This window comes from Micromonospora sp. DT227 (assembly GCF_049841835.1).
Taxonomy (GTDB): Bacteria; Actinomycetota; Actinomycetes; order Mycobacteriales; family Micromonosporaceae; genus Micromonospora.
The window spans coordinates 36680-80914 of sequence record NZ_JBNCLA010000003.1; the positions used below are offsets into that span (position 1 = coordinate 36680).

General features: G+C 74.3%; 39 protein-coding genes, 1 pseudogene and 1 riboswitch. Of the genes and pseudogenes, 19 read left to right on the forward strand and 21 right to left on the reverse strand.

Annotated features, from left to right (window positions below; all coding sequences use genetic code 11):
* The first annotated feature begins 146 nt into the window (after positions 1-146).
* Together ACLQ2W_RS12470 and ACLQ2W_RS12475 are read left to right on the forward strand one after the other, a co-directional pair.
* Positions 147-974 (forward strand): hypothetical protein, encoded by an 828-nt coding sequence (locus ACLQ2W_RS12470; protein WP_425786520.1) that lies wholly within the window; start codon positions 147-149, stop codon positions 972-974.
* Between the two features lie 101 nt (positions 975-1075).
* Entirely contained in the window at positions 1076-2836 is a 1761-nt protein-coding gene (locus tag ACLQ2W_RS12475; protein WP_425786521.1) for a DEAD/DEAH box helicase, read from the forward strand.
* 81 nt (positions 2837-2917) lie between these two features.
* On the opposite strand, the gene lon is transcribed toward ACLQ2W_RS12475, so the two are convergent.
* On the reverse strand, positions 2918-5254 hold the full coding sequence (lon, locus tag ACLQ2W_RS12480; RefSeq protein ID WP_425786522.1) for an endopeptidase La: 2337 nt from the start codon (positions 5252-5254) through the stop codon (positions 2918-2920).
* 222 nt (positions 5255-5476) lie between these two features.
* Between lon and ACLQ2W_RS12485 the strand changes: the two genes are divergently transcribed.
* Positions 5477-5824 (forward strand): histone-like nucleoid-structuring protein Lsr2, encoded by a 348-nt coding sequence (locus ACLQ2W_RS12485; RefSeq protein ID WP_425786957.1) that lies wholly within the window; start codon positions 5477-5479, stop codon positions 5822-5824.
* A gap of 425 nt (positions 5825-6249) precedes the next feature.
* Here ACLQ2W_RS12485 and ACLQ2W_RS12490 read toward each other — a convergent pair whose 3' ends face one another.
* Positions 6250-7551: a hypothetical protein gene (locus ACLQ2W_RS12490; protein WP_425786523.1), complete on the reverse strand. Its 1302-nt coding sequence runs from the start codon at positions 7549-7551 to the stop codon at positions 6250-6252.
* Positions 7552-7800: 249 nt separating this feature from the next.
* Positions 7801-8754: a hypothetical protein gene (locus ACLQ2W_RS12495; protein WP_425786524.1), complete on the reverse strand. Its 954-nt coding sequence runs from the start codon at positions 8752-8754 to the stop codon at positions 7801-7803.
* Between the two features lie 45 nt (positions 8755-8799).
* On the opposite strand from ACLQ2W_RS12495, the gene ACLQ2W_RS12500 reads away from it, so the two are divergent.
* Both ACLQ2W_RS12500 and ACLQ2W_RS12505 read left to right on the forward strand, forming a co-directional pair.
* Positions 8800-9882, forward strand: coding sequence for a DICT sensory domain-containing protein (locus tag ACLQ2W_RS12500; protein WP_425786525.1), 1083 nt, complete (start codon positions 8800-8802; stop codon positions 9880-9882).
* Between the two features lie 56 nt (positions 9883-9938).
* On the forward strand, positions 9939-10655 hold the full coding sequence (locus ACLQ2W_RS12505) for a helical backbone metal receptor (protein ID WP_405089666.1): 717 nt from the start codon (positions 9939-9941) through the stop codon (positions 10653-10655).
* A gap of 12 nt (positions 10656-10667) precedes the next feature.
* Here the strand turns inward: ACLQ2W_RS12505 and ACLQ2W_RS12510 are convergent, their stop codons facing one another.
* On the reverse strand, positions 10668-11366 hold the full coding sequence (locus ACLQ2W_RS12510; protein ID WP_405089667.1) for a CBS domain-containing protein: 699 nt from the start codon (positions 11364-11366) through the stop codon (positions 10668-10670).
* Between the two features lie 216 nt (positions 11367-11582).
* Between ACLQ2W_RS12510 and ACLQ2W_RS12515 the strand changes: the two genes are divergently transcribed.
* Together ACLQ2W_RS12515 and ACLQ2W_RS12520 are read left to right on the forward strand one after the other, a co-directional pair.
* Positions 11583-12140, forward strand: coding sequence for a DoxX family membrane protein (locus ACLQ2W_RS12515; protein WP_199199892.1), 558 nt, complete (start codon positions 11583-11585; stop codon positions 12138-12140).
* 169 nt (positions 12141-12309) lie between these two features.
* Positions 12310-12678, forward strand: a complete 369-nt coding sequence (locus ACLQ2W_RS12520) for an FKBP-type peptidyl-prolyl cis-trans isomerase (protein ID WP_425786526.1) — start codon at positions 12310-12312, stop codon at positions 12676-12678.
* A 55-nt stretch (positions 12679-12733) separates the two neighbouring features.
* Here the strand turns inward: ACLQ2W_RS12520 and ACLQ2W_RS12525 are convergent, their stop codons facing one another.
* The gene (locus tag ACLQ2W_RS12525; protein ID WP_425786527.1) at positions 12734-13087 is read right to left on the reverse strand and encodes an anti-sigma factor antagonist; all 354 of its coding nucleotides are present in this window, start codon (positions 13085-13087) and stop codon (positions 12734-12736) included.
* A 227-nt stretch (positions 13088-13314) separates the two neighbouring features.
* Here ACLQ2W_RS12525 and ACLQ2W_RS12530 point away from each other — a divergent pair, with 227 nt between their 5' ends.
* A complete protein-coding gene (locus ACLQ2W_RS12530) occupies positions 13315-14334 on the forward strand; it encodes an SMP-30/gluconolactonase/LRE family protein (RefSeq protein WP_405089669.1) in 1020 nt (339 codons plus the stop codon).
* A gap of 59 nt (positions 14335-14393) precedes the next feature.
* On the opposite strand, the gene ACLQ2W_RS12535 is transcribed toward ACLQ2W_RS12530, so the two are convergent.
* The 4 genes from ACLQ2W_RS12535 to pdhA all read right to left on the reverse strand — a co-directional run bounded on the left by ACLQ2W_RS12535 (position 14394) and on the right by pdhA (position 19591).
* Positions 14394-15665: an Ig-like domain-containing protein gene (locus ACLQ2W_RS12535; RefSeq protein WP_425786528.1), complete on the reverse strand. Its 1272-nt coding sequence runs from the start codon at positions 15663-15665 to the stop codon at positions 14394-14396.
* 220 nt (positions 15666-15885) lie between these two features.
* Positions 15886-17328, reverse strand: a complete 1443-nt coding sequence (locus tag ACLQ2W_RS12540) for a dihydrolipoamide acetyltransferase family protein (RefSeq protein ID WP_425786958.1) — start codon at positions 17326-17328, stop codon at positions 15886-15888.
* Positions 17329-17381: 53 nt separating this feature from the next.
* A complete protein-coding gene (locus tag ACLQ2W_RS12545) occupies positions 17382-18386 on the reverse strand; it encodes an alpha-ketoacid dehydrogenase subunit beta (protein ID WP_107160256.1) in 1005 nt (334 codons plus the stop codon).
* A complete protein-coding gene (gene pdhA, locus ACLQ2W_RS12550) occupies positions 18386-19591 on the reverse strand; it encodes a pyruvate dehydrogenase (acetyl-transferring) E1 component subunit alpha (protein WP_405089671.1) in 1206 nt (401 codons plus the stop codon). Before pdhA ends, ACLQ2W_RS12545 begins: the two co-directional genes overlap by 1 nt.
* Before the next feature lie 72 nt (positions 19592-19663).
* Here pdhA and ACLQ2W_RS12555 point away from each other — a divergent pair, with 72 nt between their 5' ends.
* On the forward strand, positions 19664-20170 hold the full coding sequence (locus ACLQ2W_RS12555) for an Lrp/AsnC family transcriptional regulator (protein ID WP_107160261.1): 507 nt from the start codon (positions 19664-19666) through the stop codon (positions 20168-20170).
* A 4-nt stretch (positions 20171-20174) separates the two neighbouring features.
* On the opposite strand, the gene ACLQ2W_RS12560 is transcribed toward ACLQ2W_RS12555, so the two are convergent.
* Both ACLQ2W_RS12560 and ACLQ2W_RS12565 read right to left on the reverse strand, forming a co-directional pair.
* Positions 20175-21149: a DNA polymerase domain-containing protein gene (locus tag ACLQ2W_RS12560; RefSeq protein ID WP_425786530.1), complete on the reverse strand. Its 975-nt coding sequence runs from the start codon at positions 21147-21149 to the stop codon at positions 20175-20177.
* Positions 21150-21192: 43 nt separating this feature from the next.
* A complete protein-coding gene (locus ACLQ2W_RS12565; protein ID WP_425786531.1) occupies positions 21193-21522 on the reverse strand; it encodes a hypothetical protein in 330 nt (109 codons plus the stop codon).
* Positions 21523-21661: 139 nt separating this feature from the next.
* On the opposite strand from ACLQ2W_RS12565, the gene ACLQ2W_RS12570 reads away from it, so the two are divergent.
* The 5 genes from ACLQ2W_RS12570 (at position 21662) to ACLQ2W_RS12590 (ending at position 27078) form a co-directional block, all read left to right on the forward strand.
* Positions 21662-22393, forward strand: coding sequence for a histidine phosphatase family protein (locus ACLQ2W_RS12570; protein WP_425786532.1), 732 nt, complete (start codon positions 21662-21664; stop codon positions 22391-22393).
* Positions 22377-23240, forward strand: coding sequence for an NAD(P)H-hydrate dehydratase (locus ACLQ2W_RS12575; protein ID WP_396775020.1), 864 nt, complete (start codon positions 22377-22379; stop codon positions 23238-23240). Before ACLQ2W_RS12570 ends, ACLQ2W_RS12575 begins: the two co-directional genes overlap by 17 nt.
* 115 nt (positions 23241-23355) lie before the next feature.
* Positions 23356-24840, forward strand: coding sequence for a S8 family peptidase (locus ACLQ2W_RS12580; protein ID WP_425786533.1), 1485 nt, complete (start codon positions 23356-23358; stop codon positions 24838-24840).
* Between the two features lie 109 nt (positions 24841-24949).
* Entirely contained in the window at positions 24950-25450 is a 501-nt protein-coding gene (locus ACLQ2W_RS12585) for a hemerythrin domain-containing protein (RefSeq protein WP_107160273.1), read from the forward strand.
* Positions 25451-25533: 83 nt separating this feature from the next.
* A riboswitch (ZMP/ZTP riboswitch) is annotated at positions 25534-25623 on the forward strand.
* An 18-nt stretch (positions 25624-25641) separates the two neighbouring features.
* Positions 25642-27078, forward strand: coding sequence for a glycine hydroxymethyltransferase (locus tag ACLQ2W_RS12590; protein ID WP_425786534.1), 1437 nt, complete (start codon positions 25642-25644; stop codon positions 27076-27078).
* Between the two features lie 54 nt (positions 27079-27132).
* Here ACLQ2W_RS12590 and ACLQ2W_RS12595 read toward each other — a convergent pair whose 3' ends face one another.
* From ACLQ2W_RS12595 to ACLQ2W_RS12620, 6 genes are all read right to left on the reverse strand, one after another.
* Positions 27133-27384, reverse strand: coding sequence for a hypothetical protein (locus ACLQ2W_RS12595; protein ID WP_107160278.1), 252 nt, complete (start codon positions 27382-27384; stop codon positions 27133-27135).
* A gap of 68 nt (positions 27385-27452) precedes the next feature.
* Complete coding sequence (locus ACLQ2W_RS12600; protein ID WP_425786535.1) at positions 27453-28766, reverse strand: PLP-dependent aminotransferase family protein; 1314 nt, start codon at positions 28764-28766, stop codon at positions 27453-27455.
* 1 nt (position 28767) lies between these two features.
* Entirely contained in the window at positions 28768-29871 is a 1104-nt protein-coding gene (locus ACLQ2W_RS12605) for an alpha-hydroxy acid oxidase (RefSeq protein ID WP_425786536.1), read from the reverse strand.
* Positions 29864-30838 carry an alpha/beta hydrolase gene (locus ACLQ2W_RS12610; RefSeq protein ID WP_425786537.1) on the reverse strand — a complete coding sequence of 325 codons (975 nt, stop codon included), beginning with the start codon at positions 30836-30838 and terminating at the stop codon, positions 29864-29866. The genes ACLQ2W_RS12605 and ACLQ2W_RS12610 overlap by 8 nt, the downstream gene beginning before the upstream one ends.
* Complete coding sequence (locus tag ACLQ2W_RS12615) at positions 30835-32058, reverse strand: cytochrome P450 (protein ID WP_425786538.1); 1224 nt, start codon at positions 32056-32058, stop codon at positions 30835-30837. Before ACLQ2W_RS12615 ends, ACLQ2W_RS12610 begins: the two co-directional genes overlap by 4 nt.
* Before the next feature lie 67 nt (positions 32059-32125).
* Positions 32126-33409 carry an SGNH/GDSL hydrolase family protein gene (locus tag ACLQ2W_RS12620; RefSeq protein ID WP_425786959.1) on the reverse strand — a complete coding sequence of 428 codons (1284 nt, stop codon included), beginning with the start codon at positions 33407-33409 and terminating at the stop codon, positions 32126-32128.
* Between the two features lie 313 nt (positions 33410-33722).
* Here ACLQ2W_RS12620 and ACLQ2W_RS12625 point away from each other — a divergent pair, with 313 nt between their 5' ends.
* From ACLQ2W_RS12625 to ACLQ2W_RS12640, 4 genes are all read left to right on the forward strand, one after another.
* Positions 33723-35288, forward strand: coding sequence for a class I adenylate-forming enzyme family protein (locus ACLQ2W_RS12625; RefSeq protein WP_425786539.1), 1566 nt, complete (start codon positions 33723-33725; stop codon positions 35286-35288).
* Positions 35285-36508, forward strand: a complete 1224-nt coding sequence (locus ACLQ2W_RS12630) for an MFS transporter (protein WP_405089683.1) — start codon at positions 35285-35287, stop codon at positions 36506-36508. The genes ACLQ2W_RS12625 and ACLQ2W_RS12630 overlap by 4 nt, the downstream gene beginning before the upstream one ends.
* A 144-nt stretch (positions 36509-36652) precedes the next feature.
* Positions 36653-38569: a trypsin-like serine protease gene (locus ACLQ2W_RS12635; protein ID WP_425786540.1), complete on the forward strand. Its 1917-nt coding sequence runs from the start codon at positions 36653-36655 to the stop codon at positions 38567-38569.
* 96 nt (positions 38570-38665) lie between these two features.
* The gene (locus ACLQ2W_RS12640; RefSeq protein ID WP_425786541.1) at positions 38666-39349 is read left to right on the forward strand and encodes an SGNH/GDSL hydrolase family protein; all 684 of its coding nucleotides are present in this window, start codon (positions 38666-38668) and stop codon (positions 39347-39349) included.
* A gap of 251 nt (positions 39350-39600) precedes the next feature.
* On the opposite strand, the gene ACLQ2W_RS12645 is transcribed toward ACLQ2W_RS12640, so the two are convergent.
* Positions 39601-40317 carry a TetR/AcrR family transcriptional regulator gene (locus ACLQ2W_RS12645; protein ID WP_425786542.1) on the reverse strand — a complete coding sequence of 239 codons (717 nt, stop codon included), beginning with the start codon at positions 40315-40317 and terminating at the stop codon, positions 39601-39603.
* A gap of 58 nt (positions 40318-40375) precedes the next feature.
* Between ACLQ2W_RS12645 and ACLQ2W_RS12650 the strand changes: the two genes are divergently transcribed.
* Positions 40376-41209: an alpha/beta fold hydrolase gene (locus ACLQ2W_RS12650; protein WP_425786543.1), complete on the forward strand. Its 834-nt coding sequence runs from the start codon at positions 40376-40378 to the stop codon at positions 41207-41209.
* Here ACLQ2W_RS12650 and ACLQ2W_RS12655 read toward each other — a convergent pair.
* The 3 genes and pseudogenes from ACLQ2W_RS12655 to ACLQ2W_RS12665 all read right to left on the reverse strand — a co-directional run.
* The gene (locus ACLQ2W_RS12655) at positions 41199-42548 is read right to left on the reverse strand and encodes a hypothetical protein (protein WP_425786544.1); all 1350 of its coding nucleotides are present in this window, start codon (positions 42546-42548) and stop codon (positions 41199-41201) included. The genes ACLQ2W_RS12650 and ACLQ2W_RS12655 overlap by 11 nt on opposite strands.
* 3 nt (positions 42549-42551) lie before the next feature.
* Positions 42552-43517, reverse strand: a complete 966-nt coding sequence (locus tag ACLQ2W_RS12660) for an alpha-ketoacid dehydrogenase subunit beta (protein ID WP_107160317.1) — start codon at positions 43515-43517, stop codon at positions 42552-42554.
* Positions 43517-44089: pseudogene (locus ACLQ2W_RS12665) on the reverse strand (thiamine pyrophosphate-dependent enzyme); the annotation flags it as partial. The gene ACLQ2W_RS12660 and the pseudogene ACLQ2W_RS12665, both read right to left, overlap by 1 nt.
* Positions 44090-44235: the final 146 nt, after the last annotated feature.

Genomic DNA, 44235 nt, shown 5'->3' on the forward strand with positions numbered 1-44235 from the left:
CCCCCCCCCCCCCCCCCCCCCCCCCCCCCCCCCCCCCCCCACGGCCGCGTCCATGCCTCATGTCACGACTGACCCGTGCGTTCCGCACGGTTTCCCGATGACGGACGCGCCTGGCCCGGTGCGTCCCGCGCCGGCAGGGTCGGGGCATGACGGAGATGACGGTGGGCGTACCCCGGCGGTGGGCCGGCTGGACGCGGGCCCGGCACCTGGCCGGGATGGTCGTGGCGATGGTGGCCGGCATGGCGGTGCTCGGCCCGCTGTGGCGGATCGGCGGGGAACTGCTGGGCGGCGCGGGCGTGCTCGCCCGGCCGGACGTGGACGCGCTGCTGATGGCCACGAACATGGCAGTGGGCATGGTCGCCTGGATGTGGTACCGGGGCGACGGGTGGCCCGCCGCCGGGGAGATGAGCGCGGCCATGTACGTGCCGTTCCTGCTCCTCCTCCCGGCCTGGTGGGCGGGGTGGGTCGGGGACGACGTGCTGCTGCTCGGCGGTCACCTGCTGATGCTGCCGGCGATGGCGCTGGTGGCGCTGCGGCACCGGCACCCGGCGACCGCGCCGCCCCGCCGGCACCCGGTGGTGGCGGCGGTGGCGCGTCGCTGGCCGGTCGGCCTGGCGCTGCTGATGACCGTCGACATGTGGTTCGCCCCGGGCGTGGTGTCGCCGTGGTCGCTGCTCGTGCTGCCGGCCGGCTACCTGGTCATCGGCGCGTGGCGACGGCAACTCGGCGACCGGTGGCAACTCACGGTCCAACTCGTCGGGCTGGCCGTCTGGGGCGGCCTGGCGGCGGGGGCGCTGGCCGCGCCGGCCCACGTCGCCGGCACGCTTGTCGGCCTGGGCTGGCTCGGGCACGCCGGCTGGGACCTGTGGCACCACCGCGCCGACCGGGTGGTGCCGCGCGGGTACGCGGAGTGGTGCGGGGCGCTCGACGTGGTGGTGGGGGTGACCACCCTGCTGGCCGTCGCGTCGGGGTGAGCCGGCCGGCGCACCGGACCCGGACGGGGTCGCGCGTGGCGCGGCGAACGTTTACGCCGGTCGCCGCGACCCGCGTCCGGCGGTGATGAAAGGCTTGCCGCATGAGCGCCGCACCGACCCCGACCGAGCCCACCACCCCCGCCGTCGACGAGGACACCGCCGCCTTCGCGGACCTCGGGCTGCGCGCCGAACTGCTGGGCGCGCTGTCCGCCCTCGGCTACGAGGAGCCCACGCCGATCCAGAGCGAGGCCATCCCGCCGCTGCTGGCCGGCCGGGACCTGCTCGGGCAGGCGGCGACCGGCACCGGCAAGACGGCCGCGTTCGCGCTGCCGCTGCTGCAGCGGATGCCCACGCCGCGCCCGGACGGCGACCCGGTGTCGCTGGTGCTGGTGCCGACGCGGGAGCTGGCGGTGCAGGTCTCCGAGGCGTTCCACCGCTACGGCAAGGATCTGGGCGCCCGGGTGCTGCCGATCTACGGCGGCCAGCCGATCGGCCGGCAGCTCCGCGCGCTCGACCACGGGGTGGACGTGGTGGTCGCCACGCCCGGGCGCGCGCTCGACCACATCGCCCGGGGCACGCTGCGGCTGAGCTCGCTGGCCACCGTGGTGCTGGACGAGGCGGACGAGATGCTCGACATGGGCTTCGCCGAGGACATCGAGGCGATCCTGGAGCACGCCCCCGAGGGCCGGCAGACGGTGCTCTTCTCGGCCACCATGCCGGCCCGCATCGACGGGCTGGCCCGGCAGCACCTGACCGACCCGGTGCGGATCCGGATCGAACGTGAACGCCAGGTGGCCGGCGAGGCGCCGCGGGTACGGCAGAGCGCCTACATCGTGGCGCGGGCGCACAAGCCGGCCGCGCTGGGCCGGGTGCTCGACGTCGAGTCGCCCACCGCGGCGATCGTGTTCTGCCGCAGCCGGGAGGAGGTGGACCGGCTCACCGAGACGATGAACGGGCGGGGCTACCGGGCCGAGGCGCTGCACGGCGGGATGAGCCAGGAGCAGCGGGACCGGGTGATGGGCCGGCTGCGCTCCGGCACCGCGGACCTGCTGGTCGCCACCGACGTGGCGGCCCGCGGGCTGGACGTCGAGCAGCTCACCCACGTGGTGAACTACGACGTCCCGTCCGCGCCGGAGTCGTACGTGCACCGGATCGGCCGGGTGGGCCGGGCCGGCCGGGAGGGCGTGGCGATCACGCTCGCCGAGCCGCGCGAGCACCGGATGCTGAAGACGATCGAGCGGGTCACCGGCCAGCGGATCACGGTGGACAAGATCCCGACGGTGGCCGACCTGCGGACCCGGCGGTTCGAGCTGACCCAGGCCGCGGTGCGGGAGTCGGTGCTCGAGGACGACCTGGAGCCGTTCCGGGCGGTCGTCGAGTCGCTGACCGACGAGTTCGACCTGATGGAGGTCGCGCTCGCCGCGGTGCGGTTGGCACACGAGGCCACGCTGCCCGGCACCGCCGACGAGGAGGAGATCCCCCAGGTCGCGGTCCGCCCGAACCGGGAGGGCCGGCCCGGCGCCGAGGGTCGGGACCGGCGCGGTGGCGGCCGGTCCCGCGCCGCCGGCATGGCCCAGGTCTTCATCGGGTTGGGCCGCCGGGCCGGGGTACGACCGCAGGACCTGGTCGGCGCGATCACCGGGGAGACCGGGGTGAGCGGGCGGGACATCGGCTCGATCGAGATCGCCGACCGGTTCTCCCTGGTGGAGGTGCCGCAGGGCATGGCCGACGAGGTGATCCAGGGCCTGCGGGGCAGCACCATCAAGGGTCGCAAGGCCACCGTCCGGCGGGACCGGGAGGGTGAGGGCGACGGTGGCGGTGAGCGTCGCTTCGACCCCCGGGACCGGCGCGACCGCCGGTAGCCGCCCGACGGCTGTCGCCTCCTGCGTTCCGCACCACGAACCCCCGTCGCCCGGCGGGCGACGGGGGTTCGACGGGGCCGGTCAGGCCGCGGTGAGCGGCTGGCCGCCGAGGCTCTGGGCGTCCACCTCGGCCGGACGCAGCGCCAGCGCGAGCACGTCCGCCACGTCGGCGAGGGTGTGCACGGTCAGCGCCTCGCGCACCTCGGCCGGCAGGTCGTCCAGGTCCGGCTCGTTGCGCTTCGGGATGATCACCTCGGTGAGGCCGGCCCGGTGCGCGGCGAGCAGCTTCTGCTTCACACCGCCGATGGGCAGCACCCGGCCGGAGAGCGTCACCTCGCCGGTCATCCCGAACTCGGGCCGCACCGGCCGGCCGGTGACCAGGGACGCCAGCGCGGTGACCATGGTGATGCCGGCGCTGGGACCGTCCTTCGGCACCGCGCCCGCCGGGAAGTGCACGTGGATCCGCCGCCCGGCGAGGGCGTTCGGGTCGATGCCGAGGCGTCGTCCGTTGGAGCGCAGGTAGGACAGCGCGATGTGCGCCGACTCCTTCATCACGTCCCCGAGCTGACCGGTGAGGGTCAGGCCCGGCTCGCCCTCCATGCTGGTCGCCTCGATGAAGAGCACGTCCCCGCCCGCGCCGGTGACGGCCAGGCCGGTGGCCACGCCGGGCACCGCCGTACGTTCGGCCGACTCCGGGGTGAACTTGGGCCGACCCAGGTAGCGGGACAGGGTGGCGGTGTCGACGCGGACCGGCGCCGGGTCGGACGCCAACGCCACGGTCACCTTGCGCAGGATCTTCGCCAGCGCCCGTTCGAGCTGCCGGACGCCGGCCTCCCGGGTGTACTCCCCGGCGATCAGCGCCAGCGCCTCGTCGGCGACGGTCACCTCGTCGGCGGTCAGCCCGGCCCGCTCCTGCTGCCGGGGCAGCAGGTGGTCCCGGGCGATGGCCACCTTCTCGTCCTCGGTGTAGCCGTCCAGCATGACCAGCTCCATCCGGTCCAGCAACGGGCCGGGGATGTTCTCCACCACGTTGGCGGTGGCCAGGAAGAGCACGTCGGACAGGTCGAGGTCGACCTCGAGGTAGTGGTCACGGAAGGTGTGGTTCTGCGCCGGGTCGAGCACCTCCAGCAGGGCCGCCGCCGGGTCGCCGGAGTAGCCGACGGCCAGCTTGTCGACCTCGTCGAGCAGCACGACCGGGTTCATCGAGCCGGCCTCACGCAGCGCCCGCACGATGCGGCCGGGCAGCGCGCCGACGTAGGTGCGCCGGTGGCCCCGGATCTCGGCCTCGTCCCGGACCCCGCCGAGCGAGACCCGGACGAAGGTGCGACCCAGCGCCCGGGCCACCGACTCGCCCAGGCTGGTCTTGCCGACGCCGGGTGGGCCGGCCAGGGCGAGCACCGCGCCGGAGCCGCGTCCGCCGACCACGCCGAGGTTGCGCTCCGCGCGGCGGTTGCGCACCGCGAGGTACTCCAGGATGCGGTCCTTCACGTCGGCCAGGCCGGCGTGGTCCGCGTCGAGCACCGCCCGGGCCGCGGCCAGGTCGGTGTTGTCCTCGGTACGCGTGCTCCACGGCATCTCCAGGACCGTGTCCAGCCAGGTACGGATCCAGCCCGCCTCGGGCGAGGCGTCGCTGGCCCGCTCCAGCTTGCCGACCTCGCGCAGGGCCGCCTCGCGGACCTTGTCCGGCAGGTCGGCGGACTCGACCCGGGCCCGGTAGTCGGCGGAGCCGTCCGGCTCGTCCTCGCCGAGTTCCTTGCGGATCGCGGCGAGCTGCTGCCGGAGCAGGAACTCCCGCTGGGACTTCTCCAGCCCTTCCCGGACATCGGTGTTGATCTGCTCGGTGACCTCCTGCTCGGCCAGATGCTCCTTCACCCAGCCGACCAGCAGCTCCAGCCGGGCGGTGACGTCCGGCGCGGCGAGCAGCTCGGTCTTCTGCGCCAGGCTGAGCCAGGGCGCGTAGCCGGCCGAGTCGGCCAGCTCGGAGAGGTCGGTCATCCGCTCCATGGCGTCGATGACCTGCCAGGCGCCGCGCTGCTGGAGCACCGAGGTCATCAGCGCGCGGTACTCGCGGGCCAGTTCCCGGGCCCGGCCGGCCGGCGCGGGTTCGTCGAGGGTCGTCGCCTCGACCCAGAGCGCCGCGCCCGGGCCGGGCACGCCGGAGCCGATGCGGGCACGGGCGATGCCGCGCACCACGGCCGCCGGTTCGCCGCTGGGCAGTCGGCCCACCTTCTCGAGGGTGGCGACCACGCCGACCGAGCCGTACTCGCCGTCGATGCGGGGCACCGCCAGCAGCGTCTTGTCGCCGGTGGCGCGGGCCGCGTCGACAGCGGCCTGGGTGGTCGGGTCGAGGGTCACCGGGACGACCATCCCGGGCAGCAGGACGGCGTCGGTCAGGGGAAGTACCGGAAGAGTTGCCATCGAACACCTGCCATCAGTTGGTTGAGCGTGTCTGGCTCAAGTAACAAACCGTGCACCTTGTTCCGGCTTGTGACCCACGCCACGTCCACACGCTCCGACCCTATTGCCGGTCCATCGTTTACCCCGACCCGCCGAATAGAAAGTGTCGGGTATTGTTGCGGAATTACCGCCAGGTAGGTCAAACTCTTAGCCACACCCCGCCCGACACAGGGAGTAATGGCGATGGCAAGGAAAGTAATCACCGTTCTGACGGACGACCTCGACGGCGGAAAGGCCGATCGGACCGTCGAGTTCAGCCTGGACGGCGTGGCCTACACGATCGACGTCTCCGACGAGAACGCGGGCGTCCTGCGTAAAGCGCTGGACCCGTACATCAACGCTGGCCGGCGCATCGGCCGCGGACCAGTCGACGCCGGCCGCGCGGCGCGGCGCGTCACCCGGCCGAGCACCTCGGGAATGGACCGCGAGCAGAACCGCGCCATCCGCGAATGGGCCGCCAAGAACGGCTACGAGATTTCCGAGCGCGGACGCATCCCGGTCTCCGTGGTGGAGGCGTACAAGAGCCGCTGAGGCTCCCGGTTCACGGTCGGGCGCCACGGGGTCACGCTGGGAATCAGCGGGGCCCCGACCGGCTTTTTCGGTCGACAATTTTCATCCGGCTCGATCGACTCGGCAGCAACTTTCTCGGCGCGCGCACCGCGCGGTGCGCGACCCTGCCGTACCCAGCCTTTCGCGCTGACCGCAGCGACGACGCGGCCGGTGCACGGCCGCCACCCGGGTCCCGTCGCCGGCCCCCGGGGGCCGCCGGACGGTCGGGCGGACAGCGCCGCCCCGTGCTTCCGCGACGGGCGGCGAGCCACCGGCCGCACACCGGGGCGGCGGCACCGACGACCCAGCCCGGAAGGCCCACCGACGACTCGGCCCGACCGACCCACCCGCGACGCGGCCGGAGCCGCCCGGGCGTACCCGGGCGGCTCCGGCCGTCGGCGTGCGGGTCAGTTGACCTGGATGCGCACCACGTCGATGGCGGGGGTCTGGTTCGCCCGCTCCATCATCGGGATCCGGTGCGAGCCGTCGCCGGCCCAGACCGAGCACTGGGCCAGGCCCGAGTCCGGCAGACCCGGGATCTGGATCAGCACGTCGTCCGGCTGGGACCCGCCCCGGCCGTCCTCGGTGGCGACGAAGAAGGCCGGCACGTCCTGCGGGTTCGGGGGCTGCCGGGTGCTGCCGAGCATCCGGCACGCGGTGTGGAAGTGACCGCGGACCAGACCCTGGTCGTTGAGCAGCGAGCTCTCCAGGTAGTAGCCGCCCTGCCCGGCGGCGAGGAAGCGGTCCCGCACCAGGTTCCTCGTGGTGACCCGGAGCGTGAACGGCTGGTTGCGCTGCACCTGGTTGGGGAACTGCGTGATGAGCAGCGACGGGTTGTTCGCCGCGGCGCCGACCTCACCGAACGCGGTGCTCACGCAACGGTTGCCGTTCTGGAAGCCGTTGTGCGCCTCCAACTTGCTGTTGGCGCAGTCCTTGGCCAGCACGTTCAGGCCGTTGTTCTGGCCGCCGCCGTTGTTGTTCCCGCCGTTGTTGTTCCCGCCGTTCTGGCCACCGTTGTTGTTGCCGCCGTTCTGACCGCCGGTGTTGCCGCCGTTCTGGCCGCCGTTGTTGGCCCCGCCGGTGTTGCCGCCGTTCTGCGCGTTGTCGGCCAGGGCGCACGGGGCGAGCTTGTCCAGACCCTGCGGACGCTGGCCGCCCCGCCCGATGGCGGTGGCGATCCGGTTCAACGTCGCGGTCCGCTTGTCGGCGAGCGGCCGGAGGATCGCGTTGTTGATGAAGTCGCCGCCGTTGCGGCCGTCCGCCGCGAGACGTCGGTTCGCCTCGGCGATCTGGCTGTCCAGCAGGGCCAGGTTGCGGTCCACCTCGGCGCCCGCCCGGGCGGGCACCTGCGGCAGCTTGCTCTTCACGTCCGGGCAGGTCACGGTCGGGGTGCCGGCGCCGGCGCCGCCCCCCTTGGTCTGCTGGCACTCGGCCGCCGACATCTGGCCGTCACCCCAGTGGTTCCGGACCCAGCGGCCGTTCTGCCAGGTCCGGGTGGTGCTGCCCTGGCCGCCCGGCGCGGTCGCGCCCGCGCTCGGGGCCACGCAGGACGCCGAGGCCGCGCGGGTGGTCGTCCGCCGGTCCTGGGCGGACGAGATCTGGGTGACGGCGACGATGCCGCCGAAGACCGCGAGCGTGCCGACCACGGCCAGCATCCGCTTGCTCCGCGCGTTACCGGATGACCGGCGCGCCCGTGTGGACCTGCGCATCGAATTGTTCTCCTTCTCGATCCGGTAGTTGACTGGTGATCCCGGCGGAATTCTTCGGGGTGAGATCACTGCGACGTCGGAGCCGCGCGTCAATGGCCGACGGTGCCCTTTCCGCACCGTCTCCGCGCCGTCCGGGCGCGGCGGAAGATCTGCGTCCATTCCCGCTTAGGTACGGAGCGCCGACGGCGAAGGTTCAACCGGGGATCAGAAAAAAAATCGGCGGGCCGGCCGGTGGCCGGAGCGGGCCGGTCAGTCGACGCAGAGATGGTCGAAGGCGAAGCCGCCGTCGAAGGACTCCCGCCGGTCGGCGAGGCGCCGCACCTGCTCACGCAGTTCGGTCCGGTCCACCAGGGACGCCTCGTCGGCGGCCGGGTCACGCAGCTTCTCCCCCAACGCCGTGGCGGCCAGGTCCTCGGCGAGCCGACCCGGATCCACCCCGCAGGAGAAGCCCCGGGACGTCAGTCGCACCCGCTCCACCCGGCAGCGACCGGGCCGCACCTCGACCCAGCTCCAGCCCTCGGCCGGGCCACCGGTCCACCGCACGTGCAGGCCGCGCACGATCGGGTCGGCCAGCCGGCCCGCCACGTACGCCTGGACCGCGTCGGCGCGGGCCACCGCGCCGAGGTCGTTGACCGGGCCGCGCCGGCCGTCCGGCAACCGGCCCACGATGTCGCGGAACCCGACCGTCTCCCCGCCGTCCGGCCCGGTGCCGGCCGCATAGGCACGGGCGTCGAGCACGTACTCGACGAACCGGCGAACCTGCTCGCCGCCGAGCGTCGGTGACTCGACGCGCAGCAGCGGCAGGCCCACGGCGTCGCAGACCGCGTCGGTCAGCCGCTCGGCCCGGCGGGCCGGCGAACCGTCCGGCGCGGGCGCGGCGAACCGGACGGCGAACCGTGGCCGACCGGTGTCGGCGGCGCACACCACCAGGTCGAGGCCGGCCCGTCCGGCGGTGCTCCACTGGCTGCCGGTGACACCGGGCGGCCGGCCCTGGACCAGTTCACCGAGGCGCCGGTCGGCGTACCCGAGGTGGCCGGCGCGGGCCAGCCGCGCCGGCGTGGCGGTCGGGATCGGCCGCAGCCAGGAGGCGGCCACGCTGCCGGTGCTGGTCATCTCGCACAATCCGTCCGTCGCTCGGTCGACGTCCGAGTGTATGGCGTCGATCATGGCGATCACCTCGGCGGTGCGGAGGAATCCGGGCACCCGTCGGGCGGTGCGCCGTCGGGGTCGGCCCTCTAGGCTCGGCGGGTGCACAGCGGACGGACCCCGGAGCGATTCACCAAACGCAGCCTCGTCGCCGTTTCCCACGCCATCGAACGAGCGGCGCTGGCCGAGGCGGAGGACGGCCCGCTCGTCGTGTTCGCGCTGTTCCAGCGGCTGCCGTACTTCGCCCGGGAACGGGAGATCTACCGACGGATCGCCGACCGGGCCGCCGCGACGGTGGTCGCCATGGTCGGCGGCCCGCCGCCGGACCTGCCCGACCGGGTGTACGGGGTGGCGTTGGACGAGGCGGAGGAGCTGGCGCGGGAGTGGAGCGTGGTGGCGCTGACCCCACGCTTCGGCGGCACGCTGGTGGCGTACGACCGGGCCGAGGTCGCGCCCGCGCCGACGCTGGAGGCCGGTCGGCTCTTCGACGGTCGCTGGGGGTTCCGCCGCGACGCGGCGCTGCACGAGGTCATCCGGCTGCGCGAACAGCTCGCCGAGCGGCTGCCCGGCCCGGCCCGAACCGCGCTGGACGAGGCGGTCGCCCGGGTACGGGACATCCCGGCCGGGCCGGGCGAGTCCCGGGCCGAGGCGGCGCTACGGCTGCTGGCCCGGCGCGGCGACCGGAACGCGCGACCGGCCGAGCCGACGGACGGGATGCTCGACGAGCCCGCGCTGCGCCGGTGGACCGGCGCGGACGGGGTGACCGCCTCCGGCACGCTGCCGGTGGCGCTGGTCGGCCTGCGGGTCGACGAGCCGGCCGGCGCGCCGGAACGCTTCGGCCGACGCAGCACCGCCCGGGAGGGCCAGGCCGTGCTCGGCGCGGTCACCGGCGTGCTGCGGCCGGTGGACCGGGCGGTACGCGTCGCCGACAACGAGTTCCACCTCGTCCTGCCCGCGCTCTCCGAACCGGAGGCGTTGGCCGTGGTGGGCCGGCTGCACGAGGCGATCTCGGCGCTGGCGCGGTCGTACCCGTTCGTCGCGTACACGATGCACGCCGCGGTCGCGGTGACCACCCGACGGCCGCTGCCGACGGACGACCTGCGGGCCGCCGTGGAGTGGGCGGTCCGGGAGGGGGTGCCGGTGGCGGGTCTGCCGCCGGAGCCCGCCCCGGCCGGCGCCCGCTGACCGGTCGTCCGCCCACCACGGTCACGCCACGGGCGCCGGAACGAGGGGAGCACGTCGTGCGGGTGGTGTCGCTGGTGCCGTCGCTGACCGAGGCGGTCGCGGCGACCCGGCCGGAGGCGCTGGTCGGCGCCACGGACTGGTGCACGCACCCGGCCGGGCTGGACGTCCCCCGCGTCGGCGGGACGAAGTATCCCGACCTGGATCGCGTCCTCGCCCTCGCGCCCGATCTGGTGCTGCTCAACGAGGAGGAGAACCGGCTGGTCGACGCGGAGGCGCTGCGCGCGGCCGGGGTGCCGGTGCGGGTCACCTTCCCGCGTACCGTGCCGGAGGCGCTCGACCAGCTCGGCGCGCTGGTCGAGGCGCTCGGCGTGTCGGTCGAACCGTCCTGGCTGCGGGCGGCCCGCCGGGCCTGGGCCGCGCCGCCCGTCCCCGAGCACGTCCGGACCGCGGTGGTGCCGGTGTGGCGCCGCCCGTGGGTGGTGCTGGGCCGGGACACGTTCGCCGGGGACGTGCTGCGTCGGCTCGGCGTGGCCAACGCCTGGGCCGACGACCCCGAACGCTATCCGCGTCCGGCGCTCGACGCGCTGCGCGCCCGGTCGCCGGAGCTGGTGGTGCTGCCGGACGAGCCGTACCGGTTCACCGCCGACGACGGACCGGAGGCGTTCCCCGGGGTGCCGGCGGCGCTGGTCTCCGGCCGGCACCTCACCTGGTACGGCCCGTCGCTGGCCGAGGCGCCGGCGCTGCTCGCCGCGCAGCTCGCCACGCCGGTCTGAGGCGGCGCCCGGTCAGGCGATCGGGGTGGCGTGCACCGGGTCCAGCTCCATCAGCGTGGTGTCGTCCACGTCGTACCCGACGGCGTTGTGCACCGCGACCACGCCGGCGACCTGACCGGCCAGCCGGCCGGCGAGTTCGACGGCGCTGCGTCGGTCCAGCCGTCCGTCCAGGGCGACCTCACCGCCGCGGACCTGGACCGTGACCAGGCCGTCCCGGACGGCTAGCACCCGACGCAGCACCTCCTGGACCACGTCCTCGCGGATCTCCGCGTCGGAGCGCAGGTGCACCCGGAGCAGGTCGCCGCGGGTCACGATGCCGGCCAGCCGGCCGAGGTCGTCGAGGACCGGCAGCCGCTTGACCGCCTCCCGGTCCATCAGCCGGGCCGTGGCCGGCAGTGACGCCCGCCCGTGGGTGGTGACCGCCGGCGCGGTCATCAGGTCCCGGGCCACCAGCGCGCCCGCCTTCTCCCGCGCGGCCCGCCGGCGCCGCCCCTCGAACACCCGGCGTTCCTCGATGCGGCCGGACCACTCCACCTTGTGCAGCAGATCCGCCTCGGAGATCACGCCGAGCACCCGGTGGAACGAGTCCACCACCGGCACTCCGCTGACCCGCTCCCGCACCAGCACGTCCACCACGTCCCGGTACGGCGTCTCCGCGTCCACCGTCGCGACGTCCCTGGTCATCACGTCGGCCACCTGCCATGTCCTCATCACGACCTCCTCGCACGGGTCCCTCACCGGCGACGCTAGGCGGCCGGGGGACGGCGCGGCAGGGGCGGCGGACCGGTCGCGGACGGGTCGACCGGACCGGGCCGGGACGGGACCAACGGCCCGGTCCCGAGGGCCCCGACGGCCCTGCTCCCGGCCGCCGCGCGGCGGTGGAATGGAACTGCCACCGGGAAGCGCGGTGCGAGGCACAGAAGGGACGTGGACACCATGACCGCGACAATCGAGCGGACCCCCGCCGACACCATCGCTCCGGCGGTCGAGACCCCCCGCCAGAAGGCCACCCGGTTCGTCTGGGCCGGGCTGCGGATCGCCCTGGGCTGGATCTTCCTCTGGGCGTTCCTGGACAAGATGTTCGGCCTGGGCCACGAGACCCCGGCGAAGAACGCCTGGATCAACGGTGGCAGCCCGACCAAGGGCTTCCTCGGCTTCGGCGTGGCCGGCCCGTTCGAGGGCGTCTACCACGACATCGCCGGCGCGGCCTGGGCGGACTGGCTGTTCATGCTCGGCCTGCTCGGCATCGGCGTGGCCCTGCTGCTCGGCATCGGCATCCGGATCGCCGCCGTCGCCGGTGGGCTGCTCCTGGTGCTGATGTGGACGGCGGTGCTGCCCCCGGAGAACAACCCCGTCATGGACGACCACCTCATCTACGCGGGCCTGCTCGCCGGCCTGGCCCTGGTCGGCGCCGGCAACACCCTCGGCCTCGGCCGGGCCTGGGCGAAGCTCCCCCTGGTCCAGCGCCTCCCCTGGCTGAAGTGAGCGCAGGTCGCCCTCGGGGCGGGCGTCGCCGGCAGGCGGCGCCCGCCCCGTCGTGCGCCCGGCTCCGCCCCGCCGACGCGGCCCGGGTGGGGGGACCGGCGCGTATCGGCCGCTCGCGATCCGGCAGGATCGACGGTGACCACACCGTCAGCACCGAGGAGACCCGCTCATGGAGAAGCCCGAGGTTGGCCCGATCGAGGGCGCGCCGCCCGCCGATCTCGTCGTCGAGGACATCACTGTCGGCGACGGCCCGGAGGCGCACGCCGGCCAGCTGGCCAGCGTGCACTACGTGGGCGTGGCCCACTCCACCGGCCGTGAGTTCGACGCGTCGTGGAACCGGGGCGAGACGTTCGAGTTCCCGCTCGGCGGTGGCCAGGTCATCGCCGGCTGGGACAAGGGCGTGATCGGCATGAAGGTGGGCGGCCGGCGGCGGCTCACCATCCCGCCGCACCTGGGCTACGGCGCCCGGGGCGCCGGCGGCGTCATCAAGCCGAACGAGACGCTGGTCTTCGTGGTGGACCTGCTCGGCGTGCGCTGAGCCCCTCCACCGGCCGCCGGGCCGTCGGCGCGATGCCGGCGGCCCGGTCCCGTGGTCAGGCCGCGGCGCAGGTCAGCAGCTCCCGCGCGGGGCCCGACTCGCGCACCGGCACGACCCGGTGCAGGCCGGTCACCCGCAGCACCCGGGCGACCATCGGCGCGGGATCGACGAGCACCAGCTCGCCACCGCGCGCCCGGACCCGCAGGTGCGCGGCGGCCAGCGTGCGCACCCCGGCGGCGGAGAGCAGCCGCACGCCGGACAGGTCGACCCGCACCACCGGCCGCGCCGGCGCGGCCCACAACGCGGCCCGGAACGCCGCCACGGTGGCGATGTCGATCTCGCCGACCGGACGCAGCTCGACCACGTGGTCGAGCACCTCCGTCGCCACCTGGAAGCGGTCGTCCGTCATACCCCAAACCTACCCTCGCCCACCGACAGTTTCCGCTGCTCGGCACCGGGGTTCCGGGTTGCGCCCGGGTGCCGACCCCGAGCCGTCTCAGGGTCATCCCGCAGCCGCCCGCCGGCCCGGTCGAGCGGCCCGCGGGGAGCACCCCCGAGCCCCGTGGAGCGGACCGGCGGACCGGACACGCCGTGGCGGACTCCCCCGCGCCGCGTCGGCCGGGCCACAATGAGCCGATGGCCGTTCCCCGCCCGCGCGTCCCCCTGCTGATCCGCCCGGTCCGTGAGCCGGCCACCGTGCCGCCGCCGCTGGCCGGGGCCTGGGCCGCCACCGACACCCGGCTGGACCGGGCCGACCTGCTGCCGCTGCCCGAGGGCGGGCACGGCCCGGAGGACGTGGTGATCGACGCCGAGGGGCGGGCGGTCAGCGGCGACGAGGACGGCCGGCTCTGGTGGTGGCCGGCCGACGCGCCGGCCGGCACCCGCCCGACGCTGCTCGCCGAGACCGGCGGCCGGCCGCTCGGCATCGAACTGGACCCGGTCGACGGCGGGCTGCTGGTCTGCGACGCGTACCGGGGGCTGCTGCGGGTCGACCCGGCCGGGGCGGTGCACGAGCTGACCGGCACCGCGCCGCCGGTGCATCTGGCCGACAACGCCGCGGTCGCCCGGGACGGCACCGTGTTCTTCACCGACTCGTCCGACCGCTTCCCGCTCTCGCACTGGAAGCGGGACCTGCTGGAGCACCGGCCCAACGGGCGGGTGCTGGCGTACGACAGGCGCACCGGACGCACCGACGTGGTGGCCGACGGGCTCTACTTCCCCAACGGGCTGGCGCTCACCCCGGACGAGTCGGCGCTGATGCTTGTCGAGACCGCCACCCACCGGCTGCTGCGGGTGGACCTGCCGACCGGGCGGGCCACCGTGCTGACCGACCTGCCGGCGTATCCGGACAACGTCTCCGCCGTCGGCGACGGGACGTACTGGATCGCGCTGCCCAGCCCCCGACTGCCGATCATGGAACGGTTGCTGCCCCACCCCCGGGTCCGGCAGCTCGTCGCGCTGCTGCCCGGGGCGGTGCAGCCGCAGCCGCGCCGCTACGGTCTGGTCGCGCTCGTCGACGGCGCCGGGCGGGTGCTGCGGACGCTGCACGGCCCCGGCGGCGCGTACCCGATGGTGACCGGCGTCCGGCAGCACGGCCAACAGCTCTGGCTGGGCAGCCTGACCGCGACCGGCGTGGCCCGCGTCGACCTGGACTGAGGTCGACGTGGGCCGGCCCGCGCGGACGCGGGCCGGCCCGTGGCCGTTCCTCCCCCGGTTCAGCCGCCGCTGTTGCTCGCCGACGGGGTGGGCGCGGGCGACGACCCGCCGGCCACCGCGCCCGGGTGCGGCGTCGGGCTCCGCGTGGGCTTCAACCCCGCCGGTACGGGCAGCGCGCTGCCCTTGGCGAACTCGTCCCAGCTCACGTTCCAGGCGGTGAAGCCGTTGCCCTGCTGGAGCTGCACCTCGGTGCCCTTGACGGTCACCAGGTCACCGACCTGCGTGACGCCCATCAGCCAGTCCGCACCGGCGGCGGACACGTTGGTACAGCCGTGCGAGGTGTTGTTGTAGCCCTGTTCCCCCTCCGACCACGGCGCCGAGTGGATGAACTCGCCGCCCCAGGTCAGCCGCTGGGCGTCGTCCACGTCGACCACGTAGCCGCCGTCCGGCTCGCCGCGGGTGTCGAACGTGGTGTGCTCGTGCTTCTCCATGATCACCATGGTGCCGCTGGAACTCGGCGTGCTTGGCTTGCCGAGGCTGACCGGCAACTTCCTGAGCACCTTGCCGTCCTGGTAGACGGTCATCTGCTTGGTGGTGTTGTCGATGTCGAGCGACACCTGCCGGCCCACCCTGGCGGTGGCCACCCGGTCGGAGTCACCCACCGCGTCCTTCCCGATCGGCAACCCCTCCAGCGCGCTGCGCACGCTGATCCGGGTGCCGGGCTTCCAGCGGTCCGGCGCCCGGTACTCGGCCTGCTTGCCGTCCGCCATCCACGACCAGGTGCCCGGCTGCGGCGGGTCCGTCCTGACGAACAGCCGGCGCTGCACGTCCGCCCGCGCCTGTTCCGGAATGGGCGGATCGAAACCGAGTACCACCGGCATCGCCGTTCCGTACGTCTGTTTGTCCTGGAGATACAATTCGCTGGTGACGGCCGGTTTGGTGGATTTGGCCATCGTCGTGAACGTCGTCTTCCGCGTCGTGGTCCTCCCGGAATCGCCGCTCACGGTCACCTCGGCCGTGTACGTCCGGGAATTCGCCAGCGGGCGGTCCGGCACCCAACCGGATCCGTCCTCCCGCGCCTGGGCCGGCACGGGGCGGCCCTTGTCGTCGGTCAGCTTGACGCCGGTCACCTTGCCGTTGCTGGGCTTCGTGCCCACCTCCGCGCTGATCGGCACGTCACGGGCCCGGTCGGCCGGCGTCACCGTGACCGACGGCGGGGCCGCCTCGGCCCGCTTCGCCACCGACTTCGGGCCGGCGGTGCACGCGCCGACCGCGAGTGGCGCGACCGCGACAGTCATCGCGAAAAGCGTCAGTCGCCGCCTCACAAACATATTCCGTCCCCCATTTCGGCACCCCCTCGCCCACATTCTGTAGGCCCGTCGTCACGGTGTGGCGCCTTCAGCGGAATTGCTCGGAAACGGCTGCGTGAAATGGGTCGCTGGCGGCCGGATCGGGAGTCGGCGGGCCCGACGACCGGTATCGCCCGTCCCGGGCGTGGCGCTCCCCTGCGGACGGCCGCAGCCCCGGGACAGGGGGCTGCGGCCGTCGGGGTCAGACGTTGACGATCAGCAGGGCGGGGCGTTCGACACAGTCGGCCACGTGGCGCAGGAACCCGCCGGCCACGCCGCCGTCGCAGACCCGGTGGTCGAAGGTGAGGCTGAGCTGGGTCACCTTCCGGACCGCCAACTGCCCGTCGACCACCCAGGGCTTGTCCACGATCCGGCCGACGCCGAGCAGCGCCGCCTCCGGATGGTTGATGATCGGCGTCGAGCCGTCCACCCCGAACACGCCGTAGTTGTTGAGCGTGAACGTCCCGCCGGTCAGCCGGGCCGGGGGCAGCGTGCCGGCGCGAGCCGCCGCCGTGGTCTCGGCCAGCGCGGCGGCCAGTTCGCCGGTGGTGAGCCGCTGGGCGTCACGCAGCACCGGCACCACCAGGCCCCGGTCGGTCTGCGCGGCGATGCCCAGGTGCACGCCGGCGGACTGCACGATCCGCTGCCCCTCGGTGTCGACGCGCGCGTTGAGCTGCGGATACCGCCGCAGGCCGCTCAGGCAGACGCGGGCCAGCAGAGCCAGGATGCTCACCGGCGCGTCCGGGGTGGCGGCGTTGATCGCGGCCCGGGTCTCCAGCAGCCCGGTGGCGTCCACGTCGACCCAGATGGTCACCTCGGGGATCTCCCGGCGGCTGCGGGAGAGCTTGTCGGCGATCACCTTACGGATGCCGGTGAGCGGGACGACCACGTCGCCGTCGCCGGCCGGGACGAGCCCGACGTGCGCGTCCGGCACGGCCGCCAGCCGGGCGGCCGGCGCGGCCAGCGCCGTCTCCACGTCCGCCCGACGGATCACGCCGCCCGGCCCGGTGCCACGCACCGACGCCAGATCGATCCCCTGCTCCCTGGCCAGCCGCCGCACGATCGGCGAGATGACAAGCGGCGCCGAGGCCGGATCACCGGTCCGCGCCGGATCGGGCGTCCGGTCCGCCGACGCGGTCGAGCCGGCCGGGACCGACGCTCCGGCCACCGTCCCCGGGTCGGTCCGGGCCGGCGAGCCGGCCGCGAGCGCGGGACCGGGCTCCGCCGGGGCGGGTGCGCCGGGTTCGGGGGCGAGCGCCAGGCGGGGTCGGCGACGCCGCCGGCCCGCACCGCCGTGCCCGGTGCCGTAGCCGATCAGGACATTGCCGGAGCCGGCCCGCTCCTCCTCGCGGTAGGTGGCGTGCGGGTCGGGGGCGTCGCCGCCGTCGAGCGGCGCGATGGTGATCAGCGGCTGGCCGACCGGGCGGACCTCACCCGCCGCGCCGTGCAGCGCGACGACCCGGCCGGCGTACGGGCAGGGCACGTCGACGACGGCCTTGGCGGTCTCCACCTCGACCACGCTCTGGTCCACGGTGACCACGTCGCCGACCGCGACCCGCCACTCGACGATCTCCGCCTCGCTGAGCCCCTCACCCAGGTCGGGCAGGAGGAAGTCACGGGTCCCCACGGCGGTGCGTTCGCTCATGCGGAGCCGGCCGGGCATGCCCTCACGGCCCTCGCTCCGCTCGGTGCGTTCGCTCATGCGGCTGCCCACCGGGAGTCGGGCTGGTCGTCCCACTGGAGGCGGGCCACGGTGTCCAGCACCCGGTCCACCGAGGGCAGGTGGGTGTGCTCCAGCATCGGCGCCGGGTAGGGGATGTCCAGCCCGGACACCCGCAGCACCGGCGCGTGCAACGCGTGGAAGCAGCGCTCCTGCACCCGGGCGGCGATCTCGGCGCCCACCCCGGCGAAGCCCTGCGCCTCCTGGATCACCACGCAGCGGCCGGTACGGCGCACCGACGCGGTGACCGTGGCGTCGTCGAACGGCACGATGCTGCGCACGTCGACCACCTCCAGGTCCCAGCCCTCCTCGCGGGCCGCCTCGGCGGCGGCCAGCGCCACCGGCACCGCCGGCCCGTACGCGACGAGCGTCGCGTCGGTGCCCGGCCGGCGCACCACGGCGGTGCCGATCGGCGCGGTACGCGCCGGCAGCTCCGCCTCGCCGCTGGAGAAGTAGAGCTTCTTCGGCTCCAGGAACACCACCGGGTCCGGGTCGTCGATCGCGGCGCGCAACAGCGAGTACGCGTCGTCGACGGTGGCCGGGGTGACCACCTTCAGGCCGGGGGTGTGCGCGTAGTACGCCTCGGACGAGTCGCAGTGGTGCTCCACGCCGCCGATGCCGCCGGCGTACGGGACCCGGATGACGATCGGCACGCTGAGCGCGCCCCGGGTGCGGTTGCGCAGCTTCGCCACGTGCGAGGCGATCTGCTCGAACGCCGGGTACGCGAACGCGTCGAACTGCATCTCGACCACCGGCCGCAGCCCGGACATGGCCAGGCCGACCGCGAAACCGACGATGCCGGCCTCGGCGAGCGGGGTGTCGAAGCAGCGCTTGTCGCCGAAGCGGGCCTGCAACCCGTCGGTGATCCGGAAGACGCCGCCGAGCTGGCCGACGTCCTCGCCGAAGACGAGCACCCGCTCGTCGTCGAGCAGCGCGTCGGCGAGCGCGGCGTTGAGCGCCTTCGCCATGGTCACGGTGGCCATCAGGCGTCCCCCTCCTCGTCGCGGGCCGCGGCCAGCTCGGCCCGGACCAGTTCCCGCTGCTCGACGAGCTGCGGCGTCGGCTCGGCGTAGACGTGCTCGAAGAGGCTGAGCGGATCCACCGTCGGCTGCTCGTCCATCCGGCGGCGCAGCGTGGCGGCGTACGCCTCGGCCTCTTCGGCGACCGCCGCGACCGCGGCGTCGTCGAGCACGCCCCGGGCCCGCAGGTACGCCTCCAGCCGGGCGATCGGGTCGCGGTCGCGCCACGCCTCGACCTCGTCGGCGTCCCGGTAGCGGGTCTGGTCGTCGGCGTTGGTGTGCGGCTCCATCCGGTAGGTGTGCGCCTCGATCAGGTACGGGCCCTTGCCGGCGCGGGCGTGCGCGACGGCCCGGTTCAGCACCGCCAGCACGGCCACCGGGTCGTTGCCGTCGACCTGCTCGCTGGGCACCCCGTAGCCGACGCCCTTGTACGCCAGGCTCGGCGCGGCGGTCTGCCGGGACAGCGGCACGCTGATCGCGTACTTGTTGTTCTGCACCAGGAAGACGACCGGGGCCTTGAACACGGCCGCGAAGTTGATCCCCTCGTGGAAGTCGCCCTCGCTGGTGGCGCCGTCGCCGATGAACGTCAGCGCCACGGTGTCCCGGCCCTGGTACGACTCGCCGTAGGCGAGACCGGCGGCGTGCACGCACTGGGTGGCCAGCGGCGTGCACTGCGGCGCGGTGCGGGTGACGGCCGGGTCGTAGCCGCAGTGCCAGTCGCCGCGCAGCAGGGTGAGCACCTCGACCGGATCGAGGCCGCGCGCGGTCAGCGCCATCGACTCCCGGTAGGTGGGGAAGACCCAGTCGGAGTCGCGCAGCGCGAGCACCCCGCCGACCTGGCAGGCCTCCTGGCCACGGGCGGACGGATAGACGGCGAGCCGCCCCTGCTTGGTCAGCGCGGTGGCCTGGGTGTCGAAGCGGCGGCCGACGACCATCCGCCGGTACATCTCGCGCAGCGTCTCGACCGGCGGCTCCGGATAGTCGTCGCGGGCCGGCAGCGCGGTGCCGTCCGGGTTCAGCAGCCGAACCGGCTCGGGCTGCGGCAGCAGGCCGGCCGACGGGTCGGGGACGGCCGGGGTGGCCGGCCGGCGGGTGCGCGGGGATGCCCTGCGGACCGCCTGGGGTGTGGTCGTCACGGCGGGGACCTCCTGGACGTGTGGTGGACCTATGCTCCTGCCCATGGATGATTGACTCAACATCCGCGCTGAACGCGGGACGAATGGCACGGGAGGATGAGCGAAGTGAGCCAGGAGACCGGCACCACAGCGGGCGCGACGGGCGGAACGGGACGTTCGGCCGGCCCGCTCGACGAGGTCGACCGGCGGATCCTGCGCGAACTGGTCGCGGACGCCCGGCTCTCCATCCGGACGCTCGCCGACCGCGTGCACGTCTCGCGCACCAACGCGTACGCCCGGGTGGAGCGGCTGCTGCGCGACGGCGTGCTGACCGGCTTCACCGCGCGGGTCGCGCCGGAGCCGGCCGGGCTGGGCACCTCGGCGTACATCGCGCTCACCATCGAGCAGAACACCTGGCGGGAGGTCTCCGCCGAGCTGGCCCAGGTGCGCTACATCGAGCACGCGGCGCTGCTCAGCGGCGAGCACGACGTGCTGGCGCTGGTCCGCGCGCCGGACAACGCCACGCTGCGCGACGTGGTGCTGGACCGGGTGCAGAGCATCGCCGGGGTGCTCTCCACCCGCACCTGGCTGGTCTTCGAGGAGTTCGACGGAACACTGAGCCCCTGGGCCTGACGGCTCACCGCTCCGGCGGCGGCTCCAGGCCCTCGCGGTCGGCCAGCTCCAGCAGCGGCGCCAACGAGTGCCGCCGACCGTCCAGGCCGGCGTGCGGGTCACCGCGGTCGGCGAACCGGGCCGGCATGCTGAGCACGTCGAAGTCCTCCGGCCGGGCGTCGTCCAGCTCGGCCCAGTCCAGCGGCGCCGACACCAGCGCCCGCGGCGTGGGCCGGATCGAGTACGCGGACGTCATGGTATGGTCGCGGGCCATCTGGTTGTAGTCGACGAAGACCGGCCGGTCACGCTGGTCCCGCCACCAGGTGGTGGTGACCAGGTCCGGTCGCCGGCGTTGCATCTCCCGGCCGAGCGCCAGCACCGCCCGCCGGCACTCGCCGAAGCTCCACCGCGGCTCGATCGACAGGTAGACGTGCAGTCCCCGGCCGCCGGTGGTCTTCGGGTACCCCTCCAGGCCCAGCTCGGCGAGGAACGCGCGCACCTCGTGGGCCACCGGCACCACCTGGGCGAACTCCACGCCCGGCATCGGATCCAGGTCGATGCGCAGTTGGTCGGGGTGCTCCACGTCGGCCGCCGACACCGGCCACGGGTGGAACCGCAGCGTGCCCAGGTTCGCCGCCCAGATCACCACCGCCAGCTCGCTCGGCGCCACCTCGTCGGCGGTCCGTCCGCTGGGGAACGTGATGTGCGCGGTGCGCACCCAGTCGGGCGCCCCGGCCGGCAGCCGCTTCTGGTAGAACGCGTCGCCCCGGTTGGTCTGCCGGGTGGCGATCGTCGCGCCCTCGAACACGCCGCGCGGCCAGCGTTCGAGCATGGTGGGCCGGTCCCGCAGCGCGCGCAGCACGCCGTCGCCGACGGAGAGGAAATACTGCACCACGTCCAGCTTGGTCAGCCCGCGCTCGGGAAAGTAGGGCTTGTCCGGGCTGGAGACGCGGACCAGCCGCTCCCCCACCCGGATCTCCTCGGCCGCCGTGGTCGCCATCCCACCCACCGTAGGGCACCGGCCACCGTCGCGCGGGCATCCGTCAGGTGATCAGCAGGATCCCGACCACGATCAGCGGCACCGAGACGAACAGGAAGATGCCGACGCCGGTGAGCACCCGGCCGCCGCCGCCGTCCTCCCGCTCCGGCGCCAGCCCGAACGTGGACCGGGCCGGCAGCATGCCGATCCGGCTCAGCGTCAGGTCGCCGGTCATCCCGATCACGGCCCCGACCAGCAGGAACGCCACGCCGACCCGATGCACGAAGTCGCCGCCGCTGACCGCCACCCAGACGCCGACCGCCACCGTGATCGCCGCCACCGCGACCACGAAGAGCACAAGCGCCTCCCGCAGGCCCTGCACCACCGTCGACATGCACACCTCCCCGGCCGGGCCGCCCGACCCGGCGACATCTTGCCGGATCGATGCGCGCCGCGCTGCCCCGTCGTCCCGTACTTCTGCCCGGCTGAGCCGGCGCGGTTACCCGCGCCGGGCGTCGGGTACGGGGAGCCGCATGGCGGAGTTGGCAGCGCTCTGGATCGTCCGGCACGGTGAGAGCACCGCGAACGTCGCGGCCACCGCGGCGGAGACGTCCGGCGCCGAACTGATCGACCTCACCCACCGGGACGCGGACGTGCCATTGTCGCCCACCGGCGAGGAGCAGGCCCGGGCCACCGGCCGGTGGTTGGCCGGCCTGCCCGCGGAGCGCCGGCCCGAGGTGGCGGTGGTGTCGCCGTACCTGCGCGCGGTGCGCACCGCCGAGCTGGCGCTGGCCGGCACCGGGGTGCCGATGAGCCGCGACGAGCGGCTGCGCGACCGGGAGCTGGGCATCCTCGACGGGCTCACCGGGCACGGCGTGCGCCGGCGCCACCCGGAGGAGGCACGGCGGCGGGACCGGCTCGGCAAGTTCTACTACCGCCCGCCCGGCGGCGAGTCCTGGACCGACGTGGCGCTGCGGCTGCGGGCCCTCCTCGGTGACCTGCGCCGCGACCACGAGGGCGGCCGGGTGCTGCTGTTCGGGCACGACGCGCTGGTCTTCCTGCTCAGCTACCTGGTGGAGGGGCTCACCGAGACGGAGCTGATGGCGCTCACCCGCGAGCACGTGATCGCGAACTGCTCGGTGACCGGCTGGCGGGCCGACGACGCCGGCCGGCTCGCGCCGGAGATGTTCAACGACGTGACCCACCTGCACCGGCAGGGGGCGCGGCCCACCCGGGAGGACGAGGTCCATGCCGAGCCGGTCTGACGTGATCACCCCCGCGCTGCTGCGGGACTGGGCGCTGCCGGTGCCCTCCGGCGGCAAGGAGGCGCGCGGCACGGTGCTCGTGGTCGGCGGTTCCCGGTTCACGCCCGGGGCGGTGCTGCTGGCCGGTGTCGCCGCGCTGCGCGCCGGCGCCGGCGTGCTCCAGCTCGCCGCCCCCGAGTCCACCGCCACGGCGCTGAGCATCCAGGTCCCGGAGGCGCTCGTGGTCGGCCTGCCGGAGACCGGCGAGGGCGCGGTCCGGGGCGACCCCGGCGACCTGCTGGGCGGCCTGGTCGCCGACGCGGACGTGGTGGCGGTCGGCCCCGGGCTGACCGACATCGACGCCACCCGGGAACTGCTGCGCCTGGTGCTCGACACGGCCGACCGGGAGACCGCCCTGGTGCTCGACGCGTACGCGCTCGGCGCGCTCAGCCACGAGCCGGACCTGCTGGCCGGCTCCGGCCGCAGGGTGGTGCTCACGCCGAACCTCACCGAGGCCCGCCACCTGCTCGGCCGGGACCCCGGCGACGACCTCGACGCCGAGGCGGTGGAGCTGGCCGGCCGGTACGACGCGGTGGTCTCGCTGTACGGGCACATCGCCACCCCGGACGGCCGGGCCTGGCGGGAGGAGAGCGGCGACGCCGGGCTGGGCACCTCCGGCAGCGGCGACGTGCGCGCCGGGCTCCTCGCCGGGCTGCTCTCCCGCGGCGCCGACCCGGCGCAGGCGGCGTGCTGGGCGGCGTTCGCGCACGCGGTCAGCGGGCAGCGGCTGGTGCCCCGCTACGGCCGGATCGGCTTCCTGGCCCGTGAGCTGCTCGACGAGATCCCGTACACGATCGCGACGGTCTGACGGCCGAGCCGCGGCGACGAGGGTGTGTGTAACACCACACGACATCCGCGCGCTGAGCCGGTGAAGGGCGTGCAGTCTGCGCGTCCTCCACCGGATCGGCCCCCTGGGAGTACGTGTGAACAACCTTCGTCGCAAGACACTGGCCGCCGCGTCCGCCGTGACGCTCGGCGCCGGTCTCGCCGTCACCGGCGGCCTGGCGCCGGCGGCAGCCGCCGGACCGGAGACGTCGTACCTGGTCCTCGCCCCGCAGGGCGCCACCACCGGCAAGGCCGCCGCCCGGGTGGCCGCCGCCGACGGCACCGTGGTGGCCGCCTACGACCAGATCGGCGTGCTCGTCGCCCGCTCGACCAACCCGGACTTCGCCGCCCGGGTGGCCGGCGCGGGCGTCGAGTCGGTCGCCTCCACCGCCGGCCTGGGCACCGCCCTCGACGAGGGCGAGACCGTCGAGGTCCCGGCGGCGCAGGTCGCCGACGCCATCGGCGACCCCACCCGGGAGCCGCTCTACGGCCAGCAGTGGGACATGGACATGATCCACGTCCCGCAGGCCCACGCGGTGACCACCGGCCGCCCGGACGTCGTCGTCGGCGTCCTGGACAGCGGCATCTCCAGCACCCACCCGGACCTGGCGACCCAGATCGCCAAGGAAAAGAGCACGTCCTGCATCGGCGGCGTCACCGACACCACCGAGGCGGCGTGGAACCCGACCAACAGCGACCACGGCACGCACGTGGCCGGCACCATCGCCGCGGCGATCAACGGCGTCGGCGTCACCGGCGTCGCGCCGGGGGTCAAGGTGGCCGCCGTCAAGGTGGTCAACAACGACGGCTACATCTTCCCGGAGGCCGCGGTCTGCGGGTTCCTCTGGGCCGCCGACCACGGGATGCGGCTGACCAACAACAGCTACTACATCGACCCGTGGGAGCTGAACTGCCGCAACGACGCGCGGCAGCGCCCGGTGTGGCAGGCCGTGCAGCGGGCGATCCGCTACTCGCAGTCCAAGGGCGTGCTCAACGTGGCGTCCGCCGGCAACTCGAACTACGACCTCGCCCACAAGATCACCGACACCGGCAGCCCGAACAACGGTACGCCGGAGGAGCGCGAGAACCTGACCAACGCCTGCCTCGACCTGCCGGCCGAGGCACCCGGCGTGGTGACCGTGGCCGCGGTGGGCCCGACCGGCGCGAAGAGCTACTACTCCTCGTACGGGCAGGGCGTGATCGACGTGACGGCGCCGGGCGGCGACACCCGGTTCCGGACCCAGGGCGCGCGTTCCACGTCGACCGACGGCATCCTGTCGACCACCTTCAACACCGTCACCCGCACCAACGGGTGGGGCTACAAGCAGGGCACGTCGATGTCCGGCCCGCACGCCACCGGCGTCGCGGCGCTGGCGCTGTCGGCGCACCCGGGCATGACCCCGGGCCAGCTGTCGTCGTTCCTGGAGCGCACGGCGACCGCCAAGCCCTGCCCGGTGGGCGTCTACAACCCGGTCCCGCTGATCCCGACGGGCCCGAACGCGTACGACGCGACCTGCTCCGGTGGGGCGCGTAACGGGTTCTACGGCGCCGGCGTCGTCGACGCGTACACCGTGGTGAAGTAACCCGGCACACCTCGCGGACCGGGCCCGGCACGATTGCCGGGCCCGGTCTGTTTGTCCTGGTCGGACGCCGGGTAGGGGGGCCAGATCAGTCGACCTAGGAGGTAACCCGGTGTCCACCGACGCGATCGTCCTGCTCAAGGAGGACCACAAGGAGATCCGCCGCCTGTTCAAGGCGTTCCAGGACGCCGAGGACGGGCCGGCGAGCCGACGCGGGAAGGTCGTCACGCAGATCCTCGAGGCGCTGACGGTGCACACCTACCTGGAGAACGAGGTGATGTACCCGGAGGTCCGCAAGCTGGTCCCGGACGTCGAGGACGACATCCTCGAGTCGTACGAGGAACACCACGTGGCGGACGTGCTCTGCCTCGAACTGCACGCCATGGACGCCGACGACGAGCGGTTCGTGGCCAAGACGACGGTGCTGATGGAGAACGTGCTGCACCACGTCGAGGAGGAGGAGCAGGAGTGGTTCCCGAAGGTGCGCGAGGCGCTCGGCCGGAACCAGCTCCAGGAGATCGGCCAGCGCATGCTGGACCTGCGGCCGACGGCGCCGAAGACGCCGACCGCCCCGAAGGCGCTGAAGAAGGCACGCGACGCCGTGGACGCCTGACGCGCAGGTGAGAAGGGGCCCCTTCTCGACGCGAGGCGTTAAGAAGGGGCCCGTCCTTACCCCCGGGGCGGGCGGCTAGGATCGGCACGGGCCGTGACTGGCGCGTGGAGATGGAGCACCATCGGGGAGCGGCCTCATCATGAGGACGCATGCCGAGCGCCTGGGCCTTCCGCACGTCACCAGGAGGTCGCATGTCGCACAACGCCGAGTCCACCGCCTTCCGCAGCGCGCTGGAGGTGATCCGCGCCGTCGAGCCGCGGGTGGCGGACGCCATCTCCGCGGAGCTGGCCGACCAGCGCGAGTCGCTGAAGTTGATCGCCAGCGAGAACTACGCCTCCCCCGCGACGCTGCTGGCGATGGGGAACTGGTTCAGCGACAAGTACGCCGAGGGCACCGTCGGGCGCCGCTTCTACGCCGGCTGCCAGAACGTGGACACCGTCGAGGCGCTCGCCGCCGAGCACGCCCGGGAGCTGTTCGGGGCCGCCCACGCGTACGTGCAGCCGCACTCCGGCATCGACGCCAACCTGGTCGCGTTCTGGGCGATCCTGGCCGACCGGGTCGAGTCCCCCGCGCTGAAGAAGGCGCAGAAGCGCCAGGTCAACGACCTGACCGAGGCGGAGTGGTTCGCGCTGCGCCGGGAGCTGGGCGACCAGCGGATGCTCGGCATGTCGCTGGATGCCGGCGGCCACCTCACCCACGGCTTCCGGCCGAACATCTCCGGCAAGATGTTCGACCAGCGCAGCTACGGCACCGACCCGGCCACCGGGCTGATCGACTACGACAAGGTCGCCGAGGCGGCCCGGGAGTTCCGGCCGCTGATCCTGGTCGCCGGCTACTCGGCGTATCCCCGGAAGGTCAACTTCCGGATCATGCGGGAGATCGCCGACTCGGTCGGGGCCACCTTCATGGTCGACATGGCGCACTTCGCCGGGCTGGTCGCCGGCAAGGTCTTCACCGGCGACTTCGACCCGGTGCCGCACGCGCACATCGTCACCACCACCACGCACAAGTCGCTGCGCGGGCCGCGCGGCGGCATGGTGCTCTGCGGCCCGGAGCTGGCCGACCAGGTCGACCGGGGCTGCCCGATGGTGCTCGGCGGCCCGCTGCCGCACGTGATGGCCGCCAAGGCGGTGGCGCTGGCCGAGGCGCGGCGCCCCGACTTCGCCGACTACGCGTCTCGGATCGTGGACAACGCGCAGGCGCTCGCGGACGGGCTGCTGCGCCGGGGCGCGTCGCTGGTCACCGGCGGCACCGACAACCACCTGGTGCTCATCGACGTCTCCGGCTACGGCCTGACCGGCCGGCAGGCCGAGCAGGCGCTGCTGGATTCCGGCATCGTGACCAACCGCAACGCCGTCCCGCAGGACCCGAACGGCGCGTGGTACACCTCCGGCATCCGGATCGGCACGCCGGCGCTGACCACCCGGGGGCTGGGCGCCGCCGAGATGGACGCGACCGCCGAGCTGATCCACACGGTGCTGGACCGGACCACCGCCGGCACCGGCCCGGACGGCGCCGCGTCGAAGGCGAAGTACGTGCTGGACCCGGCGGTGGCCGAGTCGGTCGGCAAGCAGGCCGCCGACCTGCTCACCCCGTTCCCGCTCTACCCCGAGGTCACCCTCGGCTGAGCCGCTGTCACCCGGCAGGGGCCGGCACCCGGCGCGGGTGCCGGCCCCTCGCCGTCAGCGCAGCGGGCGCTTGAGGTGGTAGCGGTGCACCTCGGTGCTGCCCTGCACGTTGTTCACGTCCTCGGCGGCGGTGACCAGCTCCCAGCCCTCCCGGCCGACGCGGTTGAGGTGCGCGACCGCGGTGTCGCCGTACGCGGTCACGTCGGTGCGGGACCCGTCCGGGCCGTACCAGACGAACGAGACGTGGAAATTCCGGCCCTGCCCCTGATAGCGGCGGACCAGCAACGCGTACTCCCAGGCAACCATCCGTCCATTATCAACGGACACCGGGTCGCCGGGAACACGGGTGGTGCCGGAACCACGACCCTGCGGCGTCAGGCCGGCGCGCCCACCGCGGCCGTGGTGTCCGCGACCAGCGCCGCGAGCCGGTCCAGGCCCACGTCGATCTGCGCCGGAGTGACCGCGCTCACCGACAGCCGCAACGCGTTCACCGGTGTGCCGGCGTCGTAGAAGTGCGCCATCGGGGTCCAGAGCACGCCGTACTCCCGGGCCGAGCGGTGCAGCAGCGCGTCGTCGACCGGGAACGGCACGGCGACCACCACGAAGAAGCCGCCGGCCGGCACGGTCCAGCCCACCGGCCCGCCGGCCGGGAAGCGGCTGGCCAGGCCGTCGACCAGGTGGCCAAGGTTGCGGGCGTACGCGGCCCGCTCCCGGACGTTCGCGGCGACAAGTGAGCAGTCGTGCGCCAGCAGCGCGCCGCCGATCACCGCCTGGCTGATCGGGGACGTGTTCACCGTGACCATACTCTTGATCTTGGCGAGCTGGTCGGCGAGCGGGCCGACCGTGCCGTCCGCGCCGCCCACCCGCTGGTCGGCGACCACGTAGCCGACCCGTGCGCCGGGCAGCACCGTCTTGGCGAACGAGCCGAGATAGACCACCCGACGCACGGTGTCGAGCGCCTTGAGCGTGGGACGACGGTCCACGCCGGCGGCCGGGAACAGGCCGTACGGGTTGTCCTCGATCAGCAGCAGCTCCTCCTCGGCGGCCAGGTCGAGCAGCCGGCGGCGCTGGGCGGTGTCCATGCTGACCCCGGACGGGTTCGCGAAGTCCGGCATCACGTAGCAGGCGCGCGGGCGCAACCCCTCGGCGCGGGCCCGGCGCACCCCGGCCCGCAGGTCGGCCAGGTCGACGCCGTCCGGGCCGCCGACAACCGGACGCACCGGCAGGTCGACCAGGCGGGCCGCGCCGGTCAGCCCGACGTACGTGGGCGCCACCGCGAACAGCACGTCGGCCGGGTCGGCCCGCAACGCGCGCAGCACCAGGAACATCGCCTCCTGGCAGCCGACCGTCACCACGATCGTCTCCGGGTCGACGGTGAGCCCCTCGTCGACGGCGAGGTGCCGGGCGATCAGGTGGTGCACGATGCCCTTGGTCCGGCCGTACTGCAACAGCGTCCGGTCCACCTGGGCCGGGCTCAGCCCCAGGTCGTCGGCGAGGTGCGCGCGGAACCGGTCCAGGTGGTCGGGCAGCAGCGCCGAGTCGAAGAACTCCTCGTACGGCCGACCGGCGGCCAGCGACACCGCGTCGGGATAGTGCTGCGCCACCTCGTTGAGGAAGTTCATCGAGTTCAACGCCGGGTCGCCGACGCTGCCGTGCAGCGCCTCGACGGTCAGGTCCACCGGTTCCACGTCAGGCTCCGATCCGGGTGCGCAGCCGCCGGGCCGAGGCCGGGTCGGGGCAGCCGCTGAGGATGAGCGCGTCCCGCAGCTCGGCGGCGAGCAACGCCAGGGCGGCCTCGGCGCCGGCCCGGCCGCCGGCCGCGAGCGCCCAGAGCAGCGGCCGGCCGACCAGCACGCCGGCCGCGCCGAGCGCGAGCGCGCGCAGCACGTCGACGCCGCCGCGGATGCCGCTGTCCAGCAGCACCGCGCACCGCTCCGCCACCGCGTCGACCACCTCCGGCAGCACGCTCGCGCTGGCCGGGGCGGCGTCGAGCTGCCGGCCGCCGTGGTTGGAGACCACCACCGCGTCCACGCCGGCGTCCGCCGCGCGGACCGCGTCGCGCGCGTCCAGGATGCCCTTGACCAGCAACGGCACCGGGGTACGCGCGCGCAGCCAGGCCAGGTCCGCCCAGCTCACCGCCGGGGCGAAGACCGCGCCGGTGTGCGCCGCCACCGCCGAGACGCCGGGCGTGCCCTGGTGGGCCAGGTCGTCCCGACCGCCGGGCAGGTTGGCGGCGGTGACGTGCGCCGGCAGCGTGAAGCCGTTGCGCACGTCGCGCAGGCGCCGGCCGAGCACCGGCACGTCCACGGTGAGCATCACCGCCGCGCAGCCCGCGCCCAGCGCCCGGTCCAGCAGCTCCGCCACCAGGCCCCGGTCGCGCAGCCAGTAGAGCTGGAACCACACCGTTGCGCCGGCCGCGGCGATCTCCTCGATCGGCGTGCTGGACAGCGTGCTGGCCACGTAGGGCACTCCCGCCGCGCCGGCCGCCGCCGCGAGCGCCGGCTCCCCGTCGGCGTGCAGCAACCGCTGGTACGCCATCGGCGCGACCGCCACCGGCAGCGCGGCCCGGCCCCCGGGCAGCGTCGCCTCGGTGCTCGGGGTGTCCACGCCGGCCAGCATCCGGGGCAGCACGGCCACCCGGTCCAGCGCGGCCCGGTTGGCGGCCAGCGCGGTCTCCGCGCCGCTGCCGCCGTCGACGAAGTCCCAGACGTCGGCCGGGAGCACCGCCCGGGCCAGCCCGGCGAAGTCGGCCAGGCTGGCCGGCGGCACGAAGGCCGGGGCGGGGTCAGCCACGGTCGGTCCCGACCGGGGCCCCGGCCGACGCCGGGTCGAGGCCGAGGTGTGCCCGCAGGAACGCGGCGACCCGGTCCTGGGCGTCGCGGCCGGCGTCGAACACGCCGGGCATGGCGAAGAAGCCGTGGATCATGCCCGGGTAGTCGGCCGTCTCGGTCGGCACGCCGGCCCCGCCCAGCCGCTCGGCGTACCGCGCGCCCTCGGCGCGCAGCGGATCGTGCCCGGCGGTCACCACGAGCGCCGGCGGCAGGCCGGACAGGTCCTCGGCGAGCAGCGGCGAGGCCAGCGGGTGGGACGCGTCCGCCGGGTCGGCGAGGTAGTGGCCGCGGTACCAGTCCACCGAGTGCCGGTTGAACAGCAGCGGGTCCTCGTCGTCGGCCGGGCGACGGCCGGGACGCTGGTCGGTGTTCGGGTAGACAAGCACCTGGGCGGCGAGCCGGGGTCCGCCGTCGGCACGGGCCAGCAGCGTCACCGCGGCGGCCAGGTTGCCGCCGGCGCTGTCCCCGCCGACCGCCAGCCGGCCCGCGTCGATCCGGAACTCGTCGGGGTGCGTGGCCAGGTGGCGCAGCGCGGCGTGGCAGTCCTGGACCGCGGCCGGGAACGGGTGCTCGGGGGCAAGCCGGTAGCCGACCGTCACGGTCTGACAGCCGGCGAGGTTGACCAGCCGGCGGCAGATCCCGTCGGCGGTGTCCACGCTGCCGAGCGTCCAGCCACCGCCGAAGAACCAGACCAGCGTGGGCAGCGGACCGTCGCCGGCCGGCCGGTGCACCCGCACCGGCAGCGGCCCGGCCGGGCCGGGCACCTGGCTGTCGCGTACCTCGGCGACCGGCTCGACCGCGCCGCCGCCGGCGCGGATCGCGGCGAGGTCGGCGGCGCGGGCCTCGGCGAGGGTCTGGGTGTAGAGCGGCACGGCGCCCGCCGTCGCCCGGGCGGCCCGCCACGCGACCACCTGTGGATCGAGCGTCATCCGGCCTCCCCGGTGGTGACGAAGAGCTTGTCGATGCCGCGCAGGAAGAGGCTGCCGCTGTAGGTGTACGGCTGGGTGACCGCGAGTCGGGGGAAGCGGGCGAACAACCGGGGCAGCGCGATCCGGCCCTCCAGTTTCGACACCGCCGAGCCCAGGCAGAAGTGCAGTCCGACGCCGAAGGCCAACGACGGTGGGCCGTCCCGGTGCGGGTCGAAGCGGTCCGGGTCGGGGAAGCGGGCCGGGTCCCGGTTCGCGGCGGCGATCAGCAGCAGCACGTTGTCGTCGCGGGCCACCGGCACGCCGTCCAGGTCGGCGTCGGCCGGCGCGGAACGGGCCAGGAAGTGCACCGGGCTCTCCATCCGCAGCACCTCGTCCACGCAGCCGCGGGCGAGCGCGTCGTTCCCGGGCAGCGCGGCGGTCACCTCCGGATGGTCGAGCAGCAGCGGCAGGCCGTTGCTGAACATGTAGACGGTGGTGACGAAGCTGGCGTTGAAGAGCACGATCAGGTTGCTGATCAGCTCGTCCTCGGTGAGGTCGACACCGCCCGCGTCGAGCACCTCGACCAGCCCGCTGATCAGGTCCTCGCCGGGGGCCCGGCGGCGGTGGGCGATCAGGTCGCGGTAGTAGGCCCGCAGTTCCTCGGCGGCCTGGTTGGCCCGGGTCAGCCGCTCCGGGGTCTTGCCGGCGACGTCCATGTACTCGTCGATCCAGTCGACCCGCTGCCGGTACCAGGCCAGATCGGCGGCGGGCAGGCCGATGAACTCGGCCATCACCAGCGCCGGGACCGGGTACGCGAAGTCGGCGACGAAGTCCACCTCGGTGCCGTCCGCGCCGGCCTCGGCCATCGCGTCCAGGCGTTCGGTGACGATCCGCACCACCACCGGCTCCAGCGCGCCCAGCCGGCGCGGGGTGAACGTCTTGGCGAACACCGCGCGCATCCGGGTGTGGTCCGGCGGGTTGACGAACATCATCGAGGTGAGGAACGTCCGCAGGATCTCCTGTTCCTCCCAGCCGGGCGGGAAGCCCTTGTACCACTCCGGATCGCGCAGGATCCGGTCCACCACGTCGTACCCGCCGGCGACGGCGGTGACGGTGCTGTGCTCGGCGCGGGTGGGAATGGCGTTGATCGGCCCGTGCGCGTGCAGGGCCGCGTAGTAGGGATAGGGGTTCTGCCGGCCCTGTTCGCTGTACAGGCCGGTCAGGATCTCACTGACGTCCACGGCGTTCTTCCTCCCCAGGAAAAGGCGGCGGGGGCGGCCACCGTGTCGACGCCGCCCCCGCCCGGTGTCACAGCCCGAGCAGCCGCAGCGGGACGGCGTTCGCCATCGCCTGCGCGCCCGCGTCGTTCGGGTGGATGTGGTCCCCGGCGTCGTACGCCGGCAGCAGCCGGCTGGGCTGCGCCGGGTCGCGCAGCACGGCGTCGAAGTCGAGCACGCCGTCGAACTCGGCCCGGCCGGCCCCGCGCAGCCAGGCGTTGACGGCGTTGCGGGTGGCGTCCTTCTCCTCGGTCCACACGCCCGGCCCGCCGTTGCCCTCGTACGGCGTGATGGTGCCGACCAGGCTGGTCAGCCCGCGCGCCTTGACCTGCTGGTTGAGCTGGCGCAGCGAGGCGATGATCGCCTCGGCGCTGTCGCCGTTCATCCAGATGTCGTTGATGCCCAGGTGGGTGATGACGGTCCGGACGCCGGTCTGCGGGAACACGTCCTCGTTCAGTCGGGCCAGCGCGTTCGGGCCCAGCTCGTAGTAGCCGGGGAAGCCGCCCGCGCCGGGCTCCGGGCCCTCGTGGTTGAGCCGGTTGCCGGCCAGGCTGAGGTTGAGCACGCCCGGCGTACGGACCTCCGGGCGGGCGTCGATCAGCCGCGCGGCGAGCAGGTCCGGCCAGCGCTTGTCGGCGTTGACGGTGCTGCCGTTGCCGTCGCCGATGGAGTCGCCGAGCACCACCACCGAGCCCGGCGCGACCTTGCGCTCCACGTCGATGCCGGAGAGGAACATCCAGCAGCAGTTCGGCTTGATGGTGAAGCCGGCGCCGCCGGCCGCGGTGGTCAGGTCCGTGGCGCCGATGAAGTTGGTGACCCGGGACTGGCCGTGGAACGTGACCGGTCCGGTGAGCACCGGGAAGTACAGGGTGACCACCAGGTCCTCCTGCTCGGCCACCGGGTAGGACAGCGGGTCGCTGAGCAGTTCGGCGCCCTTGCTGATGGTGGCCGACGTGCCGCCGGTGAACGTCAGTTCCCGGACGCTGGCCGGGTCGACGTCGGACAGGTCGTCGGCGGTGGCGGTGTTCGGCCGGGCGACCGTGGCGTGCCCGACCTTGACGGCCTGCTCGCCGTAGAGGTTGGTGAGGCGGACCCGCAGGCGCGGACCACCCACCGTGGTCTGCACCGTCATCCGGATGCTCTGGTCGCTGAGGCCGGTGTTGGTCAGCCCCACGGTGTTCCCGCGGGTCACCGCGGCGGCCCAGCTCCCCGCCCACTCGGCGCGCCCGTGCCCGGCGCGGTCGGTGTCGGTGGGGCCGGCGCTCGCGGTGACCGCCGGGGTGCCGGCGATCAGCAGCGTTGCGGCGGAAGCTATGACGTGCCATCTCTTCGGGGTCGGCATCGATCCTCCATGTTCGGCAACCCCGGGCGCGGCGCGGTCGGCGCCACCTGCCCGGGCGATGGACCGGAAACTAGCCGCCGCTGGTGACGAGCGTCAATCAACCTGATCGACATGATCAAATGCCCGCGGGATGCCGGGCCCCGACGTTCGGCTCTGTCCGCCGTGGACCGCCGCTGCCTAGGCTCGGAAGCGGCGGCGGTGCGGTCGCCGACCCGGCACCCGCCGTCCGAGTACCGGCCCTGACCTGGGCCGGGCGCCGCTCGCGGACAACGATGGGGGCTGCCCGATGACCGACCGGCCGAACTACGTGCACGAGGCGCTGGAGCTGTTCGCCGGGTTCGGCGACCGGGAGGCGTTGGTCGGCGGTGACCGCCGGCTCACCTACCGGCAGGTCGCCGCCGAGGTGCGCGGCCTGGCCACCGCGCTGCGCCGGCACGGCGTACGCCCCGGCGCGGCGGTGCTGGTGATGCTCGGCAACACGGTCGAGGGCCCGCTGCTGCACCTCGCGTTGCACCTGCTCGGCTGCCGCGCCATGTGGGTCGCCCCGGTCACCTCCCGCCGCGAGATCGACGAGTTCGTCGCGCTGGCCGCGCCGGAGGTGTTCGTGCACGATCCCCGCGATCCGGAGTCCGGGCAGGTCGCGGCCGGCCTGGTCGGCGTACCGGTGCGGTGTCTCGGCCCCGGCGGCGCCGGCCCGGACCTCACCGCGGGCGGCGACGGCGACGACCCGACCGACCTGCCGGCCTCCGGGCCGGCGCCGGAGTCGTTCCTCCAGACCAGCGGCACCACCGGCACGCCGAAGCTGGTGCACCACCGGGAGAGCTTCTACCGGCAGGTGCTGGTGCTCGCCGCCGGCATCCGGTCCGCCGGAATCCCGCTGCTGCGGCACCTGTCGCACTCCCCGATGTGGCTGGCCAGCGGCCAGATCACCACGCTTGTCAACCTGTTCACCGGCGGGGTGCTGTTCCTGCGCGAGCGGTGGGACCCGGCGGCGTTCGTCGCGACCGTGGACGCCGAGCGGTTGACCTCCACGTTCGTCACCCCGCCGATGCTCTACGAGGTGCTCGACCATCCCGACCTGCCGGGCGCCGACTTCTCCGCGATGGTCATGTTCAACGTGGGCGCCGGGCCCGCCGCGCCGGCCCGGCTGCGCCAGGCGATCGCCCGGTTCGGCCCGTGCCTGCGCATCGTCTACGGGCTCAGCGAGGCGGTGGTGATCTGCGCGCTGCCCGGGCTCACCGACGATCCGGAGCACCCGGAGCGGCTGCGCTCCTGCGGCCGGCCGTACGGGGACGTGACCGTCGAGATCCGCGACGCCGACGGGCGGGTGCTGCCGGCCGGCGTCGACGGCGAGGTGTGGGCCCGGACGAAGCTGAGCTTCGCCGGCTACCACGGCCAGCCGGAGCTGACCGCCGAGACGCTCGTCGACGGCTGGGTGCGCACCCGCGACATCGGACACCTCGACGACGACGGTTTCCTCTACCTGGTCGACCGGTTGCAGGACCGGATCCTCACCCGGCAGCGGAGCTGGCCGATCTACTCCCGCCCGATCGAGGACGTGCTCGCCGGCCACCCCGAGGTCCGGGCCGCCGCGGTGATCGGGGTGCCGGACCCGGTGGCCGGGGAACTGCCGCACGCGTACGTGGTGCCGGCGCCGGGCGCGTCGGTCACCGGCGACGACCTGATCGCGCTGGTCGTCCGGGAACTCAGCGAGACCTGGGCGCCCGGCGCGGTGGAGTTCGTCGACGCGCTGCCGCTGAACCGGTCCGCGAAGGTCGACAAACGGGCACTGCGGGCCCGGTACGCACAGGAGCACCCGGCCGGCGCGGACCCGATCGGCAGTCCGGCGTGAACCCGCGCCGGGAGTTGTACACCCTGGTCGGCGCCGACCTGCTGTCCAACCTCGGCACCCGGATCTCGGTGGTGGCCATTCCCTGGCTGGTGCTGGAGACCACCGGCAGCCCGACCCGGATGGGCCTGGTGGCCGCCGCGGAGACGCTGCCGTACATGCTCTCCAGCGCGCTGGCCACGCCGTGGGCGGACCGGTTCGGCGTCCGCCGTACCTCGATCTTCGTGGACGCGGCCAGCGCGGTCGCGATGGCGGTGGTGGCGCTCGCGCCCTGGCTCGGCTTCGGCACGCTGCTGGTGCTGGTGGCGATCGCCGGCGGGCTGCGTGGCATCGGCGACCGGGTGAAGCACGTGTTGTTCAAGCCGGCCGCCGAGCGGGCCGGGGTGCCGCTGATCCGGCTCACCTCCGCCTACGACGGGCTGGCGCGGGGCATGACGCTGTTCGGCGCGGTGCTGGGTGGGCTGCTCATCGACTGGGTGGGGCTGACGCCGGCGATCTGGATCGACGCGGCCACGTTCGCGGTCTGCGCGCTGCTGATCGGGGTGCTGGTCCGGCCGCCCGCGCCGACGCAGCCGGCGCCCCGGGAGCCGTACCTGCGGGCGCTGCGCGGCGGCTTCGCGTACCTGCGTACCGACCGGACGCTGCTGGTCATGCTGATCGTGGTCTCCGCGTCCAACATGTTCGCCAACGCCAGCGTCGCGGTCTGGATCCCGCTCTGGGTCAGCCAGGTGCTCGGCGACCCGGCCGGGTTCGGGCTGCTGCTGGGCGTCTTCTCGGCCGGCGCGTTGCTGGGCAACCTACTGTTCACACTGGTCGGCACGCGGCTGCCCGGCCAGGCGGTGTTCGCGCTCGGGTTGGCGCTCAGCGGCGCGCCCCGGCTGCTGGCGCTGGCGCTCAGCGAGGACCTGGTGGTGGTGCTGGTGGTGACGTTCCTGTCCGGGATCGGGATCGCGGCGGTGAACCCGCTGCTCGGCGCCGCGCTCTACCAACGGGTGCCGGCGGCGTTGCAGACCCGGGTGCTGGGCATCTCCGGCTCGGTGGCGTTCCTCGGCCTGCCGGTGGGCGCGCTGCTCGGCGGCTGGTCGGTGGCGCTGTTCGACCTGGGTCCGGCGTTGCTGGTGATGTCGGTGGCCTGCCTGGTGCTCACCGTGGCCCCGCTGCTGTTCCTCCGCTCCGGCGCCGGCCGGCCGGCGCCGGAGCCGGTCGCCCCCACCCCGGCCTGACAGCCGGTGTCGGAGCGATCGCCACGCGGCGGCGAGCACCGCCTCTCCTCGGGACCGCGCAGGCATGCGTGAACCGCTACTCTCTGGCTGCCGCGGGCGTCGCCGGCGGACAGTGACACGGGGGAAGTCGAGGTACAGCAAAGTATGAGCGTCATCCGAAAGCGTCGCACCCGGAAGATGGCGGCGTTCGTCGCCGTGGCTCTGTCGGCAAGCCTGATCGGCGGCGGGGCCGCGCGCGCGGTCAGCGGCGTCAGCCCGGTGCCGGCCGGCAGCTACTCGTTCACCGCGAAGATTCAGAGCGACCTGCGGGCCTGCTCCGCGGTGCTGGTCGCGCCGAGCTGGGTGATGACCACCGCGAGCTGCCTGACGGAACCGGGCCAGCAGCTCGTCGCCGGCCCGCCCAGCCGACGCACCACCGTCACGGTCGGTCGAACGGATCTGAGCACCACTGCCGGCCACGTCCTCGCCGTCACGGCCGTGCTCCCCCACCCGACCCGCAACGTCGCGCTCGCCCAGGTGGAGAAGCCGGCGGACGGGGTGCCGCCGGTCGCCGTCGGCGCGTCCGCCGCGCCGGGCGAGGAGCTGCTGGCCGCGGGCTTCGGCCGGACCGCGACCGAGTGGGCGCCGGACAAGCTGCACGCCGGCACGTTCGCGGTCACCGGCGTCAGCACCGACACGCTCACCGTCGACGGCAGCGCCTCGGCCGCCAGCCTGTGCCGGGGCGACGCCGGTGGGCCGCTGCTGCGCACCGGCGCCGGCCAGCCGCAACTGGTCGCCCTGCACGACACCTCCTGGCAGGGTGGCTGCCTCGGCGAGACCGACACCCGGCGCGCCGCGACCGAGGTGCGGGTGGATGGTCTGGCCCCGTGGATCGCGGCGAGCACCAGCAACAACAACTACGTGGCGCTCTCCCCCGGCGGGCTCCTGCTGGACACCCGCACCGGCACCGGCGCCCCCGCCGGGCTCCGCGGCGCGAACAGCACCACCGACTTTCCGGTCCTCGGCGTCGGCGGGGTCCCCGCGGCGGGCGTCTCCGCGGTCCTGGTCGACGTGACCGCGGTCAGCCCGACCGCCAACACGTTCCTGACGGTGTTCCCGACGGGCTCCACCCAGCCGGCCACGTCGTCGCTCAACGCGTCGGCTGGTGAGATCGTCTCGACGACCCAGGTGGTGCGTCCGGGCCCGAACGGCCGCGTCTCGGTCCACAATCCCGCCGGCAACGTCCACGTCGTCGTGGAGGTGCACGGCTACTTCACCGCCGGGGCGGGCGGCGGGCTGGTCGCCGTGCCGCACACCCGGGTGGTCGACACCCGCGACGGCACCGGCACCACCGTCGGCAAGATCCCGACCAACGGATCCCGGACGTTCACGTTCACCGGCGGCGTCGTCCCGAGCGGCGCGACAAGCGTGTTCCTGGACGTGGCCGTGGTCGGTTCGACGAGCGCCAGCTTCCTGCGGGCCTACCCGGAGGGCGGGGCCGACGCGACCAGCGTGCTCGACTACGTCAGCGGGGTCACCTCGCAGGGCGTCGCGGTCAAGCTCTCCTCCGCCGGTCGGGCCACCTTCTTCAACAAGGGCCCGGCGGTCGACCTGGTGATCTCCGTGCAGGGCTACGTGACCGCCGCCGCGTCGGGTGGCGCCGAACTGCGGCCGGTCCCGGCCCTGCAGGTGGTCGACACCCGGGCCAACGGCGGCACGCCGATGACGGCGCGGGGGGCCCTGTTCGTCAACCTGACCGACCCGGTGGGCATCTCGCCGGACGCGATGGGCGGCGCCCTGCTCTCGGTGACCACGGTGGGCCCGACCGGCTCGGGTTACCTGACCGTCGAGTCGGGCGCGGGCCCGTTCGCGACCACTCCCGACGGGCCGGTGGTGACCAGCCAGTCGGTGGCGAACTTCGCCGCCGGCCAGATCGCACGCACCACGATGGTGATGGTCAGGGTGAACGACGCCGGCCCGCGCTACGCGACCAGGAACATCCGGATCCTGAACGTCAGCGGTGGCACGACGCATGTCATCGTCACGCTGCACGGCTGGTTCAACCGGCCGCCGACCGCCTGAGCGGCCGCACGACAGGCGTCCGCCGCCCCGACCGTCCGATCGGTCGGGGCGGCGGACCGCTTTCCCCGTCCCGACCGCTCGGCTAGCCTCCCGGTCATGTCATCGACGTTGACCGAGGCCACGGATCCCTGGTGTCTGCGCCCCGGCGAGGCCGCCGACCTGCTGCGCGACCATCCGTGGCACCGGTTCGTGGTGCTCGGCGACAGCGTCGCGGAGGGCCTGTGCGAGCCGCTCGACGGCTACCCCGACGTGCAGTGGGCCGACCGGGTCGCGGCCGAACTGCGGGCGGTGCGCCCGGAGCTGGCGTACCTCAACCTGGGGCGGCGCGGGCTGCGGGCGCACGAGGTGCGGGCCACGCAACTGGCCGACGCGCTGGCGTTCGGGCCGGACCTGGCGCTCGTGGTGTGCGGTGGCAACGACGCGTTCCGGCCCGGCTACGACCCCGACGCGGTCGACGGGGAGCTGGCCGCGATCATCACCGCGCTCCGTGACGCCGGGGCGGACGTGATCACGGTGGGCATGTTCGACGTCTCGCACAGCCCGGCGGTGCGGGACACGCTGCGGGCCGGGCTGGGCGCGCGGATGCGCCGGCTGGCCCGGCACACCCGCGCGGTGGCCGAGCGCCTCGGCACGCTGCACGTGCACCTCACCGACCATCCGCTGGTCGCCGACCCCTCGCTCTACAGCGGCGACGGCCGGCACGGCAGCGCCCGCAGCGATGCCGTCGCCACCGCGGAAACGCTCCGGATCCTCGCCACCCACCACACCCGTCGTCGGTAGGGCGACGCCCGCCACCGGTGACGGGCCGGTTCCGCGAACACCGTCGGCCGATCGCCCGGGCCGGCCCCGGCCCGTCCCGGAGCGGCCGGGCCGACCACCGAATGATCGGGCTCCGGCTGCCCGACCCGGCCCGACCCGGCCCGCGGTGACAACGGTGGGTGCCGCGGGCCGGCCGGCCCTCGCCGCCGCCCGTTGACCAAGGAGTCGGCGTCGGGTCCACCGCGGTACGGGACGGGAACTCCTTGATCACGTCACCGCCCGGCGGGGGCGTCCGGGGGCGGTCCGGGGCGGTCGGGGCTCAGGAGGCCGGTGAGCAGGGCACGCAGGGTGCGGGCGAACAGGTCGCCGTCGGGCGGGGTGGCGGCGCCGGCGAACGCGGCGGCCAGATGGGGGTACGCCGCCAGGTCGACGTGGTCGAACGTGACCGTGCCGGTGGCCGCCGCGCTGCGGGCGAAGAGCGTGACCACGCCGGTGACCATGCCGACCGCCTCGAACTTGGCGGCGACGCCGGCCGGCACCGGTTGCAGGATGCGCAGGCAGGCGTCGAAGTAGGCGAGCGTGTTCGGCCCGGGGGTCGCGCGCCGGCCGAGCGCGTCGGCCAGCCACGGGTGCCGCCGGTGCAGCGCGAGCTGGCGGCGGGCCAGCCGCAGGAACTGTTCGACCCAGTCGCCGTCGTCGCTCGGGTAGGGCCGCAGCTCCCCCACGCACCTGTCGACCATCAGGTCGAGCAGGTCGTCGCGGGACGACAGGTGCCGGTAGAGCGAGCCGGCGGCCATGTCCAGCGCGCCGGCCACCGCCCGCATCGACACGGCGTCCAGCCCTCCGGCATCGGCGAGCGTGACCGCGGCGGCGGCGATCTCGTCCCGGCCGTGTGTCGGGGTCGGCCCGCGGCTGCCGCGTGGCGGCCGGCTCCAGATCGACGGGCCGGGAGATCCGCCGCCGGCCGGATTCGTGGATGCGCCGCTCACCACCCCACTGTAAACTGCAAACGGCGTTCGCAGTTTCATGGGGTCGGAGGGAGCGGTCATGCAACGGATCACGGCCACGGACGGCGCGGGCATCGTCCTGCACTCCACGGGCACCGGGCCGGGGCTCGTGGTGGTGCACGGCGGCGGGGTGACGATCGCGGAGTACCGCCGGCTGGCCGCACGGCTCGCCGAGCGGTTCACCGTGCACCTCTACAACCGGCGGGGCCGGGCGGACGCCCCCGCCCGGCGCGAGCCGTACACGGTGGAGCAGGAGATCGACGACCTCGGCGCGGTGCTCGCGCACACCGGCGCCCGGTGGGCGGTCGGGCACAGCTACGGCGCGTTCGTGGTGCTGCGGGCCGCGCTGCGGCTGCCGCTGGAGCGGATCGCGGTCTACGACGCCCCGCTGCGGCTGGCCGGGCACGGCATGCCGATGGCGTTCCTCGAACCGGCCGAGGCGGCCGTCCGGGCCGGGCAGACCGCCCGAGCCCTGGCCATCGTGGCCGCCGCCGTCGACCCGCAGAACCCGGCGTCGTGGCTGCCGCTGCCGGTCCGGGCCGCGATCACCCGGCTCTTCCTGCGCACCGGGATCGGGCGCACCATGGGCGCGCTGGTCGGGATGACGCTCGCCGAGTCACGGCAGATCCTGGTGCACGACGGGCCGGCCGAGCAGTACGCCGGCATCACCGCCGACACGCTCCTGATCAGCGGCGCCCGGGCCGCGCCGTTCTTCACCGAGACCAACGAGCTGCTGGCCACCGTCCTCCCACACGCCCGCACGCTGCGCGTGCCCGGCAGCCCGCACAACGGCATCGCCGTGGCGCCGCCCGCCCTGATCACCCCCCTGACCGCCTTCTTCACCACCCCGGCCCAGGGCGGGATCAGTCGGTGAGCAGGATGCCGGACATCAGCACGCCCCGGGCCAGGTTGAGGACGCCCTCGCAGCCCGGGTAGCCGACCCGCGCCAACGCGCCGGAGGCGGTGCGGTCGAACAGGTACGGCGCGAGGCTGTACGGGACGTCGGCGGTGACCGTCTCGCCGGTCTCGATCCGCACGAAGTCCATCGCCACCCGGTCCGCCTCGTGGTAACGCTGGAGGATGTGTCCGCCCGCGTCGATCGCGGCGCGTACCCCGTCCTCCCAGGCCACCGCGCTCAGCTCCGGCCCGATCAGCACTCCGTGCCCGGCCGACCCGCCGGCCGGCTTGGCGACCAGCTCGGCCTGCTCGGCCAGCGCCCGGTCGAGCTGGTCGGCGGTGAGCGCGACGGTGTGCGGCACGTACCGGCGGACCAGCACCCGGTCGGGCTCCGGCAACAGGTCCAGGTCGGCCCAGAGCCAGGCGTAGTTCAGCTTGTTGCTGAGCAGCCAGGCGGCGCTGCTGACGAACATCGGCAGCGTGCCGGCCGCCAGCGCGCCGGCCACCGCGTCCAGGCCGGCGCCGGGCGTGACCCGGTTCGGCACGAACAGCCGGAACAGCGCGTCCACCGGGGCGCCGTCGACCACCAGCCGACGCTCGGCGTCCAGGGTGGCGGTGGCGACCGGCGCGATCACCAGGTCGATGCCGAACGGCCGGGCCTGGTCGACGAGCGGCGAGAGGATCCGGATGAACGTCTCCGGGTCGTCCAGCCCCGGATACTCCGCCTCGAAGTCCATCAGCAGCGCCACCCGCGCGCCGTCGGGCAGGCCGAGCGTGTCCCGGATGGCGACGAACCGCTGGTCCAGCAGGGACGGCGCGGGTCGGGCCCGGTCCAGCAGGCCGGCGTCGCGGTACAGCTCCGCGTACCGCTGGATCACGGTGTCGGCGTCGAAGCCGCCGCCGAGGCTGCTGTCGATGTTGTACTCCACGATGCACGGCACGCCGCCGGAGAACAGCACGTCCGGCCGGTACGCGGCCAGCAGCCCGTCGTGCAGTTCCTCGTCCGGGTCGAGCAGCCGGGTCTCCCCGTCCGGCACGTCGAGCAGCCGGCGCAGCTCACCGGCGGTGCGGGCGCGCCGCTGGCACGCCTCTAGGATGAGCTGGGCGATCCGGTCGCAGACCTCGTTCAGCTCACGGAACGCGTCCGCGGTGAGCACCGGCGGGCGGGCCAGCCGCCACCGTGTGTTGTAGGTGGCCCGGCCGTGGAAGATCTTCTCCCAGGCGCCGGCGCCGGCCGTCACCATGGCCGACCGGGTGGACTCGGGCAGGTCGGTCCACGCCGCGCCGAGCGGCGGCCACGGGTAGTTCGGGTCCATCGTTCATCCGTCCTTGAGGGTCAGTTGGATGGCGGCGGTGAGCTGGTCCCGACCGGGCTGCACGGCCCGGTCCAGGGCCGGCGCGAACGGCAGCACCGCGCCGTCGGGCCGGGTGACCCGCCGCGGCGGGGCGGCCAGCCGGACCCGCTCCACCACGGTCGCGATGATCTCCCCGGCGATGCCGCAGGACCGGTTGCCGTCGTCGACCACGACGAGGCGTCCGGTGCGGCTCACCGAGTCGACGAGTCCGTCCCAGTCGAACGGGTACAACGTGCGGGGGTCGAACACCTCCACCGACGCCTGACCGGCCAACTCCTCGGCGACCGCGAGCGCCTCGTGCACCAGGTGCCCGACCGCGACCACGGTGACGTCGTCGCCGGCCCGGCGGACCACGCCCCGCCCCAGCGGCACCGGCGCCGGGTCGGCCACGTCCTCCCGCAGGTCCAACGCGCCGGCCGGGGCGAAGACCACCACCGGGTCGTCGCAGCGGATCGCGGAGACCAGCAGCCCGTACGCGTCGGCCGGGGTGGCCGGCACCACGGTGGTCACCCCGACGTGGGCGAACAACGCGTACGGGTGGTCGGAGTGCTGCCCGGCCCAGCCGGTCCGGGAGCCGGAGCCGGGCACCAGGTAGGTGACCGGCACCGCACACTGGCCGCCGGTCATCAGTGGGAACTTGTGCGCGTGGTTGACGATCTGCTCGAAGACCAGGAACAGCAGCGACGGGATCTGGAACTCCACCACCGGCCGGGCCCCGGCCAGCGCCGCGCCGGTGGCGAAACTGGTGAACGCCTGCTCCGACAGCGGCGTGTCGCGCACCCGTTCCGGGCCGAACTTCTTCACCAGCCCGGTGGTGACGTTGGCGGCGGCCACCCGGATGTCCTCGCCGAGCACCACCACCGACTCGTCGCGGGTCATCTCGTCGGCGAGCGCCCGGGTGAGCGCCCTACGGTAGGAGAGCCGGGGCATCAGCCACCTCCGGTCCGGGCGGTCAGCCCGCTGGCGTACAGATGGTCCAGGGCGGTCGCCGGGTCCGGGTGCGGGCCGGCCAGCGCGAAGTCGACGGCGGCGGCCAGCACCGCCTCGACGGAGGCGTCGATCTCGGCCCGCGTCGCCGGGTCCAGCCGCGCGCCGGCGATCTCGACCGGGTCGCGGGAGCGGCCGTCGGCCACCTCCTGCGGCGGCCGGTAGTCGAGGCGTACCCGGTGTTCGAAGGTGTGGTGGGCGTCGAACCGGTAGGTGTGCGCCTCGATCAGCTCGGGTCCGCCGCCGGCGCGCATCCGCGCGACGGCGGCGGCTGCCGCCGCGCGTACCGTCTCCGGGTCCTGGCCGTCGACGGCGGTCGCCGGCATGCCGAACGCCTCGGCCCGCCCGGCGATCGTGCCGGCCACCGCGCCGGCGACCGGCATGGTGGTGGCGTAGCCGTTGTTCTCGCAGACGAACAACACCGGCACCCGCCAGAGCGCGGCCAGGTTGAACGCCTCCAGCAGCATCCCCTCGTTGACCGCGCCGTCGCCGAAGAACGTGGCGCCGACCAGGTCGGCGCCGCGCCGCCCGCGCCCCCCCCCCCCCCCCCGGGGGGGGGGGGGGCCCGGTCCGTACCCCGGGTCCGTCAGGTCAGTTGAAGCAGTCCTTGACGGTGTTGGCGCAGTTGGTGGGGTCGCTGTCTCTTATACACATCTCGCAG

Excerpts from the sequence above, each read along its gene's own strand:
- ACLQ2W_RS12470 (WP_425786520.1), top strand. The coding sequence starts at position 147 with ATGACGGAGATGACGGTGGGCGTACCCCGGCGGTGGGCCGGCTGGACG.
- ACLQ2W_RS12475 (WP_425786521.1), top strand. The coding sequence starts at position 1,076 with ATGAGCGCCGCACCGACCCCGACCGAGCCCACCACCCCCGCCGTCGAC.
- lon (WP_425786522.1), bottom strand. The coding sequence starts at position 5,254 with ATGGCAACTCTTCCGGTACTTCCCCTGACCGACGCCGTCCTGCTGCCC.
- ACLQ2W_RS12485 (WP_425786957.1), top strand. The coding sequence starts at position 5,477 with ATGGCAAGGAAAGTAATCACCGTTCTGACGGACGACCTCGACGGCGGA.
- ACLQ2W_RS12490 (WP_425786523.1), bottom strand. The coding sequence starts at position 7,551 with ATGCGCAGGTCCACACGGGCGCGCCGGTCATCCGGTAACGCGCGGAGC.
- ACLQ2W_RS12510 (WP_405089667.1), bottom strand. The coding sequence starts at position 11,366 with ATGAGGACATGGCAGGTGGCCGACGTGATGACCAGGGACGTCGCGACG.
- ACLQ2W_RS12520 (WP_425786526.1), top strand. The coding sequence starts at position 12,310 with ATGGAGAAGCCCGAGGTTGGCCCGATCGAGGGCGCGCCGCCCGCCGAT.
- ACLQ2W_RS12525 (WP_425786527.1), bottom strand. The coding sequence starts at position 13,087 with ATGACGGACGACCGCTTCCAGGTGGCGACGGAGGTGCTCGACCACGTG.
- ACLQ2W_RS12530 (WP_405089669.1), top strand. The coding sequence starts at position 13,315 with ATGGCCGTTCCCCGCCCGCGCGTCCCCCTGCTGATCCGCCCGGTCCGT.
- ACLQ2W_RS12535 (WP_425786528.1), bottom strand. The coding sequence starts at position 15,665 with ATGTTTGTGAGGCGGCGACTGACGCTTTTCGCGATGACTGTCGCGGTC.
- ACLQ2W_RS12540 (WP_425786958.1), bottom strand. The coding sequence starts at position 17,328 with ATGAGCGAACGCACCGCCGTGGGGACCCGTGACTTCCTCCTGCCCGAC.
- ACLQ2W_RS12545 (WP_107160256.1), bottom strand. The coding sequence starts at position 18,386 with ATGGCCACCGTGACCATGGCGAAGGCGCTCAACGCCGCGCTCGCCGAC.
- ACLQ2W_RS12560 (WP_425786530.1), bottom strand. The coding sequence starts at position 21,149 with ATGGCGACCACGGCGGCCGAGGAGATCCGGGTGGGGGAGCGGCTGGTC.
- ACLQ2W_RS12565 (WP_425786531.1), bottom strand. The coding sequence starts at position 21,522 with ATGTCGACGGTGGTGCAGGGCCTGCGGGAGGCGCTTGTGCTCTTCGTG.
- ACLQ2W_RS12570 (WP_425786532.1), top strand. The coding sequence starts at position 21,662 with ATGGCGGAGTTGGCAGCGCTCTGGATCGTCCGGCACGGTGAGAGCACC.
- ACLQ2W_RS12575 (WP_396775020.1), top strand. The coding sequence starts at position 22,377 with ATGCCGAGCCGGTCTGACGTGATCACCCCCGCGCTGCTGCGGGACTGG.
- ACLQ2W_RS12590 (WP_425786534.1), top strand. The coding sequence starts at position 25,642 with ATGTCGCACAACGCCGAGTCCACCGCCTTCCGCAGCGCGCTGGAGGTG.
- ACLQ2W_RS12595 (WP_107160278.1), bottom strand. The coding sequence starts at position 27,384 with ATGGTTGCCTGGGAGTACGCGTTGCTGGTCCGCCGCTATCAGGGGCAG.
- ACLQ2W_RS12610 (WP_425786537.1), bottom strand. The coding sequence starts at position 30,838 with ATGACGCTCGATCCACAGGTGGTCGCGTGGCGGGCCGCCCGGGCGACG.
- ACLQ2W_RS12625 (WP_425786539.1), top strand. The coding sequence starts at position 33,723 with ATGACCGACCGGCCGAACTACGTGCACGAGGCGCTGGAGCTGTTCGCC.
- ACLQ2W_RS12635 (WP_425786540.1), top strand. The coding sequence starts at position 36,653 with ATGAGCGTCATCCGAAAGCGTCGCACCCGGAAGATGGCGGCGTTCGTC.
- ACLQ2W_RS12640 (WP_425786541.1), top strand. The coding sequence starts at position 38,666 with ATGTCATCGACGTTGACCGAGGCCACGGATCCCTGGTGTCTGCGCCCC.
- ACLQ2W_RS12650 (WP_425786543.1), top strand. The coding sequence starts at position 40,376 with ATGCAACGGATCACGGCCACGGACGGCGCGGGCATCGTCCTGCACTCC.
- ACLQ2W_RS12655 (WP_425786544.1), bottom strand. The coding sequence starts at position 42,548 with ATGGACCCGAACTACCCGTGGCCGCCGCTCGGCGCGGCGTGGACCGAC.
- ACLQ2W_RS12660 (WP_107160317.1), bottom strand. The coding sequence starts at position 43,517 with ATGCCCCGGCTCTCCTACCGTAGGGCGCTCACCCGGGCGCTCGCCGAC.